Origin of the sequence: Oleomonas cavernae (assembly GCF_003590945.1) — a bacterium.
GTDB lineage: Bacteria > Pseudomonadota > Alphaproteobacteria > Zavarziniales > Zavarziniaceae > Zavarzinia > Zavarzinia cavernae.
This window is the reverse complement of sequence record NZ_QYUK01000011.1, coordinates 1,161,992-1,216,139: the sequence shown is the minus strand read 5'-3', so window position 1 is coordinate 1,216,139 and position 54,148 is coordinate 1,161,992. Positions and strand designations below refer to the sequence as shown.

Annotated in this window: 61 protein-coding genes, 1 tRNA gene and 1 pseudogene (2 of these 63 cut by a window edge); 31 read left to right on the top strand and 32 right to left on the bottom strand. The window is 66.8% G+C overall.

The window, feature by feature from the left end; translation table 11 throughout:
• A protein-coding gene (locus tag D3874_RS09555; RefSeq protein WP_119777888.1) for a DEAD/DEAH box helicase crosses the window boundary here: on the bottom strand, positions 1–1,088 show its 5' portion. Its footprint begins 217 nt before the window's first position; 1,088 of the gene's 1,305 nt are visible here — the first part of the coding sequence; the start codon lies at positions 1,086–1,088; its stop codon lies beyond the left edge, outside the window.
• 337 nt (positions 1,089–1,425) lie between these two features.
• Here D3874_RS09555 and D3874_RS09550 point away from each other — a divergent pair, with 337 nt between their 5' ends.
• Positions 1,426–1,614, top strand: a complete 189-nt coding sequence (locus tag D3874_RS09550) for a type II toxin-antitoxin system HicA family toxin (protein WP_119777887.1) — start codon at positions 1,426–1,428, stop codon at positions 1,612–1,614.
• 232 nt (positions 1,615–1,846) lie between these two features.
• Positions 1,847–2,227, top strand: a complete 381-nt coding sequence (locus D3874_RS29190; protein ID WP_199699003.1) for a hypothetical protein — start codon at positions 1,847–1,849, stop codon at positions 2,225–2,227.
• A gap of 1 nt (position 2,228) precedes the next feature.
• Here the strand turns inward: D3874_RS29190 and D3874_RS09540 are convergent, their stop codons facing one another.
• On the bottom strand, positions 2,229–3,146 hold the full coding sequence (locus tag D3874_RS09540) for a DUF429 domain-containing protein (RefSeq protein WP_119777886.1): 918 nt from the start codon (positions 3,144–3,146) through the stop codon (positions 2,229–2,231).
• A 90-nt stretch (positions 3,147–3,236) separates the two neighbouring features.
• Positions 3,237–4,367, bottom strand: a complete 1,131-nt coding sequence (locus D3874_RS09535) for a calcium-binding protein (RefSeq protein ID WP_147385598.1) — start codon at positions 4,365–4,367, stop codon at positions 3,237–3,239.
• Positions 4,368–4,754: 387 nt separating this feature from the next.
• Here D3874_RS09535 and D3874_RS09530 point away from each other — a divergent pair, with 387 nt between their 5' ends.
• Both D3874_RS09530 and D3874_RS09525 read left to right on the top strand, forming a co-directional pair.
• Positions 4,755–5,867 carry a 2Fe-2S iron-sulfur cluster-binding protein gene (locus D3874_RS09530; protein ID WP_119777884.1) on the top strand — a complete coding sequence of 371 codons (1,113 nt, stop codon included), beginning with the start codon at positions 4,755–4,757 and terminating at the stop codon, positions 5,865–5,867.
• Between the two features lie 14 nt (positions 5,868–5,881).
• Positions 5,882–7,846, top strand: a complete 1,965-nt coding sequence (locus D3874_RS09525) for a mechanosensitive ion channel family protein (protein WP_119777883.1) — start codon at positions 5,882–5,884, stop codon at positions 7,844–7,846.
• Positions 7,847–7,877: 31 nt separating this feature from the next.
• Here the strand turns inward: D3874_RS09525 and D3874_RS09520 are convergent, their stop codons facing one another.
• The 11 genes from D3874_RS09520 to D3874_RS09470 form a co-directional block, all read right to left on the bottom strand.
• The gene (locus D3874_RS09520) at positions 7,878–8,174 is read right to left on the bottom strand and encodes a HigA family addiction module antitoxin (RefSeq protein ID WP_119777882.1); all 297 of its coding nucleotides are present in this window, start codon (positions 8,172–8,174) and stop codon (positions 7,878–7,880) included.
• Positions 8,174–8,446 (bottom strand): type II toxin-antitoxin system RelE/ParE family toxin, encoded by a 273-nt coding sequence (locus tag D3874_RS09515; RefSeq protein ID WP_119777881.1) that lies wholly within the window; start codon positions 8,444–8,446, stop codon positions 8,174–8,176. The genes D3874_RS09520 and D3874_RS09515 overlap by 1 nt, the downstream gene beginning before the upstream one ends.
• 572 nt (positions 8,447–9,018) lie before the next feature.
• Positions 9,019–9,111: transfer RNA gene (locus tag D3874_RS09510), tRNA-Ser, on the bottom strand.
• 52 nt (positions 9,112–9,163) lie between these two features.
• Positions 9,164–9,595, bottom strand: coding sequence for a GNAT family N-acetyltransferase (locus D3874_RS09505; protein ID WP_119777880.1), 432 nt, complete (start codon positions 9,593–9,595; stop codon positions 9,164–9,166).
• A gap of 141 nt (positions 9,596–9,736) precedes the next feature.
• Positions 9,737–9,943: a cold-shock protein gene (locus D3874_RS09500; RefSeq protein WP_119777879.1), complete on the bottom strand. Its 207-nt coding sequence runs from the start codon at positions 9,941–9,943 to the stop codon at positions 9,737–9,739.
• A 362-nt stretch (positions 9,944–10,305) separates the two neighbouring features.
• Positions 10,306–11,760 (bottom strand): Asp-tRNA(Asn)/Glu-tRNA(Gln) amidotransferase subunit GatB, encoded by a 1,455-nt coding sequence (gene gatB / locus D3874_RS09495; protein WP_119777878.1) that lies wholly within the window; start codon positions 11,758–11,760, stop codon positions 10,306–10,308.
• Positions 11,761–11,763: 3 nt separating this feature from the next.
• Complete coding sequence (gene gatA / locus D3874_RS09490; protein WP_119777877.1) at positions 11,764–13,245, bottom strand: Asp-tRNA(Asn)/Glu-tRNA(Gln) amidotransferase subunit GatA; 1,482 nt, start codon at positions 13,243–13,245, stop codon at positions 11,764–11,766.
• The gene (gene gatC, locus D3874_RS09485) at positions 13,245–13,532 is read right to left on the bottom strand and encodes an Asp-tRNA(Asn)/Glu-tRNA(Gln) amidotransferase subunit GatC (protein ID WP_119777876.1); all 288 of its coding nucleotides are present in this window, start codon (positions 13,530–13,532) and stop codon (positions 13,245–13,247) included. The genes gatA and gatC overlap by 1 nt, the downstream gene beginning before the upstream one ends.
• A gap of 88 nt (positions 13,533–13,620) precedes the next feature.
• The gene (locus D3874_RS09480) at positions 13,621–14,238 is read right to left on the bottom strand and encodes a hypothetical protein (RefSeq protein WP_119777875.1); all 618 of its coding nucleotides are present in this window, start codon (positions 14,236–14,238) and stop codon (positions 13,621–13,623) included.
• A 211-nt stretch (positions 14,239–14,449) separates the two neighbouring features.
• The gene (locus tag D3874_RS09475; RefSeq protein WP_147385597.1) at positions 14,450–14,764 is read right to left on the bottom strand and encodes a peptidoglycan-binding domain-containing protein; all 315 of its coding nucleotides are present in this window, start codon (positions 14,762–14,764) and stop codon (positions 14,450–14,452) included.
• A gap of 358 nt (positions 14,765–15,122) precedes the next feature.
• Complete coding sequence (locus tag D3874_RS09470) at positions 15,123–15,377, bottom strand: antitoxin (protein WP_119777873.1); 255 nt, start codon at positions 15,375–15,377, stop codon at positions 15,123–15,125.
• Positions 15,378–15,607: 230 nt separating this feature from the next.
• Between D3874_RS09470 and D3874_RS09465 the strand changes: the two genes are divergently transcribed.
• Both D3874_RS09465 and D3874_RS09460 read left to right on the top strand, forming a co-directional pair.
• Positions 15,608–16,981: a Fic family protein gene (locus D3874_RS09465; protein WP_119777872.1), complete on the top strand. Its 1,374-nt coding sequence runs from the start codon at positions 15,608–15,610 to the stop codon at positions 16,979–16,981.
• Positions 16,982–17,064: 83 nt separating this feature from the next.
• On the top strand, positions 17,065–17,409 hold the full coding sequence (locus D3874_RS09460; RefSeq protein WP_119777871.1) for an MmcQ/YjbR family DNA-binding protein: 345 nt from the start codon (positions 17,065–17,067) through the stop codon (positions 17,407–17,409).
• On the opposite strand, the gene D3874_RS09455 is transcribed toward D3874_RS09460, so the two are convergent.
• Entirely contained in the window at positions 17,410–17,673 is a 264-nt protein-coding gene (locus tag D3874_RS09455) for a hypothetical protein (RefSeq protein ID WP_119777870.1), read from the bottom strand. It abuts the gene before it with no gap.
• Positions 17,674–17,870: 197 nt separating this feature from the next.
• Between D3874_RS09455 and ruvX the strand changes: the two genes are divergently transcribed.
• From ruvX to plsY, 4 genes are read left to right on the top strand one after another with little or no spacing between them, the layout of a single operon-like run.
• The gene (gene ruvX / locus D3874_RS09450; protein ID WP_119777869.1) at positions 17,871–18,353 is read left to right on the top strand and encodes a Holliday junction resolvase RuvX; all 483 of its coding nucleotides are present in this window, start codon (positions 17,871–17,873) and stop codon (positions 18,351–18,353) included.
• 38 nt (positions 18,354–18,391) lie between these two features.
• Positions 18,392–19,345, top strand: coding sequence for an aspartate carbamoyltransferase catalytic subunit (locus D3874_RS09445; protein WP_408899963.1), 954 nt, complete (start codon positions 18,392–18,394; stop codon positions 19,343–19,345).
• Positions 19,342–20,676: a dihydroorotase gene (pyrC, locus tag D3874_RS09440; protein ID WP_119777867.1), complete on the top strand. Its 1,335-nt coding sequence runs from the start codon at positions 19,342–19,344 to the stop codon at positions 20,674–20,676. The genes D3874_RS09445 and pyrC overlap by 4 nt, the downstream gene beginning before the upstream one ends.
• Before the next feature lie 20 nt (positions 20,677–20,696).
• Complete coding sequence (gene plsY, locus D3874_RS09435; RefSeq protein WP_119777866.1) at positions 20,697–21,314, top strand: glycerol-3-phosphate 1-O-acyltransferase PlsY; 618 nt, start codon at positions 20,697–20,699, stop codon at positions 21,312–21,314.
• 147 nt (positions 21,315–21,461) lie between these two features.
• Here plsY and D3874_RS09430 read toward each other — a convergent pair whose 3' ends face one another.
• Together D3874_RS09430 and D3874_RS09425 are read right to left on the bottom strand one after the other, a co-directional pair.
• Positions 21,462–22,040: a 2-hydroxychromene-2-carboxylate isomerase gene (locus D3874_RS09430; protein ID WP_119777865.1), complete on the bottom strand. Its 579-nt coding sequence runs from the start codon at positions 22,038–22,040 to the stop codon at positions 21,462–21,464.
• Positions 22,041–22,042: 2 nt separating this feature from the next.
• The gene (locus D3874_RS09425) at positions 22,043–22,993 is read right to left on the bottom strand and encodes an NAD(P)H-dependent flavin oxidoreductase (RefSeq protein WP_119777864.1); all 951 of its coding nucleotides are present in this window, start codon (positions 22,991–22,993) and stop codon (positions 22,043–22,045) included.
• 115 nt (positions 22,994–23,108) lie between these two features.
• On the opposite strand from D3874_RS09425, the gene D3874_RS09420 reads away from it, so the two are divergent.
• Genes D3874_RS09420 through rnr form a run of 5 tightly spaced genes read left to right on the top strand, consistent with a single transcriptional unit; the run spans position 23,109 to position 29,961 of the window.
• Complete coding sequence (locus D3874_RS09420) at positions 23,109–23,351, top strand: type II toxin-antitoxin system Phd/YefM family antitoxin (protein WP_119777863.1); 243 nt, start codon at positions 23,109–23,111, stop codon at positions 23,349–23,351.
• Entirely contained in the window at positions 23,348–23,803 is a 456-nt protein-coding gene (locus D3874_RS09415) for a type II toxin-antitoxin system VapC family toxin (protein ID WP_119777862.1), read from the top strand. The genes D3874_RS09420 and D3874_RS09415 overlap by 4 nt, the downstream gene beginning before the upstream one ends.
• A 55-nt stretch (positions 23,804–23,858) precedes the next feature.
• A complete protein-coding gene (dprA, locus tag D3874_RS09410; protein ID WP_233559890.1) occupies positions 23,859–24,971 on the top strand; it encodes a DNA-processing protein DprA in 1,113 nt (370 codons plus the stop codon).
• A gap of 35 nt (positions 24,972–25,006) precedes the next feature.
• Positions 25,007–27,667 (top strand): type I DNA topoisomerase, encoded by a 2,661-nt coding sequence (gene topA, locus D3874_RS09405; RefSeq protein ID WP_119777860.1) that lies wholly within the window; start codon positions 25,007–25,009, stop codon positions 27,665–27,667.
• Between the two features lie 5 nt (positions 27,668–27,672).
• Positions 27,673–29,961: a ribonuclease R gene (rnr, locus tag D3874_RS09400; protein WP_119777859.1), complete on the top strand. Its 2,289-nt coding sequence runs from the start codon at positions 27,673–27,675 to the stop codon at positions 29,959–29,961.
• Between the two features lie 113 nt (positions 29,962–30,074).
• Here the strand turns inward: rnr and D3874_RS09395 are convergent, their stop codons facing one another.
• Complete coding sequence (locus tag D3874_RS09395) at positions 30,075–30,296, bottom strand: hypothetical protein (RefSeq protein ID WP_147385596.1); 222 nt, start codon at positions 30,294–30,296, stop codon at positions 30,075–30,077.
• A 96-nt stretch (positions 30,297–30,392) separates the two neighbouring features.
• Between D3874_RS09395 and D3874_RS09390 the strand changes: the two genes are divergently transcribed.
• The gene (locus tag D3874_RS09390) at positions 30,393–31,733 is read left to right on the top strand and encodes an aminotransferase-like domain-containing protein (RefSeq protein WP_233559889.1); all 1,341 of its coding nucleotides are present in this window, start codon (positions 30,393–30,395) and stop codon (positions 31,731–31,733) included.
• A gap of 83 nt (positions 31,734–31,816) precedes the next feature.
• On the top strand, positions 31,817–32,269 hold the full coding sequence (locus D3874_RS09385; protein WP_119777857.1) for a DUF983 domain-containing protein: 453 nt from the start codon (positions 31,817–31,819) through the stop codon (positions 32,267–32,269).
• A 106-nt stretch (positions 32,270–32,375) separates the two neighbouring features.
• Here the strand turns inward: D3874_RS09385 and D3874_RS09380 are convergent, their stop codons facing one another.
• Positions 32,376–32,663 (bottom strand): GIY-YIG nuclease family protein, encoded by a 288-nt coding sequence (locus D3874_RS09380; RefSeq protein WP_119777856.1) that lies wholly within the window; start codon positions 32,661–32,663, stop codon positions 32,376–32,378.
• A gap of 131 nt (positions 32,664–32,794) precedes the next feature.
• On the opposite strand from D3874_RS09380, the gene D3874_RS09375 reads away from it, so the two are divergent.
• The 7 genes from D3874_RS09375 to D3874_RS09345 all read left to right on the top strand — a co-directional run bounded on the left by D3874_RS09375 (position 32,795) and on the right by D3874_RS09345 (position 38,301).
• Entirely contained in the window at positions 32,795–33,592 is a 798-nt protein-coding gene (locus tag D3874_RS09375) for a DUF4846 domain-containing protein (RefSeq protein ID WP_119777855.1), read from the top strand.
• Positions 33,593–33,618: 26 nt separating this feature from the next.
• Complete coding sequence (locus tag D3874_RS09370) at positions 33,619–34,332, top strand: NUDIX hydrolase (RefSeq protein ID WP_119777854.1); 714 nt, start codon at positions 33,619–33,621, stop codon at positions 34,330–34,332.
• A complete protein-coding gene (locus D3874_RS09365; RefSeq protein ID WP_119777853.1) occupies positions 34,322–34,834 on the top strand; it encodes an NUDIX hydrolase in 513 nt (170 codons plus the stop codon). The genes D3874_RS09370 and D3874_RS09365 overlap by 11 nt, the downstream gene beginning before the upstream one ends.
• On the top strand, positions 34,831–36,009 hold the full coding sequence (locus D3874_RS09360; protein ID WP_119777852.1) for an MFS transporter: 1,179 nt from the start codon (positions 34,831–34,833) through the stop codon (positions 36,007–36,009). The genes D3874_RS09365 and D3874_RS09360 overlap by 4 nt, the downstream gene beginning before the upstream one ends.
• Before the next feature lie 54 nt (positions 36,010–36,063).
• A complete protein-coding gene (locus D3874_RS09355; RefSeq protein WP_119777851.1) occupies positions 36,064–36,387 on the top strand; it encodes a helix-turn-helix domain-containing protein in 324 nt (107 codons plus the stop codon).
• Positions 36,388–36,496: 109 nt separating this feature from the next.
• A complete protein-coding gene (gene rpmG / locus D3874_RS09350; protein ID WP_119777850.1) occupies positions 36,497–36,664 on the top strand; it encodes a 50S ribosomal protein L33 in 168 nt (55 codons plus the stop codon).
• Positions 36,665–36,801: 137 nt separating this feature from the next.
• Positions 36,802–38,301, top strand: a complete 1,500-nt coding sequence (locus tag D3874_RS09345; RefSeq protein ID WP_119777849.1) for an aldehyde dehydrogenase — start codon at positions 36,802–36,804, stop codon at positions 38,299–38,301.
• A gap of 179 nt (positions 38,302–38,480) precedes the next feature.
• On the opposite strand, the gene D3874_RS09340 is transcribed toward D3874_RS09345, so the two are convergent.
• The 4 genes from D3874_RS09340 to D3874_RS09325 all read right to left on the bottom strand — a co-directional run bounded on the left by D3874_RS09340 (position 38,481) and on the right by D3874_RS09325 (position 43,135).
• Positions 38,481–40,427: an alkyl/aryl-sulfatase gene (locus tag D3874_RS09340; RefSeq protein WP_119777848.1), complete on the bottom strand. Its 1,947-nt coding sequence runs from the start codon at positions 40,425–40,427 to the stop codon at positions 38,481–38,483.
• A gap of 133 nt (positions 40,428–40,560) precedes the next feature.
• Positions 40,561–41,283, bottom strand: a complete 723-nt coding sequence (locus tag D3874_RS09335) for a hypothetical protein (protein WP_147385595.1) — start codon at positions 41,281–41,283, stop codon at positions 40,561–40,563.
• A gap of 99 nt (positions 41,284–41,382) precedes the next feature.
• Complete coding sequence (locus D3874_RS09330; protein WP_119777846.1) at positions 41,383–41,757, bottom strand: IclR family transcriptional regulator; 375 nt, start codon at positions 41,755–41,757, stop codon at positions 41,383–41,385.
• 13 nt (positions 41,758–41,770) lie between these two features.
• Positions 41,771–43,135, bottom strand: a complete 1,365-nt coding sequence (locus tag D3874_RS09325) for a PleD family two-component system response regulator (RefSeq protein ID WP_119777845.1) — start codon at positions 43,133–43,135, stop codon at positions 41,771–41,773.
• 150 nt (positions 43,136–43,285) lie between these two features.
• Here D3874_RS09325 and D3874_RS09320 point away from each other — a divergent pair, with 150 nt between their 5' ends.
• The 3 genes from D3874_RS09320 to D3874_RS09310 are packed head-to-tail and all read left to right on the top strand — an operon-like array spanning position 43,286 to position 45,141.
• Entirely contained in the window at positions 43,286–43,570 is a 285-nt protein-coding gene (locus tag D3874_RS09320) for a DUF3572 domain-containing protein (RefSeq protein ID WP_119782228.1), read from the top strand.
• On the top strand, positions 43,570–44,238 hold the full coding sequence (locus tag D3874_RS09315) for an HAD family hydrolase (RefSeq protein ID WP_119777844.1): 669 nt from the start codon (positions 43,570–43,572) through the stop codon (positions 44,236–44,238). Before D3874_RS09320 ends, D3874_RS09315 begins: the two co-directional genes overlap by 1 nt.
• Before the next feature lie 3 nt (positions 44,239–44,241).
• Entirely contained in the window at positions 44,242–45,141 is a 900-nt protein-coding gene (locus D3874_RS09310) for an ROK family protein (protein ID WP_456306402.1), read from the top strand.
• A gap of 1 nt (position 45,142) precedes the next feature.
• On the opposite strand, the gene D3874_RS09305 is transcribed toward D3874_RS09310, so the two are convergent.
• The 3 genes from D3874_RS09305 to D3874_RS30150 all read right to left on the bottom strand — a co-directional run bounded on the left by D3874_RS09305 (position 45,143) and on the right by D3874_RS30150 (position 47,708).
• Entirely contained in the window at positions 45,143–45,997 is an 855-nt protein-coding gene (locus D3874_RS09305) for a cell envelope integrity EipB family protein (protein WP_158595916.1), read from the bottom strand.
• Positions 45,998–46,233: 236 nt separating this feature from the next.
• Positions 46,234–47,544 carry a MocR-like pyridoxine biosynthesis transcription factor PdxR gene (pdxR, locus tag D3874_RS09300; RefSeq protein WP_233560183.1) on the bottom strand — a complete coding sequence of 437 codons (1,311 nt, stop codon included), beginning with the start codon at positions 47,542–47,544 and terminating at the stop codon, positions 46,234–46,236.
• Positions 47,526–47,708 (bottom strand): hypothetical protein, encoded by a 183-nt coding sequence (locus D3874_RS30150; protein WP_233560315.1) that lies wholly within the window; start codon positions 47,706–47,708, stop codon positions 47,526–47,528. The genes pdxR and D3874_RS30150 overlap by 19 nt, the downstream gene beginning before the upstream one ends.
• Before the next feature lie 81 nt (positions 47,709–47,789).
• Here D3874_RS30150 and D3874_RS09295 point away from each other — a divergent pair, with 81 nt between their 5' ends.
• Positions 47,790–48,422, top strand: a complete 633-nt coding sequence (locus D3874_RS09295; RefSeq protein WP_119777841.1) for a pyridoxamine 5'-phosphate oxidase family protein — start codon at positions 47,790–47,792, stop codon at positions 48,420–48,422.
• Positions 48,423–48,479: 57 nt separating this feature from the next.
• On the opposite strand, the gene D3874_RS09290 is transcribed toward D3874_RS09295, so the two are convergent.
• Both D3874_RS09290 and D3874_RS09285 read right to left on the bottom strand, forming a co-directional pair.
• Complete coding sequence (locus D3874_RS09290; protein ID WP_119777840.1) at positions 48,480–49,073, bottom strand: HD domain-containing protein; 594 nt, start codon at positions 49,071–49,073, stop codon at positions 48,480–48,482.
• Positions 49,074–49,085: 12 nt separating this feature from the next.
• The gene (locus D3874_RS09285) at positions 49,086–49,859 is read right to left on the bottom strand and encodes a class II aldolase/adducin family protein (RefSeq protein ID WP_119777839.1); all 774 of its coding nucleotides are present in this window, start codon (positions 49,857–49,859) and stop codon (positions 49,086–49,088) included.
• A 111-nt stretch (positions 49,860–49,970) separates the two neighbouring features.
• Between D3874_RS09285 and D3874_RS09280 the strand changes: the two genes are divergently transcribed.
• Positions 49,971–50,663, top strand: coding sequence for a Crp/Fnr family transcriptional regulator (locus D3874_RS09280; protein WP_119777838.1), 693 nt, complete (start codon positions 49,971–49,973; stop codon positions 50,661–50,663).
• A gap of 106 nt (positions 50,664–50,769) precedes the next feature.
• Entirely contained in the window at positions 50,770–51,048 is a 279-nt protein-coding gene (locus D3874_RS09275) for a hypothetical protein (protein ID WP_147385594.1), read from the top strand.
• A gap of 31 nt (positions 51,049–51,079) precedes the next feature.
• Here the strand turns inward: D3874_RS09275 and maiA are convergent, their stop codons facing one another.
• From maiA to D3874_RS09260, 4 genes and pseudogenes are all read right to left on the bottom strand, one after another.
• The gene (gene maiA / locus D3874_RS09270) at positions 51,080–51,745 is read right to left on the bottom strand and encodes a maleylacetoacetate isomerase (protein ID WP_119777836.1); all 666 of its coding nucleotides are present in this window, start codon (positions 51,743–51,745) and stop codon (positions 51,080–51,082) included.
• A gap of 64 nt (positions 51,746–51,809) precedes the next feature.
• Positions 51,810–52,712, bottom strand: coding sequence for an SDR family oxidoreductase (locus tag D3874_RS09265; protein ID WP_119777835.1), 903 nt, complete (start codon positions 52,710–52,712; stop codon positions 51,810–51,812).
• Between the two features lie 50 nt (positions 52,713–52,762).
• A complete protein-coding gene (locus D3874_RS32390; RefSeq protein WP_456306442.1) occupies positions 52,763–52,849 on the bottom strand; it encodes a hypothetical protein in 87 nt (28 codons plus the stop codon).
• Between the two features lie 68 nt (positions 52,850–52,917).
• A pseudogene (locus D3874_RS09260) lies at positions 52,918–53,502 on the bottom strand (SDR family NAD(P)-dependent oxidoreductase); the annotation flags it as partial.
• Between the two features lie 123 nt (positions 53,503–53,625).
• Here D3874_RS09260 and D3874_RS09255 point away from each other — a divergent pair.
• On the top strand, positions 53,626–54,148 hold the 5' portion of the coding sequence (locus D3874_RS09255; protein WP_119777834.1) for a LysR family transcriptional regulator. The gene runs 380 nt beyond the window's last position; only the first 523 of its 903 coding nucleotides appear in the window; its start codon is at positions 53,626–53,628; its stop codon lies beyond the right edge, outside the window.

The window sequence follows — 54,148 nt, the reverse complement described above, 5'->3', positions numbered from 1 at the left end:
ACCTTCTCGATATCGCGCAGATAGGCCTGCTCCTCACGGTCGCAGAACGAGATGGCGATGCCGGTCGCCCCGGCGCGCGCGGTGCGGCCGATGCGGTGGACATAGCTTTCCGGCACGTTGGGCAGCTCGAAATTGACGACATGGGTGATGCCGTCGACGTCGATGCCGCGCGCCGCGATATCGGTCGCGACCAGGACGCGGCAGCGCCCGCTCTTGAAACCATCGAGGGCACGCTCGCGCTGCCCCTGGCTCTTGTTGCCGTGGATCGCCGCGGCCGGGATGCCGGCCGCCTCGAGATATTCGCACACCCGGTCGGCGCCGCGCTTGGTGCGGGTGAAGACCAGGGCGCGCTTGGCCTCGGGCTTGCCGAGCAGTTCGATCAGCAGGCTGCGCTTGCCGCCGGCCTCGATCAGATAGACCTGCTGGGCGACGCGCTCGGCCGTGGTGGCGACCGGGGTCACTTCGACCTGCACCGGATCGCGCAGCATCTCGCCCGCCAGAGTCGCGATCTCGCGCGGCATGGTGGCCGAGAAGAACAGGCTCTGCCGGCGGCTGGGCACCTTGCTCAGGATCTTGCGGATCGGCAGCACGAAGCCCAGGTCCAGCATGTGATCGGCCTCGTCCAGCACGACCACTTCGCAGTGATCGAGACGGGCGGTGCCGCCTTCGACATGGTCGAGCAGGCGGCCGGGGGTGGCGACCAGGACGTCGACGCCGCGCGACAGGGCGCGGATCTGGCCGCTGTGGCTGACGCCGCCGACGACCACCGCGACGGTGATCTTGGCGTGGCGGCCATAGGTGCGGAAGCTGTCGCCGATCTGGGCGGCCAGTTCACGGGTGGGTGCCATGATCAGGACCCGGGCGGCCTTGGGCGGCGCCTTGGTCCCGCCCGAGATCAGGCGATTGAGGATGGGGAGCGCGAAAGCCGCGGTCTTGCCGGTGCCGGTCTGGGCAATACCCAGAATATCGCGGCCTTCGAGCAGGGAGGGAATGGCGCGCGCCTGGATCGGGGTGGGCGTGTCGTAACCCTCGTCCTTGAGGGCGCGGAGGATAGGCTCGGCCAGGCCGAGATCGGTAAACTGAGTCACTGAGGAAAAACTTCCCAAAAACAAGCCATCGGCACGCCCCTGGCCCACACAAGGCTCGAGCGTTGCCGCAAAGGCAGCTGCGGAGACATGCCCCGCGTGCCTGGGCTGTCGGATGGTTGGAATACTCGATGCGCTCAACAGGATGGACGTGGACACGTCCCTTACGCGGCTGGAGCGCCTGATGTCGGCGATACCGACGCAGGTCTTATTGCAGATGCGAAGGGATAAGTCAAATTATCCGCCAATGTACCAGCGCCACGGCTGATAGGTCATCGATCGGCCGAGGAGACTCTACATTTCTGTTGACTTCCACAGATCTGTTGACCACGCTATACTCATGAATGCCAGCGAACTCAGACGTCTTCTCTCAAAGAACGGCTGCACCTTCGAGGCCCACAAGGGCGGCAGCGGCCACGTGACGGTTCGTCGTGGCGATCGCACGTCGCAATTGCCGATGCATGGCTCCAACAAAGAACTCGGCACCGGCCTTGTGAACAAGATCCTCAAGGATCTGGGATTGAAATGATGCTCCTGTACCCTGTGATCCTGGTACCCGACGACAACGGCACGATGCTCGTGACCTCTCCCGCCTTTCCCGAACTCACCACCTTTGGTGATGACCGGGAGGATGCCCTGGCGCACGCTCGCGATGCCATGGAGGAAGCCATTGCGGCCAGGATGTCGAGGGGGAAGAGATCCCCGATGCTCTTGGGTCTGTCGACGACCTCAAGGCGTCGGCGGGCGACAGCAGTACCGCCGTGGTCAAATTGCCCACACAAACATCGATTAAGGTTGCTCTGTGGTCGGCCCTGCGCGTGGCCGGCATGACAAGGGCGGGGCTGGCGCGCCAACTGAATTGGCATAGGGAACAGGTCGATCGCCTTTTCCGGCTCGATCACGCCACCCAACTCGACCAGTTTGACGCCGCATTCGACGCCCTTGGCAAAGCACTCGTCGTTTCACCAGTTGTCAGTGCGAGGCCCGGGGCCACTCCACTGACCAGTGACATATCCTACGCACCCCTGCACGCGGTGGCGAAGACGTCGGCGGTTAGGGATGGGCCTGCCGCGAAGGCTCGTATGGCAAAGGGCGGCAAAATCAGCGGTGAAACGACCAGGAAGCCAGCGCTGAAGAAGTAATTCAGAGTTGCTGCCCCAGGATCCAGCCCTCCCAGCGCCTGATCTCATCGTCCTGCTCCGGCCCCGGCGTGCGCCGGCCCTCGACCACCTCGATCATGCCGAGCAGGCCGATCAGGGCGTCGAACGGATCCTCGCCCGAGTTGGAGGGGCCGAAGCCGTCGAGGATCGCGGCCCGTGCCGCAGCCTCGAAGATCACACCGTGGCGGCCTGTCCAGGCAATGATCGCTTCCGCCTTGGCCCGGCGATCGGCCTGCCGGCGCTTGCTCTCGCCCGAGCGAAAGCGGGCGCCGACGTGTCCGTAAGCCTCGCCCGGATAGGTCTCGCACAGGACGCAGCCGCCGGTCGCAGCCAGGGCCGCCAGGGTGCCGTCGAACGGCCACAGCCGGGCCCCCCGGGCCAGTGCGGGGCGGATCACGCCGCGCCAGCCGGTCAGCGCCGCCTTGCCGACCTGGTTGCCGCCCAACGTCCAGAACAGGGTGCTGGCGGCGCGGCGCTCGGCCGTCGCGCGTTCGCAGCGCCGATGCAGGGCGTCGAGTGCTGCGACACCGTGTGCCGCCAGCAGGTGGGGCTGTTTGGCACCGGTGGTGGAACGCCGGGGGTAGAAGGGCCGGTGCAGGCTGATCTGGGCAGGATCATCCGCTACCTCAAAGAACTGATGCCAAGGCCCTGAACCAAAAGCATTCAATGCTTCGCGAAAACTCTCGAATCCGGTGCGGGCGCCGTAGGCGGCCGGCAGGCCGATCGGGAAATCGAAGCCCGCCAGCACGCGGCCATCGAACAGTTCATCGACGAATTGTTCGAGCGGCGGCACCCGCCGCGGGCATGAAACGCGCCAGTGCCCCGCGGCCCGGCGCGCCGACGCGCACCAGCGCTTGCGCGCATCGACGCTCCAATCCGAATGGACCAGGCGCTCGAACATCTCTCCGGCCTCCGTCGCATCGGCGACCAGGGATCATAGCAAGAGAAAAGCCGGCCAGGCTCGCGCCGGGCCGGCTTGCACGTCGGGATCTCAGGCGATGAAGACGAAGTCGGCCGAGGTGACCTGGGATTGATCGATCCCGCTCAAGGTGATGGTCGAGATCGGCGTGGTGAACTTGATGATGGCGTTGCCGCCCGCATCCTCGGAAATCGTCATGCCGTCGGCAACCGCCGCGGCGAACGAGGCATAACCCTCGATCTGGATCCGGTCGGTTACATCCTCCCAGTCGACGATGGTGTCGCGGCCGAAGCTGACATCCGACACCGTGAAGATGAAGGTATCGCGATCGTTGTCGTCGCCGCCGCCATAGAGCAGGTCGTTGCCGGTACCGCCTTCGATACGATCGGTGCCGTCGTCGCCGAAGATGCTGTCGTTGCCGCCGTCGCCGAACAGGCGGTCGTATTCGTCGCCGCCGTTGATCGTGTCGATGCCGCTGCCGCCGGCGATGGTATCGCGGTCGCCCGCACCGGACAGGACGTTGTCGCTGGCATCGCCCTTGATATTGTTACGCGCTTGGTTGCCGGTGATGTCGCCATCGACATTGCCCACCGCGTTCATGTTCTCGATCGAATTGCCTTCGTCGAGCAGGAAGTCGCCCTTGATGTTGGCGGTGTCCGTGCCCTCGCCGTCGGCCTCGGTGATGCTGTCGACGCCATCGATGTAGTAGGTGTCGTTGCCCAGGCCGCCGGACGCGGTATCGTGAATACCCCCGTCCTGCAGATAGAACTTGTCGTTGCCGTCACCGCCGAAGAGCGCGTCGTTGCCCAGGCCGCCGGTCATGGAATCCGAACCGCCAAAGCCGTAGAGGACATCGTCGAGGTCATCGCCGGTGATGCGGTCGTTGCCGCCGAAGAACAGGCCGAGGAAGGCATTCGCGTCGAAGGCTTCGATCGTGGCGATGATGTCGACCACCGGCACGCTGAACTGGTTCAGGACGAACTGGACGAGGCCGTCGACCACCGAGGTCATCGATTTGACCGTGCCGCCGGTCGGCGTGCCATCGATGTCATAGGTGAAGCCGGTGCCGATCAGGTCGACATAATCGTCGGCATCGATGCGGATGCGCAGCTTGGTCGCCGTGCCCGGCTCGGCCTCGCCGAAGATCAGCGAGAGCGCCCAGGCATTCATATCGAGTTGGGTACGAACGCTCAGATTGGACATGTTTTGTGTCTCCCCCAGAGAACCGGCCGAGCGTAGCCCGGCACTTGATGATTATACGATGACTTTGGCCAGTGGCTCACCGGGTCGACGACCTTTTATGCCAAAAATGGCGATACCGCCCGCTTTTTGGCAACTATCTCAAAAGACAGAATTCCGGCGTTTTTTCAAGCCACTCAAAATCCCGGCATAAGTGGCTGAATCAATACTGCAAATTCGACCATCGACGTTCATGCTGCTGACGCAAATATTTTACGCAACTGCAGCATACTCTTTCAACCACTGGCCGGCCCGGTGTAACATGCGCCGGTCACGCGGGCTTGACGGGCGGGAGGCTCCGGCCTGATCGTCATCGGAAGCCGGGGGAACCGGCTGGGGGAGCGTTCGTCGATGCCTTTCGCCATCATCGTCCGGAATCTGCGGCTCGCCACCGGACTGATCCTGATCGTCTTCGTGGCCACCCATCTGATCACCCTCGCCCTGGGTCTCGACTCGCTGGCCGCCATGGAGGCCTGGCGTGCCACCCTGATGGGCCCCTGGTCCAGCCTGCCGGGCACCGCCCTGCTGCTGTTTGCCGCCGTCACCCATGCCGGCCTGGGCCTCTATTCGATCGCCCGCCGGCGCAGCCTGGCGCTCAGCCGCAGCGACCTGGTGCAGATGATCCTGGGCCTGCTGACCCCGCCCCTGCTGCTGGCCCACGTCCTGTTGACGCGGCTCAGCCTGGGCCTGGCGCCCGACATCGAGATCAGCTACGGCCTGATGCTGGTGATCTATTGGCGCCTCGCCCCCGACTATGCCATCCAGCAATTGCTGGTGGTGGTGCTGGTCTGGGTCCACGGCGCGATCGGCCTCTATGGCTGGATGGTGCTGAAACCCGCCTGGACGCGGCTGGGCCGGGTGGTGCTGCCGCTGCTCTTCGCGGTGCCGATCCTGGCCCTGCTGGGCTTCGTCGAGGCGGGCAAGGCCGCCCTGGCCCGCTTTGCCGGGGATGAGGCATTCCACGGCGCGGTCACCGCCAACGTGGTCCGGCTGGCGGCGGTGAAGCCGCAGCTCGATACCGTCCAGGCCCAGGTCCTGACCGTCTACTGGGCGATCGCCCTGGCGGTCTTCGCCCTGGTCGGCTGGCGCGTCTTCCGCAGCCGCTTCCGCACCCTGCACGTCACCTATGACGACGGCCGCGTGGCCAGGGGCCGGCGCGGCCTGACCGTGCTGGAGGTCAGCCGCCTGGCCGCCGTGCCCCATGCCCATGTCTGCGCCGGACGCGGCCGCTGCGGCACCTGTCGCATTACGCTCGACCAGGGCACGCTGTCGCCGCCGGGCGCGATCGAGGCGCACGCGCTGGCCCTGCTGCACGCCGGCGCCGGCGTGCGCCTGGCCTGCCAGGCGCGGCTGCGGGACGGCGATGTCGCGGTGACCCGCCTGCTCCCGGCCTATGTCGGGGCCGAGGCCGCCCGCGCGCCCGAAGACTGGGCGCCGCGCGGCGCGGCGGAACCCGTCCAATGAGAGGGCACGCCCGCTTGCTTGCGGCTGCCGGCGCCGTGCTGCTGCCCGGCCTGGCCCGAGCGCAGGCCGGCGGTGCCGCCATGCCCGACATGACCATGGACCTGCTGGCACAGGCGCGCGCCAGGCTGTGGACCATCATCGAGCACCTGGTCGCCGCGCCGGCCGAATGGCAGCGCCTGGGCGGCCAGGTCAGCGCCGGGATGATGAGCGGCGAAGGGGTGCGCGCGGTCGCCTATCTGCTGATCCTGCTGGTGGTGGGCGGCGGCCTGGAATGGCTCTACTGGACCTATGCGATCCCCGCCCGCCGCGCCCTGGAGGCGACCCCGGCGGGATCGCCGCGCCGGGTGCTGCTGCTGGGCCTGCGCCGGCTGTGGCTGAAGTTCTTCGGCCTCGTCGTGTTCACCGTGGCGATCCTGGGCACCACCGCCGCCCTCACCTGGCCGCCCGGGGTCGAGGATACGGTGGTGACCGTGACCTTGATGCTGGTCGCCATCCGTCTCGTGTGGCTGGCCATCGACCTGCTGCTGGCGCCGGGCGCCCCGGCCCTGCGCCTGGTGCCGGTCGAGTCCCAGGCCGTCCTGCCGGCCGCCGTTGCGACGCTGGCGGTGGCAGGCCTGCTGGTCACCGGGCATTTCCTGCCCGGCCTGATCGAGCGCACCCTGCAGGCGCCGCATTTTGCCGCGACGCTGAGCCTGTTCTGCGCCACGGCGACCATGCTCCTGCTGCTGGGCCTGTGCCTGGGCATCCTGGCGCCGGCCGACCGGGTGCGCAGCCGCCTGCGCGCCGGCCGCCTGCCGCGCTTCCCGCGCGCCTTCTTCGCCGCCTGCCTGGTGCTGCTGGTCTATCTCCTGTGGCTGGTGGGCAGCGGCGACGCGGCCGTGATCGTGGCGGACATCGCCGTGATCCTGGCCCTGCAGACGATGCTTCACGACGCCGTGTTCTCGTTCTGGCGCGAGGAGATCGCGGCCGAGGCATTGATGGACGCGGACGACCGGGTGGGGCGGCCCGATCCGGCCCTGGTGCCATCCCTGGTGTTACCGGTGGCCCGCCTCGTGGTGGTGCTGCTGGGCCTGGGCGTCGCGGCGCTGGCCCTGGCCTCGCCGCTGGCCGACATGGCGATGCGCGGCGAACGCAGCCCCCTGCTCGACTTCGGGCTCAACGTCCTGGGCGTGGTGGCCCTCGGCCTGCTGGCCGACCTCGCCTGGATCGCGACCAAGTCGACCATCGACCATCGCCTGGCCCAGATCGGCCCGATCGACCCCCATGCCGGCGAGGTCGGCCCCAATGCCCGGCTGGTCACCCTGCTGCCGCTGCTGCGCACCACGGCGGCGGTAGTGCTGATCATCGTCTTCGCCTTTAGCGCCATGTGGGCGCTGGGGATCGAGGTAACCCCCCTGCTCGCCAGTGCCGGCGTCGTCGGCATCGCGCTGGGCTTCGGCACCCAGACCCTGGTGCGCGACATCATCACCGGCATCTTCTACCTGGCCGAGGACGTCTTCCGCATCGGCGAATATATCGAGAGCGGCGCCGCCACCAAGGGCACGGTCGAGCGCATCACCCTGCGCACCGTCGCCCTGCGCCACCACAACGGTCCCTTGCATTTCGTGCCCTTCGGCGACCTGGGCACGGTGCGCAACACCTCGCGCGACTGGGTGATCATCAAGTTCAACATCCCCCTGCCGCTCGACGTCGACAGCGAGAAGGTGCGCAAGCTGATCAAGAAGGTGGGCGAGACCATGCTGCTCGATCCCGAGATCGGCCCGATGATCCGCGAGCCCTTGAAGGGCAAGCTCTATCGCATCGACCCCGGCGTCAAAATCTTCCGCTGCAAATTCGAGACGGCGCCGGGCAAGCAGTTCGACGTCCGCGCCCTCGCCTACAAGCAGTTGGAGTCCGCCCTGCGCGCCGCCGGGATCCCGTTCGCGGATTTCCAGGGCGCGGGGCCGACCCCGGTACTGGGCGGCGAGGATCAACGGTGATGGCAGCAGTGCGGAAAAACCGCCACCGCCATCAGGCCGCCCGCAACGGCTCGATCTTGGCCAGTTCGTCCTTGAGCTGCTGCCCCAGCACGGCCACGTCGTAGTTGGCCTGAAGGTTCAGCCAGAAGGCCGGAGAATTGTCGAACAGGCGCCCCAGGCGCAGCGCGATGTTCGACGTAACGGGCTGCTTCTCTCGCAGAATGTCGTAGAGCGACTGCCGGGAGATGTGAAGCCGCGCCGCCACCGCGGTCTTGGACAGGCCGGTGGCGGGCAGGATTTCCTCACGGAGCAGCTCGCCAGGGTGCATCGGGGCAAGGTTCGTGGTCATCAGTGATAGTCCTCTATGTCGACATCGATGGCGCCGCCGTCCCAAGCCCAGGTGAGCCGGTAATTGCCGGTCACCCATACCGACCAGCGGCTCGGGATGGGCTGAAGGGCGTGAAAGTTCATGCCAGGCAGGTTCATATCCTCAGGCCTCGTCGCGGCGTCCAAGGCGAACAACAGGCGCCGTAGCCGGGCGTGGTTTTGGACCGGCAGCTTCCTGCCGACTCCCTTGGCCCAAAAGGCTTCGAGGGGTTTTGATCGAAACGACTTGATCATGAATGTAAGGTATTACCTTACGAGATTGGTGTAAAGCATCACCTTACGGCCCGAACCCGCGCTACGCCGGCGGGTAGCAATTATGCGAGGAGGCTGCATTGGGTTTACCGTGGCAACATGTGTGGACGCCACACACCACCATGCGTGGCGCCAATCATGCAGCTTTTCAGGCTGACAGACCCAGGTTACGGCATGAACAATCGAACCCAGGACGACCGCATCCTGACTGTCATCGTGAGCCCGGATGGGGAGCAAAGCGTCCTTATCGTACAGCGACCGGACGGCGCCTTTTCATACCGAAGGCAGTGGCTGGCATCGGCGAAGACCAACGACCCTGACAGCCCAATTGTCGCGGCTGGCGAGGGGTCGGGAGAAGCATGGGGACCACCTGGACCCTATTGCGGGATCTATGACTCAGTCGAAACGGCAACCAATGAGGCCTTTTGCTGCGTTCCTTGGCTGCACCACACGGAAACGGCGGCTCACGGCTAAGACCGGTATGCGGGCAACAGCGCAGTCGGACCACGCTGGTGCCGAACACAGGCCAGGAACACTGTAAAAGGCGGGAAATCTGGCGGAGTCGGAGGGATTCGAACCCTCGATAGGGGTTTACCCCCTATAACGGTTTAGCAAACCGCCGCCTTCAGCCGCTCGGCCACGACTCCGCAAGGCGCCTTGTTTAGCTGCCCCGTTCGGTGAAGTCAACGAGGTGGGGCGCTAGACTTTCAGCCGGAAGTGGAAGCTCGACACGTGCATGCCGCGGGCGAAGTAGAAGGCATGGGCCCCTGCCCGCTGCACCCCGGAATCGAGGTCCAGTTCGCTGCACCCCAGGCGCCTGGCCTCTGCCACCAGCCAGGCCATCAAGACCGTGCCGTCGCCCTTGCCACGCCGGGCCTCGGTGGTCACCAGATCGTCGACATAGAGCTTCAGCCCGGCATAGAGCGTCTCGTAAACCCGGAACCCGGCGACCGCCACCGGCACCCCGGCCTCGTCCGCCGTCCAGACCAGGCGGAAACCGCCGGCGCGCATGCCCGAGACCCGCGTGGCGAGGTCTTCCGGGCCGGTCAGGTGCTGGCGCAACTGCACCACGACGGGAAACAGGGCACGGACCTCGTCATCGGTCCGCGCTTCGAAAACAGGACGGGTCATCAGCGGGCTTTCTGTCCAATCGGTCGCCGGCCACACGATAGCCGTGGAGGCCGGTCGAGGCGACAGCGCCTGTCGCAGAGCAGCCAAACAAAACCCCGCGACGTCGCCGTCGCGGGGTTTTGAAGCGCGAGCCCTGAGGGCTCAGGCGGCCTGGAGGTTTACCGCCGAGACCTTGCCCTGCTTGCCCTTCTCGAGCTCGAAGCTGATCTTCTGGCCTTCCTGAAGGTTGCCGAGCGTCGAACGCTCAACCGCCGAGATATGCACGAAGACATCCTTCGAGCCGTCGTCGGGAACGATAAAGCCGAAGCCCTTCACGGAATTGAACCACTTAACGGTGCCGGTCGTCATGTCGATTAGTCTTTCAGTGTCGTCAGTCATCCCGCGGGGATCCGCAGGACGGAACATATTTCAATGTCGGGAAGGGATCGGGGCCGAGGACAGAGCGTCGGCACAAGTCGCCCCACGTCGAAACGTGAACGGAGGGAGAATGCGGGGAAAGACAATTATCCACAAGAGGTAATAGAGGGCGCCGGTCAGCCATGCGCTGCCGAGAGCACGGGCGCGCTTGGAGCCCGATTTGAAACGTCCATTTCTCGTCATCCCGGACGGAGCGCAGCGCAGATCCGGGATCTTTGGACCAGCGTTTCCGGTACTTACGCGTCATGAGATCCCGGCTCTTCGGCCGGGATGACGAATTCTCAAACAGGCATCTACCCCTGCAGCTTCTTCAGCAGGATCTCGTTCACCGCGGCGGGGTTGGCCTTGCCCTGGGTCGCCTTCATCACCTGGCCGACGAAGAAGCCGAACAGCTTGTCCTTGCCGGAACGGTATTCGGCGACCTTGTCGGCGTGTCTGTCCAGCACCTCGTCGATCGATTTCTCGATCGAGCCGGTGTCGGTGACCTGGCGCAGGCCTTGTCTCTCGACGATGGCGGCCGGTTCCTCGCCGGTCTCGACCATGGCCTCGAACACTTCCTTGGCGATGCGGCCGGAAATGGTGTTGTCGGCGATCAGGTCGATCAACCCGCCCAGCGCCTGGGCCGAAACCGGGCTGTCGACCACGCTCTTACCCAAGCGGTTCAGCATGGCGAAGTAGTCGCCCATGATCCAGGCGGCGGCGAGCTTGGAATCGCGGCCCTTGGCCACCGCCTCGAAGAAGTCGGCCGGCTCGCGCTCGGCCACCAGCACGGCGGCGTCATAGGGCTTGATGCCATAGTCGGCGACCAGGCGCGCCTTCTTCTCGTCGGGCAGTTCCGGCAGGCCGGCCGCGATGGCCTCGACCCAGGCGGGATCGAGTTCCAGGGGCAGCAGGTCGGGATCGGGGAAGTAGCGATAGTCGTGCGCCTCTTCCTTCGAGCGCATGGAACGGGTGACGCCCTTGGTCGAATCGAACAAGCGGGTTTCCTGCTTGATGGTGCCGCCATCCTCGATCACGTCGATCTGGCGCCGCGCCTCGTATTCGATCGCCGCGCGGACGAAACGGATCGAGTTCACGTTCTTGATCTCGCAGCGCGTGCCCAGGTCGCCGCCCGGCCGGCGCACCGAGACGTTCACGTCGGCACGCATGGAGCCTTCCTCCATATTGCCGTCGCAGGTGCCTAAGTACCGCAGCACGGTGCGCAGCTTGGTCAGGTACAGCGCCGCCTCCTCCGACGAGCGCATGTCAGGCTCGGAGACGATTTCCATCAGCGCCACGCCGGCCCGGTTCAGGTCGACGAAGGTGAGGTTGGGATGCTGGTCGTGCAGGCTCTTGCCCGCATCCTGTTCCAGGTGCAGGCGGGTGATGCCGATCTCGCGCGTCGAGCCGTCGGGCATGTCGAGCAGCAGGCGCCCCTCGCCCACGATGGGGTCCTTGAACTGCGAGATCTGATAGCCGTTGGGCAGGTCGGCGTAGAAGTAATTCTTGCGGTCGAAGCGCGACCAATAGTTGATCTTGGCCTTCAGCCCCAGGCCGGTGCGCACGGCCTGTTCCACGCAATGGTCGTTGATCACCGGCAGCATGCCGGGGAAACCGGCATCGACCAGGCTGACCTGGGAATTGGGTGCCGAACCGAAATCGGTCGCGGCGCCCGAGAACAGCTTGGCATTGGACAGGACCTGGGCGTGGACCTCGAGCCCCAGCACCACTTCCCAATCGCCGGTTGCACCCTTGATGTAATTGCTCATGGCTCAGGCCCTCCACCAGGCGGCGGGTTTGGCGGTGAAATTCGCCGCCCGTTCCAGCGCGTAACCGACATTGAGCACGCCGGGCTCGTCGAAGGCCTTGCCGATCACCTGCAGGCCCAGCGGCAGGCCGTCGCCCGACAGGCCGGCCGGCACCGACATGGCCGGCAGGCCGGCCAAGTTGGCGGTGACGGTGAAGACGTCGTTCAGGTACATGGCGACCGGATCGTCGGCATTCTCGCCCGTGGCGAAGGCGGCCGAGGGGGTGGTCGGGCCGACGATGGCGTCGACCGTCTCGAAGGCCCGCTCGAAATCCCGCGCGATCAGGCTGCGCAGGCGCTGCGCCCGCGTGTAATAGGCATCGTAGTAGCCGGCCGAGAGGACATAGGTGCCGATCAGGATGCGCCGGCGCACTTCCTTGCCGAAACCCTCGGCCCGCGTGTTCTCGTACATCTGGGTCAGGTCCTTGCCCGGCACGCGCAGGCCGAAACGCACGCCGTCGTAGCGGGCGAGGTTGGACGAGGCCTCGGCCGGGGCCACGATGTAATAGGCCGGCAGGGCGTATTTCGTGTGGGGCAGCGAGACCTCGACGATTTCGGCACCGGCATCGCGCAGCCAGTCCAGGCCCTTGGCCCACAGCGCCTCGATCTCCTGGGGCATGCCGTCGACCCGGTATTCCTTAGGCACACCGATGCGTTTGCCGCGCAGGTCGCCGGTCAGCGCCGCCTCGTAATCGGGCACGTCCACCGGCACGCTGGTCGAATCCTTGGGGTCGTGACCGGCCATGGATTTCAGCATGATGGCGGCATCGCGCACCGTCTTGGTCATCGGCCCGGCCTGGTCCAGCGACGAGGCGAAGGCGACGATGCCGAAGCGCGAGCAGCGGCCATAGGTCGGCTTGATCCCGACAATGCCCGTGAAAGCCGCCGGCTGGCGGATCGAACCGCCGGTGTCGGTACCGGTCGCGGCCAGGCACAGGTCCGCCGCGACCGCGGCGGCCGAACCGCCCGACGAGCCGCCGGGCACCAGCGGGGCATTGTCGCCCGCCCGGCGCCAGGGGTTGATCACGCCGCCGTGATAGGAGGTCTCGTTGGACGAGCCCATGGCGAATTCATCCATGTTCAGCTTGCCCAGCAAAGTCGCCCCGTCGCGCCACAGATTGGCGGTGACGGAGGATTCATAGGTCGGCTTAAAACCGTCCAGAATGTGGGAGCCGGCGGTGGTCAGCACGCCCTTGGTACAGAACAGGTCCTTGATGCCCAGCGCCAGGCCTTCCAGCGGCCGCGCCTCGCCGCGGCCCAGGCGCACGTCGGCGGCCTCGGCCTGGGCCAGGGCCAGGTCGGCGGTCTCGGTAATATAGGCATTGAGGACGCGCGCGCCCTCGATCGCCGCGACCTGGGCCTTGGCCAGTTCGACGGCGGAGAAGTCGCGGGCACGCAGCCCATCGCGGGCCGCGGCCAGGGTAAGCTTGGTCAGATCCGACGCCATCACTCGACCACCTTCGGCACGGTAAAGAAGCTTTCCAGCCGGTTGGGGGCATTGGCCAGCACCACTTCCGGGTCACCGCCATCGGTGATCACGTCGGCGCGGCGCGGCAGCTTCACATGGACGACACTGGTCATGGGCTCGACGCCCGAAACGTCGACGGCCTGGAGTTGCTCGACAAAGCCCAGGATACCGTTCACCTCGGCCGCCAGGGCCGGCAGGTCGGCCTCGTCGACACGCAGGCGCGCCAGATGCGCAATCTTCTTTACGGTGGCGGGATCGACCGACATTTCTTGAATTCCCGAAAAATGCAGGGGCGGAACCTAGCAATGTGGGGTGCCCGATGGCAAGGCGCACGGGAAACAGGCGCCGGCGAAGCTATGGGTTCGCCCTGATGTAGTCCAGCATCGCCGCCGTCGCATCGGTTCGAAATTGCCCCGGGCAGTATCCTTTGCAGAATTGAATATGGCACTGGTCGGCTAAAGCCAAACGTGCCAACGGACCGAAGTGGCTCAGCTTGTCAATACCCGCCAACACCTCTGCCCTGACATTGTCCCACTCAAGAATCATCCCGTGGACCTCGCCGTACAGCATTCCCGAGGCCCACCACCAGCCCCTTGTGCCATTCGGCTTTCTTGCAAATGGCTTGATCGGACCGTTTCCAGCCGTCTGGTAGTAGTTTTTGAGGATGACGGCATCGACGGGAAACTTCATAACCTCTGGTTTGCCGCCTCCTGGCAAGACGAAACTCGGGTCGTTACGGGGGATGACCTGGCCGACTCCATTCGCGACCGCCGGCTGGCGGCCAAGGGGAAATATGGGCAGGTCGCCGAGGCCGATGTAGGCAAGACGGCCGAAGCCGGAGGCCTTGAGCTTGGCCGCGACGGCGAGCGCCACAAAACATCCCGAACTATAGCCCATCAGACAAATGGCGCCTGCCTTGGCGCTGTGCTTGGCCTGAGCCGCTTTGATGAATTTGATGATGTCGTCGGCCATCCAGGCACAGTCGCCGCTATCGCTCGCGTTGCTGGAACCGGTGCAATATCGAACCAACACCCTGCTCCCGCCCGGATGTCCGCTGCCATCTACGGCCAATTGCGCTGTGGGATCATCTATCGGCGCTCTTACCGAACTGAGGTATGGGTCGTGCGCCCCGGTAAATCCGATACTGAAGTCCACAAATGATGTCATGATCTTGACGCCCTGCTTAACGCCGCGCCATGCGCTCGTAGGTCGCCATTTCACGATCCAAGGCGGCGATTGTCATCTTGCCCACGATGTCATCTGCCGATTGCTGATAACTGTGGTTCACGATATTTCGTCTGGTCTTGTAGGTGAGAACGGCGCGTGCCGTCGTTGGGCCATAGGTCATGGCCTGCATCTCGCGCCCATCGATCCTGGCGCCGTCGAGAAGCACCAAGGCGTATTGAACCAGGGCGACGAAGAACCCCTCGCACCCCGGCGTTACATGGGCCGCATGATCGACCAGACAGGCTTGCAGACGTCGATCGGACGCAAACAAGTTCGACCTCATCCCCGACATCAACGCCCCCGATGACCTGCGATGCTACCCTGTCTCGCACCATGTCGGCCTCCACACGGAATGGCAACCGGCGATCCATCCTGTGCAGCAGCGACGTGCCAAATAACGGCATGCCAGTGCCGACGATCACGCGACAGGCGAAAAATCCAGGCTCGCCACAGGCTCGAAACCCGCCGTCATCCCGGCGCAGACCGGGCGGCGACCCGGAATCTTCCGGCCAGCGTTCCCAGCGTCTGGACCGGAGAAAGGTCCCGACTCAAGGCCGGGACGACTTGTGAGGGGTGCGGTCAGCCCGGCTGGATGGTGCAGCCGCAGATGGGACAGGCCTGCGCGGCGCTCAAGCGTCGCCGTCCTGCCCCAACTCCTCATCGACGATGGCGTCGATGCTTCTGCTGGACGTGCCGCCCGACAGGCCTTCGGCAATCCGTTGGCCGAGTAGCGTTTGCAGTTCCCGCCACGCCGCCTCCTCGCCTGCGTAGGCGGGAAACAGCCGCTCGATCGCATATTGCCTGATCGTCTTGCCCTGCAACGCGGCCAAGGCCTTCAGGCTCTGGTGCTGCTGTTCGGTAATGTCGATGGTCAAGCGGCTCATGGCAGTGGCCTCACGATTTACGGAAACCCACATTACCGCAAATGTGGGTTTACCGTAAACCGAGGCGCCAGGACGGCATTCGCCGGATGGGGTACTTGCCAGGACACCTAAAAAAACGCCCATTTGGCGCATAGCCCGAATATGCGCCATATCATGGCGCTTAGAGTTGATAACGGCGCATAAACCCGCTTTAATGGCGCATGCAGCCTATGCGCCGTGAAGGAGCAAGAATGGCCAAACCATTGCCGGCAGAGGAACTGTCCGCGATCGAAGCCGTGATCCGCAGCCACCCGGGCGGCGCCTCGCTCGGCCAGATCGCGGCGACGCTCGCGGCGGAGATCCCCTCCCGCACGCTTCAACGCCACCTTCGCTCCCTGACCGAAAACGGGCGGCTTGTCCGCAAGGGAGAGCGCCGCTGGGCGAAATATTACCTGCCCGGCGGGGCGCAGGCTGTCCCACCGGCGGCGGACGCGGCAATTCCGCTGTCCGGCGGCGGCAAGGAGGTGTTGGCCTATGTCCGCCAGCCGGTCGAACGCCGCAAGCCGGTCGGCTACGATCGGAGATTCCTCGATGCCTACCACCCGAACGCAAGCACCTATCTCGATGACGGGGAGCGGGCGCATCTGTCGAAGATCGGCGCCGTGGAAACCGGCGACCAGCCCGCCGGTACATATGCGAAGCAAATCCTCAATCGCCTGCTGATCGACCTGTCCTGGAACTCGAGCCGCCTCGAGGGCAACACCTATTCACTGCTCGACACCAGACGGCTGATCGACTTCGGCGAGGAAGCCGAGGGCAAGGAACGGCTCGAAGCGCAGATGATCCTGAACCACAAGGGCGCTATCGAATTCCTGGTGAACGCCGCCGAGGACATCGGGTTCAATCGCTATACGATCCTCAACCTCCACGCGATCCTCGCCAACAACCTGCTAGCCGACGAAGCAGCGGCCGGGCGCCTGCGGCGTATCGCCGTCGGCATCGAAAAGTCGGTTTTCCATCCGCTCGAAGCCCCCTCGGTCATCGAGGAATGCTTCGATCAGGCTTTGGCCACCCTGGCTGCCATCGGCGATCCGTTCGAACAGGCTTTCTTCGTCATGGTGCAGCTTCCCTACCTGCAACCCTTCGATGATGTGAACAAGCGCGTGTCGCGCCTTGCGGCGAACATCCCGCTCGTCAAGCGCAATCTGGCGCCACTCTCCTTCACCGACGTGCCGAGGCAAGCCTATACCGACGCCATTCTCGGCGTGTACGAACTGCGCCGTGTCGATCTGCTCAAGGACCTGTTCATCTGGGCTTATGAACGCTCGGCGGCACGCTACGCCGCCGTGCGCCAATCGCTGGGCGAACCCGATCCGTTCCGGCTGCGCTACCGGGCGGCGCTGCAAGAAATCGTCGGTGAGGTCGTGCGCGCCCACATGGGTCGCAAGGCCGCCGCCGCCCACATTACATCATGGATCGGGCAGCATATCGGTGAAGCCGATCGGGAACGGTTTCGCGACCTTGCGGAGCGCGAGATTGTCGGGCTGCACGAGGGAAACTTCGCCCGTTACCGTATACGCCCATCCGACTTTGCGGCATGGCAAGCCGCTTGGGGATTGACCTGACCCGTCCTCTGGCCCGCCCCGGAAACACAGGCAGTCGCGGCAGCCAGGATGACATACGGCGGGCTTTGCCCTAGCCTCCGCTCATGACGGCACCTGACCTCTCGCCCGCTTTCGCCAAAGCCCGCAAGGCGGCCGCCGGCCTGCGGCAAGTCGAGGAGAGCACCTGGTACGGCACGCCCGCCCTGAAGGTAGGCGGCAAGGGCTTCATGCGGGTGAAAGACGCCGAGACGCTGGTGCTGATGTGCCCGCTCGAGGAGAAGGAACTGCTGATCGAGGCAGCGCCCGAGATCTACTTCGAGACCGACCACTATAAGGGCTGGGCCGCCATCCTGGTCCGCGCCGCCAGGATCACCGACGCCGAACTGGCCCGCCGCCTCGAAGTCGCCTGGCGCCTGAAGGCGCCCAGGCGGCTGCTCAAAGATAGATGATCAACCCGGCTGGATCGTGCAGCCGCAGAGCGGGCAGGCCTGGGCCGTGGTCAGCGGAATCGGCACGCCGGCCTGGCCCAGCAGGTCCAGGGCCTTTTGCAGATGAGCGTTGTCGTGGGGCGCCGGCGTGCAGCGCGCCGCCATCAAGGACTGCTCGGTCGGCCCGACATCCTGGGTCGACCAAGCCCGCGCCGAACCGGCGGTCAGGGCCAGGGCGGGGACCGAGGCGGAGCCGAACAGGAAAACGCGCCGACTGAGTGTCATGGGGAAACTACCTTGAAAGCGCTGTGCCCTCAGCGACGCGACGATACGCCTGCCGCTTCCCAAGTCAAATTCCCTCTCCTCCGCCTTAAGGAGAGGGTTAGGGTGAGGAGGGGAACACCGCCGGTCGGTGCGGCCCACCTCCCCCAACCCCCTCCCCCCAAGGGCGGAGGGGGCTTTCAGACAGACAACGAGTCCGAATGCCCCTGCTCGATTTCGATAATTTTGAAGCCGCCCTGCCCCGTGCCGCCCGTGTGATCGGCATCGATCTGGGGACCAAGACCATTGGCCTCGCCCTGTCCGACACCTCGCGCACGGTGGCGAGCCCGCTGGAGACCATCCGGCGGGTGAAGTTCACCGTGGATATCGAACGGCTGTTCGCCCTGATCGACAGCCACGCCGTGGCGGGCCTGGTGCTGGGCCTGCCCATGAACATGGACGGCACCACCGGCCCGCGGGTGCAGGCGACCCGCGCCTTCGCGACCGAATTCCTCAAGCGCCGCGACATGGCCCTGGCCTATTGGGACGAGCGGCTGTCGACGGCCGCGGTCACCCGCATGATGATCGATGCCGACATGACCCGGGCCAGGCGCGCCGAACTGGTCGACAAGCTGGCCGCCAGCTACATCCTCCAGGGCTTCCTCGATGCGGCGAGTTCGCGGCGGCAGTCCTTGCGGCCGTGACCGGCGACCCTTATAGAACGAGCCCGATGAGCGACTCCATGAGCACGGGCTACCCGCACCGCCACCTGCTTGGCATCGAGGGGCTTTCGCCCCCGGCCATCACCTATCTGCTGGATCTGGCCGACTCCTACGTCGAGCAGAACCGCCAGATCGACAAGAAGAAGTCGACCCTGCGCGGGCGCACCCAGATCAACCTGTTCTTCGAATCCTCGACCCGCACCTCGACCTCGTTCGAGCTGGCGGGCAAGCGCCTGGGCGCCGACGTCATCAACATGGCGGTTCAACGCTCGTCGGTCTCCAAGGGCGAGACCCTGATCGACACGGCCATGACCCTGAACGCCATGCACCCGGACGTGCTGGTGGTGCGCCACCAGGATTCGGGCGCCGTGCACCTGCTCTCGCAAAAGGTCGGCTGCGCCGTGATCAATGCCGGCGACGGCGCCCACGAGCACCCGACCCAGGCCCTGCTCGATGCCCTCACCATCCGCCGCCGCCGCGGCCGGCTGGAGGGCCAGGTGGTGGCGATCTGCGGCGATATCCTGCATTCGCGCGTCGCCCGCTCGAACATCCATTTGCTGAATACGATGGGCGCGCGGGTGCGCGTGATCGGCCCGCCCACCCTGATGCCCCGCGCGGTCGAGGAACTGGGCGTCGAGGTCCATCACGACATGGCCCGCGGCCTGAAGGACGTCGACATCGTCATGATGCTACGCCTGCAGATGGAGCGGATGCAGGGCGCCTATGTGCCCTCGCTGAAGGAATATTTCCACCTCTACGGCCTCGATCAGGCCAAGCTGGCCCTGGCCAAGCCCGATGCCCTGATCATGCATCCAGGACCCATGAACCGCGGCGTGGAGATCGACAGCCTGGTGGCCGACGACATCAACCGCTCGGTCATCCGCGAGCAGGTCGAGATGGGTGTCGCCGTGCGCATGGCCTGCCTGGAAGCCCTCACCCGCCACCTGCCGAACGTACAGGGAGAGGCGTCGTGAAGCGTCCCGCCAACCCGGGCGCCGAAAAGGGCAAGCTCGTCGCCTATCTCAACGCCCGCCTGCTCGATCCTGCTTCCGGCCTCGACACCCTGGGCGCCCTGCTGACCGTGGGCGATCAGATTGCCGATCTGGGGCCGCGCCTGTTCGCCGATGGCGTCCCGTCCGGCGTCGAGATCGTGGATTGCGGCGGCCTGTGCCTCAGTCCCGGACTGATCGACATGCATGCCTTCGTGGGCGAGCCGGGTGCCGAGCACAAGGAAAGCTTCGCCAGCGCCAGCGCGGCCGCGGCGGCCGGCGGCATCACCACCCTGATCTGCCTGCCCAATACCGATCCCGCGATCGACGAACCCGCGATCGTCGAATATGTCGAGCGCCGGGCGCGCGAGAACAGCCTCGTCCGGGTTCAGCCCATGGCCGCCATCACCAAGGGCCTGAAAGGCGAGGAAATGGCCGAGATGGGCCTGCTGGTCGAGGCCGGCGCCGTCGCCTTCACCGATGGCGACCGTACCGTCGCCTCGGCCCGGGTGATGCGCCGCGCCCTGTCCTACTCCACCCTGTTCGGCAAGCTGGTGATCCAGCACGCCCAGGATCCCTCGCTGTCGCGCGACGGCGTGATGAACGAGGGGGATGTCGCCACGAGGCTGGGCCTGGCCGGCATTCCGGTGGCGGCCGAGGCGATGGTGGTGGAACGCGATGTGCGCCTGGTGGCCTTGACTGGTGCGCGCTATCACGTCTCGCAGGTCACGGCGCAGGAGACCCTGGAGGTCATCCGCGCGGCCAAGGCCCGGGGCTTGAAGGTTACCTGCGGCACCGCCTCGCACTATTTCGCCTTGAACGAAAACGCGGTGAACGACTACCGCACCTTCGCCAAGGTCTCGCCGCCCCTGCGCACCGAGGATGACCGCCGCGCCGTCATCGAGGGGATCAAGGACGGCACCATCGATGTGATCGTCTCCGCCCACCTGCCCCAGGATGTGGAATCCAAGCGCCTGCCCTTCGCGCAAGCCGCCTTCGGCGCCGCGGGGCTGGAGACCATGCTGGCCGTGGCGCTGACCCTGCATCACGATCACGGGCTGAGCCTCAACCAGGTGCTGGCCAAGATGACCGCGGCCCCGGCCCGCCTGCTGGGCCTGAGCTCCCGCGGGCAGCTCAAGGCGGGCGCCAAGGCCGACCTGATGCTGTTCGACCCCGACAAGCCCTGGCGCGTCGATGTCGACAAGCTCAAGGGCAAATCCAAGAATACGCCCTATGAAGGCTTGCCCTTGACAGGCAAGGTCGCAATGACCGTGGTGGATGGCCTCAAGGTCTTCGACGAAAGGCCGGGCTCCTGACCGAGGGAACGACGTAAAGAATGGAAGACCTTGCCGGCGCGGCCGTCCTCACCCTGATCCTGGTGGCCGTCGGCGGCTATCTGCTGGGGTCCATCCCCTTCGGCCTGGTGCTGACACGGCTTGCCGGCCTGGGCGATATCCGCCAGATCGGCTCGGGCAATATCGGCGCCACCAATGTCCTGCGCACCGGCAACCGGCCGCTGGCCCTGGCCACCCTGCTGCTCGACGGCGGCAAGGGCGCCGTCGCCGTGCTCCTGGCCTATTGGCTGTTCGATGCGCCGATCCTGGCGGTGATCGCCGGCGGCGCGGCCTTCCTGGGCCATTGCTTCCCCGTGTGGCTGGGCTTCAAGGGCGGCAAGGGCGTTGCCACCTTCCTCGGCACCATGATCGCCATTGCCTGGCCGGTCGGTCTGGCCTGCTGTGCCACCTGGGCCCTGGTCGCCGCGGTGATGCGCATATCCTCGCTCTCGGCCCTGGTCGCCGCCGGCCTGGCCCCGGCCTATGCCCTGTTCCTGGCGGATACCGACCGCGCCCTGCTGGCCCTGTTCTGCGCCGTGCTGATCTTCATCCGCCACCGCCCCAACATCGAACGCCTGCTCGCCGGGACGGAACCGCGGATCGGGGGCAAGAAGGAATAGTCAGCCCTGGATCTGCCCTGTGCGTCCTTCGAGACGCCACCTTTGGTGGCTTCTCAGGATGAGGCAAGTTTTTGTGCCACAATAATTTTCCTCATCCTGAGGAGGCCCGAAGGGCCGTCTCGAAGGACGCACGGCGCTGATGCCGGCCTATGGCGCAGTCGCCAGCCGCCACTCGATCTGTGGCAATCTGTCGGCGCCGAAGAAGGGTTCGCCGTCGACGAAGATGAAGGGCGAGCCGTAGACGCCGCGGCTTTCCGCTTCCAGGCCTGCGGCACGCAGCGCCTGGGTGGCAGCCTCGTCCTTCAACGCCGTTTCATCAACGCCAATCCCCGCAACAGCGGCAGCATCCTTGAAATCGATGTCATCCACGAAGAAGGCCGTGAACGCCTTGCGGGCGAATGCCTTCGCCGCTTCGGGATCCTGCGCTTCCAGCCAATAGAAGGCGCGCGCCGGGAGATGAGCCGAGGTCGGAAAATTCGTGGGGAAGCGAAAGCGCCGCCCGTGGAAGCGCGCCGAGCGGTCCATATCCAGGCGCATGTAGTCGCCCTTGGCCTTGCTCTCCATCGGTGGCGGCAGGCCTAAACTGCGCAGCACCGTCCACAACAGGATGGGCCGCCAGCGTACCGTACGTCCGTGGCGGGCCGCGATCTCCTCCAACCCCTGCGCCGCGAAGTAGGCGTAGGGCGAAGCGAAGTCGAAGAAAAATTCGATCGGGGCCTTGCTCATCATCAACCTCGACGGGCGGCACTAACGGGCAAGCGGCAGGCCTGGTCGTACTCCACCGCCATCCGCGCCACGATTTCAGCCACGGTCGGTACGTCGTGAATGGTCGCCACGCCATGACCGGCGGTCCACAGGTCGCGCCAGACCTTGGCCTCAGTATCCACCAGGCTGGACAGGTCGGGCCGCTTGGGCGGCAGGGTCGCCGGGTCGATCCCATGGCGGTCCAGCGAGGGACGCAGGAAGTTGCAGCCCACGCCCGACAGCCGATCGGTATAGACCAGGTCGTCGACGCCCGAGGCGACGATCATCTGCTTGTAATCCTCGACGGCATCCGACTCGGCCGAGGCCAGGAAGCGGGTGCCGACATAGGAGAGGTCGGCGCCCAGCGCCTCGGCTGCGCGGACCTGATGGCCGTCATTGATCGCGCCACCCAGGACCAGGCAGCCATCCCAGAATTCGCGGATCTCCCGCACCAGGGAAAACTGGCTCTGCACCGAGGCGTGGCCGCCCGCCCCCGCCCCGACACAGATCAGGCCGTCGACGCCCGAGGCGATGGCCTTGCGGGCATGGCCGGCACTGACGACGTCGCAGAAGACGATGCCGCCATAACCGTGCACCGCCTCCACCACCTTGCCCGGATGGCCCAGCGAGGTGAGCACGAAGGGCACCTTGTGCCGGCACACGACCTCGAGATCGGTGGCAAAGCGCGGGTTGGTGGCGTGGACCACCAGATTGATGCCGAAGGGCGCTGCGCCCGGGTGGCCTTCGAGTTCGGCCGCGATTTCCCCCAGCCAGCGGTCGAGTATTTCGGGCTGGCGCGCATTCACATGCGGAAACGTCCCCACCACTCCCGCCTTGCACAGGGCGGTGACCAGGGGCGGAAACGACACCAGAAACATCGGCGCCCCGATCACCGGCAGCGCCAGCCGGCCGCGGAACAGATCGGGTATCGGCATTCTGGGTTTCCTTATTGAATTTAATTCATTTTATATCGGGTCAATGAAATCGCAAAGTTGATTTCAGCCGGCACAAGCCTCATAGTGACTACATGTAGTCACCTAGGAGGCTGCGATGAAATCACTGCAACTGCGTGAGGCTAAGGCCACCTTATCGGCGGTGATCGAGGCGGCGGAAAACGGTCACCCCACCACCATCACCAAGCACGGCCGTCCGGCGGCGGTTGTCGTGCCGGTCGCCGATGCCAGGCGCATTTATCCCGTTGATCGGCCGAGTCTTGCCGAATTTCTGTTGGGCATGCCCGAAGCCATCGATATCGAGCGAGACCCCTCGCCGATGCGGGATATCGATCTTTGACGGTCGGCTATCTGCTGGATACCAGCGTGATCTCGGCGCTGGTGCCCGGACGCCCGCCCGTTCCCTCAGGACTGGCAGGCTGGCTGCTTCAGCAATCGGACCTGCTCTTCATCCCCGCCACGGCGATCGCCGAAATCGAGCAAGGCATCGCCAAGCTGCACCGCGCCGGGGCTGTCGCGCGGGCCTCGTCGCTCGAGGCATGGCTCGACAGCCTGTTGGTCAGTTACGCCGATCGCATCCTGCCGTTCGATGCGCAGAGCGCCCGTATTGCCGGGCGAAAATCCGAAGCAGCGCTTGCAGCCGGCAATCATCCCGGCTTTGCCGACATCACCATCGCCGCGATTGCGCTCCGGCATGATTTGACCGTGCTGACCAGCAACCGCCGGCACTTTTCGGTGTTGGGCGTATCGGTCGCGGATCCTTTTGAGGCATTGCCTCACTTGTCCCCTTGAGCGCTTCCCGCGGGTGTGGGCACTATCGCCCACAACCCTGAGAATGGACGGCGGCGTGATCCACCCCCAGCTTTCGCGTGGCGAGATACTCGATCGTGTCCGGCTGATCCGCACCGAGACGGTCGGACCGGTCGCCTTCGACCACCTGATCGACCTCTATGGCGGCGCCGGCGCGGCGCTCGATGCCCTGCCCGACCTGGCCCGCAAGGGCGGGCGGCGCGACCTGCGTATTCCCAGCCGGGCGGAGGCGGAGCGGGAATTGGCGGCGGCGGAGAAGGCCGGCGCCCGCCTGCTGGTCAAGGGCACACCGACCTATCCCCGGCTGCTGGCCGCGATCGAGGCGGCCCCGCCGGTCATCTTCGCCAAGGGTACTCTCGGCCTCACCACCCGGCCGGCCGTCGCCATGGTCGGCGCCCGCAACGCCTCCGCCGCCGGCCAGCGCCTGGCCCGCGAAATCGCCGCCGAACTGGGGCGCGAAGGTGTGGTCGTGGTCTCGGGCCTCGCCCGCGGCATCGACGGCACCGCCCACACGGCGACCCTGGAGACCGGCACCATCGCGGTGGTCGCCGGCGGGGTGGATGTGGTCTACCCGCCCGAACATGCAGCCTTGCAGGCGAAAATCGGCAAATCCGGCCTGATCATTGCGGAAATGCCGCCGGGGACCGTGCCCCAGGCGCGGCATTTTCCCCGCCGCAACCGGCTGATATCCGGCCTGGGGCTGGGCACCGTGGTGGTCGAGGCGGCGATGAAGTCGGGCAGCCTGATCACCGCCCGCTTCGCTCTGGAGCAGGGCCGCGAGGTCATGGCGGTGCCGGGCAGCCCGCTCGATCCCCGCGCCCGGGGTACCAACGACCTGATCCGCCAGGGGGCCCGGCTGGTCGAATCCGCGGCCGATGTCATCGACGCGATCGGCCCCATGATCGAAAGACCACTTTGCGAACCGCCCGAAGCCCCCTATATGGGCGGTCCGCCGGCCTCAACGGGCGAGGCGGAAATCGATCGCCACCGGGCGCGGGTGCTGGAGCTTCTGTCTCCCGTGCCGGTTGGCGTGGATGAGATGCTCAGGCAAGCCGAATTGACACCCCCTATCCTTTTCACCATTTTGCTGGAACTCGAATTGGCTGGAAGACTGATCCGCCACGCTGGTGGCCGGGTTTCGTTGGCCTGAGCTTTAGTCGCTTTGCTCCTTCGCATTGGGGATTCATGAACGTCGTCATCGTCGAGTCGCCGGCGAAGGCCAAGACCATCAACAAGTATCTCGGGCCCGGCTACACCGTGCTTGCGAGCTTTGGTCATGTCCGCGATCTGCCACCCAAGGATGGTTCGGTCCGTCCGACCGAAGATTTCGCCATGGACTGGGAAATCGACGGCGACGCCAAGAAACGCATCACCGACATCGCCAAGGCCTGCAAGGGCGCCGACCGCCTCTACCTCGCCACCGACCCGGATCGCGAAGGCGAGGCTATCAGTTGGCACGTTCTTGAGATTCTGAATGAGAAAAAGGCGCTAAAGGGCGTTGAAGTCGGGCGGGTTACCTTCAACGAGATCACCAAGTCGGCGGTGACGAGCGCCATGAAGGCGCCGCGCAAGCTGGACCAGGAACTGATCGATGCCTACCTCGCCCGCCGCGCGCTCGACTATCTGGTGGGCTTCACCCTGAGCCCGGTGCTGTGGCGCAAGCTGCCCGGTGCCCGCTCCGCCGGGCGGGTCCAGTCGGTCGCCTTGCGCCTGATCTGCGACCGCGAGTTGGAGATCGAGCGTTTCAAGACCCGGGAATACTGGTCGGTCCTGGGCCAGTTCGCCGCCGGCGACGGCAGCCATTTCTCGGCCCGCCTGACCCATCTCGACGGCAAGAAACTCGACAAGTTCGACATCGGCAATACCGAGCAGGCGGAAGCGGCCAAGGCCGCGATCGAGCGCCGCGATTTCCATGTCGAATCAGTCGAATCGAAGCCCGGCCTGCGCAACCCGGCCCCACCCTTCACCACCTCGACCCTGCAGCAGGAGGCGGCGCGCAAGCTCGGCTTTTCGGCCCAGCGGACGATGCAACTGGCCCAGCGCCTCTATGAAGGCATCGATGTCGACGGCGAAACCGTCGGCCTGATCACCTATATGCGGACCGACGGCGTCTCCATGGCCAACGAGGCCATCGAAGGCGCCCGCCGCCTGATCCAGCACCAGTTCGGCGGCGGCTACGTGCCCGACACCCCGCGCCTCTACAAGGCCAAGGCGCGCAACGCCCAGGAAGCCCACGAGGCGATCCGCCCGACCGACTTCGCCCGCGTGCCCGATGCCATGCGCCGGCTCGACCCCGACCAGCGCCGGCTCTACGAGCTGATCTGGAAGCGGGCGCTCGCCAGCCAGATGAACAGTGCCCGGATCGAACGCACCACGGTCGACGTCGCCTCGCGCGATCGCAACGTGATCCTGCGGGCCACCGGCTCGGTCATCCTGTTCGATGGCTTCCTGGCGCTGTACCAGGAAGGCGAGGACGACCGCTCGAAGGATGACGACGAGGACGGCCGCCTGCCCAAGCTGATGAAGGACGAAGGCCTGCGCCGCGGCCCGGTCACCATCGCCCAGCACTTCACTGAGCCGCCGCCGCGCTATTCCGAGGCCAGCCTGGTCAAGAAGCTGGAAGAACTGGGCATCGGTCGGCCTTCCACCTATGCCTCGATCCTGACGACGCTGCGCGACCGCGCCTATGTCGTCATGGACAAGAACCGCTTCATCCCCGAGGACAAGGGCCGCCTGGTCACCGCCTTCCTCGAGAGCTTCTTTGCCAAATACGTCGAATACGACTTCACCGCCAATCTCGAGGAACAGCTCGACGAGGTCTCGGAAGGCAAGCTGCCCTGGAAGCAGGTGCTGCGCGATTTCTGGAACGATTTCATCACCGCGATCGACGGCACCAAGGAACTGAAGTTCGCGGAAGTGATCGAGGCGCTGGACACGCTGCTGGGCCCGCACCTGTATCCGGAGAATGCGGAGGGCCGCGACCCGCGCGCCTGCCCGTCCTGCGGCAACGGCCGCCTGTCGCTGAAGCTGGGCAAGTTCGGCGCCTTCATCGGCTGCTCCAACTATCCCGAATGCCGCTTCACCCGTCAGTTCGGCGTCGCCAACGACAATGGCCAGAAGGCCGCGATCGGCGAAGACGGCATCAAGATGCTGGGCGACGATCCCCAGAGCGGCGAGAAGGTCTCGCTGCGCTCGGGCCGCTTCGGGCCTTACGTGCAATTGGGCGACGGCGAGAAGCCCAAGCGCGCCAGCCTGCCCAAGGACATGGGGCCGGAGGCCGTCGACCTGGAAAAGGCGATCGCCTTGCTGGCCCTGCCGCGCGACGTCGGACCGCACCCGGAATCGGGCAAGGTCATCCAGGCCGGCATCGGCCGCTATGGCCCCTATATCCTGCACGACGGGCGCTATGTGAACCTGCCAACCTCGGAAGAGGTGTTCAGCATCGGCCTCAACCGCGCGGTCTCGATCCTGGTGGAGCCGCCCAAGCGCGGCAACCGCAAGTCGTCGGAACCGCTGAAGGCCCTGGGCGCCCACCCGGAGGATGGCAAGCCGGTGAATATCCTGGACGGCCGCTTCGGGCCCTACGTCTCGTGGAACGGCATCTATGCCACCCTGCCCAAGGGCCACGACCCGCAGGGTGTCAGCGTCGACGAGGCCCTGGCCCTGCTGGCGGCCAAGGCGGCCAAGGGCGGGGGCAAGAAGCCCGCGCGCAAGACGGCGGCCAAGGCGGCACCGGCGAGCAAGGCCGCGGCGGCCGAAACCAAAAAGGCACCGGCCAAGAAGGCCGCGCCGAAGAAGGCGGCACCCAAGAAAGCCGCGGCACCGAAAAAGGCAAAGGCGGGCTGAGGGGCGTGGCCAAGCGCCCCAAGCCACCCGGCGGGTTCCTGCCCTCGAAAGAGGAAATCGCGAAGTTCCTTGCCGATCACCCCGGCAAGGCCGGCAAGCGGGAGATCGCACGGGCCTTCGGCATCACCGGCGATGCCCGGATCGAACTCAAACGCCTGCTGGCCGAAATGGCCGACCAGGGCCTGGTCGCCCGCGAGCGGCGCAAGGGCCTGGTGTCCGCCGGTGCCCTGCCTTCGATCACCGTGATCGAGGTGATCGCCGCGCCCGTCGACGGCGAGTTGCTGGCCCGCCCCGTGCAATGGCCGGAAGGCTTGGCGGTCCCTGAGATCGATGTGATACCGGGCAAGCATCCGGGTCCGGCGCCGGGCGTCGGCGACCGGGTGCTGGCCAGGATCGAAAAGGGCGAGAATCACCTGGGCCATCCGCGCTACTTCGCCCAGATCATCCGGGCGCTGAGCCGCGAGGCCGAGCGGGTGCTGGGCGTGGTGCGCATCGAACAGTCGGGCGAGGCCCGCCTGGTGCCCACCGATCGCCGCGCCAAGAGCGATTTCCGCATCGATCCCGCTGATCTGAACGGCGCCAAGGCGGACGAGCTGGTCTCGGCCGAAACCCTGCCCGGCCGGCTCCTGGGCCTGCCCAAGGTGCGGGTGCGTGAGCGCTTGGGCGACATGAACGCGCCCAAGGCGATCAGCCTGATCGCCATCCATGGCCACGGCATTCCCGTCGCCTTCGCGCCCGAAGCGATCAAGGAAGCCAAGAAGGCCAAGCCGGTGGCCCTGGGCAAGCGGGAGGACCTGCGCCCCCTGCCCCTGATCACCATCGACCCGGCCGATGCCCGCGACCATGACGACGCGGTCTATGCCGAGCCCGACGAGGACCCGAAGAACCCCGGCGGTCACCATGTGATCGTGGCGATCGCCGACGTCGCCCACTACGTCCGCCCCGGCTCGGCCCTCGACAGCGCGGCCAAGGATCGCGGCAACTCGGCCTATTTCCCCGACCGGGTCGTGCCGATGCTGCCCGAGGAACTGTCGACCGACCTGTGCTCGCTGATCGAAGGCCATGACCGGGCGGCCCTGGCGCTGCACCTGTGGCTCGACTCCGAAGGCAACAAGATCCGCCACCGCTTCACCCGCGCCCTGATCCGCATCATTGCCGGCGTCCACTATGCCCAGGCCCAGGATGCCATCGACGGCCGCACCGACGAGATCACCGGCGGCCTGCTGGAACCGGTGCTGAAACCGCTGTGGGCGGCCTGGAAAGCGGTCATGATCGCGAGGGAGAAGCGCGAACCCCTGGACATCGACGCGCCCGAACGGGTGATCAAGCTCAGCCCCGAGGGCAAGGTGCTGGCGATCGAGCCCCGTCAGCGCCTGGATGCCCACCGCGTGATCGAGGAATTCATGATCCTCGCCAATGTCGCCGCGGCCGAGGAGCTGGAGGCCAAGCGCCAGCCCTGCATGTACCGCATCCACGACCAGCCCTCGGCGGCCAAGCTGGAAGCGCTGCGCGAGTTCCTGGGGACGATCGGCATCAAGCTGACCAAGGGCCAGGTGCTGAAACCCAAGCAGTTCAACGGCATCCTGGCCCGCACCAAGGACGGCCCCCATGCGCGGGCGGTCTCCGAGATTGTCCTGCGCAGCCAGGCCCAGGCGATCTATTCGCCGGAGAATATCGGCCACTTCGGCCTGACCCTGCGGCGCTATGCTCATTTCACCTCGCCCATCCGCCGCTATGCCGACATCCTGGTCCACCGCGCCCTGATCAAGGGCGGCAAGCTGGGCGACGGCGGCCTGTCGGACGACGAGGGGCCGCAGTTCGAGGACATCGGCCAGCACATCTCGACGACGGAACGCCGGGCCATGGCGGCGGAACGCGAATCGACCGACCGCTACCTCGCCGCCTACATGGCCGACCGGGTGGGCGCCCGCTTCACCGCGCGGATTTCCGGCGTCACCCGCTTCGGCTTATTTATCTCGCTCGAAGACAGCGGCGCCAGCGGCCTGATCCCGATCTCGTCCCTGGGCACCGACTTCTTCCGCCACGACGAGGCCGCCCATGCCCTGGTCGGCAGCCGCACCCACCAGCGCTACACCCTGGGTGACACGGTGAAGGTCACCCTGCGCGAGGCGACGCCGATCACCGGCGGCCTGGTCTTCACCATCGCCCGCGCCGGCGATGATGACGACGACGAGGGCACCCCAGCGCCGCGCGAGCGGCGCGGCTCCCGCCGCCCGGTCCCCGGCCGCCGGCCATCGGGACGCCCGGAATCACGGAAACCATCGAAGCGCTGACTACGCTTGGTTTCGTCATCCCGGCCTTGAGCCGGGACCTCAGGACCAATGTTCTCGGCATCCAAGCGTCACAAGATCCCGGCTCAAGGCCGGGATGACGCCGATTTTTGTAATCAGTGCCCCACCACTTCGTCGTGGTCGGACCTGTCGCTGTGGAAGACCAGGGCCATCAGGCCGATGCCCAGGCCGGTGGTGACCACCACGCCGAGGATCAGGGCGACGAGGCCGTGGCCGCCGACACCCAGCGCCTCGAAATCGTTGAAGGCCCACAGGATGAACAGCACGGCCAGCATCATGCCGGTGCAGGCGGCCGAAAACATGCCAATCCACTTCATCATTGTCCTCCATACAGATATTATCGATATCCATACATTGCACAGACAATATAGGTCATGTATGGTGCCGAGTGTATGGGTTGAAGAGTCGCAGCCATGGCATCGAATGAAACAGGCCCCTGGCACCCCGCGGGCGTGAAGCAAACCGCCGGTCCGATCTACCTCGGCATTGCCGACGCGATGGCGGACGACATTGCGGCGGGCCGCCTGGCGCCCGGCCAGCGGCTGCCGCCGCACCGGGTCCTGGCCGAGGCCCTGGCTGTCGACCTGACCACGGTGACGCGGGCCTATAACGAGGCGCGCCGGCGCGGCCTGATCGATGCCGCCCCCGGGCGCGGCACCTTCGTCCGTGCGGCCAGCCGCGGCACGCCCACGCGAAGCGCCGCCGTCGACATCAGCATGAACCTGCCGCCGGCGCCCGATGACGCGCACCTGCGCGAACGCCTGTCGGATACCCTGGCCGAACTCGGGCGGCGTCCCGATTTTCACGCCCTGCTTTCGTACCGGCCCAGCGCCGGCGACGAGGAGGATCGCGCCGCCGGTGCCGCCTGGCTGCGCCTGCGGGAACTCGACGCGACGCCGCAGCGGATCGTGGTCTGCCCGGGCGCCCAGGTGGCGCTGATGGTCCTGCTGACCACCTTGCTGAAGCCGGGCGACACCCTGCTGACCGAATGCCTGACCTATCCCGGGATACGGGCATTGGCGGCCCATGTCGGGGTGCGCCTGCAAGGGCTGGCGATGGACGGCGAAGGGCTGACGCCCGACGCCTTCGAGGCCGCCTGCAAAGACGGCAAGCCCAAGGCGCTCTACTGCGTGCCGACGATCCACAACCCGACCACGGCGACCCTGTCGGCCGCGCGGCGCGCGCAGGTCGCGGCAATCGCCCGGCGCCATGGCATCCTGATCTTCGAGGACGATGCCTACGGCTTCCTGCCGAGCCAGGCGCCCAAGCCGCTGGCGGCCTATGCCCCGGAATTGACCTATCACGTCGCCACCTTGTCGAAATGCCTGACCCCGGCCTTGCGCGTTGCCTATGTGCTGACGCCCGAGGCCGGCGACGCGGTGCGGCTGGCGGCGGGGCAGCGGGCGACGGCGCTGATGACGGCGCCGATCCTGGCCGCCACCGCGTCGAGCTGGATCGGCAGCGGCGCCGCCCAGGCGATCGTCGCCGCGGTGCGACGGGAAAGCATGGCGCGCCAGCAGATCGCCTGCGATATCCTGCCCGCCGATCTGGTCGCGGCCCACGCCCAAGGCCATCACCTGTGGCTGTCGCTGCCCCCGGCCTGGACGGGCGGGGAATTCGCCGGCCATGCCCGGCGGCACGGGCTGGCCGCGGTGGCCGGCGAGGCCTTCGCCGTCGAAATGGGCGGTGCCGGCGCGGCCGTGCGCCTGTCGTTGGGGCGGCGCCGGCGCGCGACCACCTGCGCCAGGCCCTGAGGATCGTGGTCGGCGCGCTGTCGCAGTCGCCGGCGGTGCTGCTGGATGCGGTCTAGGGCCGGCCCGGTTTTGGAGATGCTGTGATGCCGATCGAGATCAAGACGGAGAGCGCCGCCCCGCCGGCGCCCGAACCCCGCGCGCCCAAGCGTGCGGCCTGGCTGGGTTTCAAGGAGCGCTGCCCCCATTGCGGCGAAGGCCGGCTTTACGGCAAGTACCTGAAGGTGAACGCCCATTGCCCCGTCTGCAACGAGGCCCTGGATCTGCATCGGGCCGACGATGCCCCACCCTATTTCACCATCACCATCGTCGCCCATATCGTGGTGCCGGCGCTGCTGCTGGTGGAGCAGACCTATGCCCCGGCGCTCTGGATCCACGCCGCCCTGTGGCTGCCGCTGTGCCTGATCCTCTCCTTGCTGCTCCTGCCGCGGATCAAGGGTGCCCTGATCGGGGTGCAGTGGGCCTACCGCATGCACGGCTTCGGCGCCGAGGATGACGAGCCGGTGCCCGAGCCGAAGATCCGCACTGCCGGTCTGTAAGCATCGCCCCTGTCCCCACCATGGATTCCGGCCTTCGCCGGAATGACGGTACTACTATAGGCTGTCATCCCGGCGAAGGCCGGGATCCATTCAGGGGCAGCGCGAGCTATCGACAGATCGTGTCGTAAAGGTCCAGCCAGCCGGGGTTGCTCTCTTCGATGAGCCGGACCTTCCAGTCGCGGCGCCATTCCTTGATCTGCTTCTCGCGCACGATCGCGGTCTCGATCGTGTCATGGCCTTCGAACCAGACCAGCAGGCCGATCTGATAGCGCGTGGTGAAGCCTTTCACGATCTTGGCCCGATGGGTGTAGGCCCGCCCGACGAGGTCACTCGTCACGCCGGTATAAAGCGTGCCGTAGTGTTTCGACGCCAGGATGTAGACCCAGCCAGCCATTGAGGTATCCCGCTGCCATTCCCATGGATCCCGGCCTTCGCCGGGATGACAGCCTATAGTAGTATCGTCATTCCGGCGAAGGCCGGAATCCATGGTCGGGGCAGCGGGGTGTCAGCCGCCCTGCTTCGGCCATGATCCCGCGCGACGCTCACGGCATGCGCTGGGTCTTCATCCTCCTCTTCCTGCTCGCTTCACCGGCATCTGCCCGAACCGTCGGGGACAGTTTCACGCCGCCCCCCGGTTTCACCCGCGTCGCGGTGGCGCCGGACAGTTTCGGGGCGTTCCTGCGCAGCCTGCCCCTGGCACCCGACGGCACGCCGGTGGTCACCGACCGTGGCATCACGGTCCGGCCGGCGCAGAGCATCGCCGCGGTGGCGCAGATGGACCTGATCGGCGCCAACCTGCAGCAATGCGCCGATGCCATCATCCGCCTGCGCGCCACCTGGGCGCGCGACCACGGCAACATGGCGGCGCTGGATTTCCCCTTCACCAGCGGCGACCGCTTGCCCTATTCGGCCTATCTCGCCGGCAAGCGACCGGTGCCCAAGGGCGCCGGCGTGACCTGGAAGAGTGTCGCGCCGCGCGGCGGCGACGAGGCCGCGTTCCGCGCCTGGCTCGCCATCGTCATGACCTATGCCGGGACCATTTCGCTGGAGCGCCTGTCGCGGCCGGTCGAAGGCGGCCTGCAAGGCGGCGACGTGGTGATCGAGGCCGGCAGCCCCGGCCACGCCATGCTGGTGGTGGACCTGGCACAGGATGGGCAGGGACGCTATGCCGCCCTGCTCGGCCAAAGTTACATGCCGGCGCAATCCTTCCACATCGTGCGCAATCCAGGCGGCGATTCAGCCTGGTACCGGCTCGAACCCGGGGCGCCGCTCGAGACCCCCGATTGGCGCTTTACCGCCCTGCGCCCGCGACGCTTCCCCTGAGCAGCGCCGGCAGGCACCATGTCGGTATGACCACGAAGACCCAGCATTTTGCCCCGCCCCTCCCTAAGGAACGCCATGGCCTGAAGCGCGCCGTCCGGCCGCGCGATGCCGCCACCTTGATCCTGCACCGCCGCGCCGCCGGCGGCATCGAGGTGCTGATGGGGCGGCGCCACGAAGGCCATCGCTTCATGCCGGGCAACTGGGTGTTCCCCGGCGGCAGGCTCGACCGCGGCGACCTCTATGTGCCAGCCCAAGGCCTGCGGGCCGAGGTTGCCGCCCTGCTGGGCCTAGCGGCACCGCCGCGCCGGGTCCATGGCCTCGCCGTCGCCGCCGTCCGCGAAACTTTCGAGGAGACCGGCCTGATGATCGGCGTGGCCGATCCCCGCGCCGCCCGCCTGTCCGCCACCGGCCCCTTCGCCGCCTTCCGGCGGGCCGGCCTGATCCCGGCGCTCGATGCGCTCGACTATGCCGCCAGGGCCATCACCCCGCCCTATCGGTCCATGCGCTTCCATGCCCGCTTCTTCATCGCCCCGGCGCAGGCGGCCCAGGGCGAGGCGAGGCCTTCGCCCGAGTTGACCGAAGTCGCCTGGGTGCCGCTTAAGGATGCCCGCAAGCTGGACCTGCCGCGCATCACCGGTGTGATCCTCGACGTGATCGAGAAGCAGTTGAACGGCGAGGACGACCGCATCCCGGCCTTTGCCCAGCGCCACGGCAAGCACGTCATCGACTATGACCGCTAGGCCCCTTCGCCCCCGGCCGGCCGCCAGCCTGGTGGTGACCGATGCCCGCGGCCATGTCCTGATGGGCCGGCGCCCCGCGCAAAGCCGCTTCGCTCCCGATGCCTGGGTGTTTCCCGGCGGCCGGGTGGATCCCGTCGACGGCAGGAGCGCGCACGACCGCTTCGCCCAGGCGGCGGTGCGCGAGACACGCGAGGAAACCGGCCTGCGCATCGCCGCCGAGGCGCTGGTCCCCCTGGGCCGGGCGATCACGCCCAACGGCAGCCCGATCCGCTTCGATGCCCGCTTCTTTCTGGCCCCTGCCCCGGCCCATGATACCGCCCTGGTCACCAACGGCGAGTTCATCGAACTGGCTTGGCTGCCCCTGGTGCAGGCCCGGCGCCTGCCCCTGATGGATGTGACGGAACTGATGCTGGACGAGGCCGTGGCCCGCCTGGCCGGCGAGCAACGCCGCCCCCTGCTGCTGACCTATCGGCGCGGCGTGGCCCGGGTGACGCGGCCATGACCGGCACCCTGGACAAACCCGCCCTGGAAGGCCGCGACCGGGGCGCCGCCCCGGTGGCCAGCCTGTTCGGCATCATCGCCTGCATCTCGACCGTCGGGCTGACCTACAGCCTGTCGATGCCCTTGCTGGGCCTGCTGCTGGAGGCCCAGGGCACCCCGGGCTGGCTGATCGGGGCCAATGCCGCGGTCACCGGCGTGGCAACGATCAGCCTGGCCCCCCTCGTGCCGCGCCTGATGCGCCGCCTGGGCGTGCTGCCCTTCCTGATCGGCTGCACCACCCTGACCGCGGTCAGCATCGTCCTGTTCCCGCTGCTGCCCTCGCTCTGGGTCTGGTTTGCCCTGCGCTTCATCCTGGGGGCCGCGGTCACCGGCCTGTTCATCGGCTCGGAGGCCTGGATCAGCTATCTGGCCGGCGAGTCCCGCCGCGGCCGGGTGATGGGATTCTATGCCTCGGCCCTTGCCATCGGCTATACCGCCGGGCCGGCGCTGCTGATGCTGACCGGCGTCCAGGGGATCGCCCCCTTCGCCGCGGCGGCCGCGATCACCCTGGCCGCGGCCTTGCCCCTGGCGCTCGCCCGCGGCGACCTGCCGCCGTTCCACGACGAAGGCGAGGCCCGCCTGATCGACATCGCCCGCTCGGCGCCCACCGCCGTGGTCGGCGTGCTGCTGTTCGGCGCCATCGAGGCGGGGATCTTGACCCTGCTGCCGGTCTGGGGCGTGCAGAACGGCCTCGACGCCCTCAGCGCCGCGCAACTGATGATGTGGATCGGCGCCGGCAACGTCGCCCTGCAGATCCCCATCGGCTGGCTGGCCGACAAGATGGACCGCCGCATCGTCCTGGTCGGCTGCGCCGCCGCCGGCGTGGTCGGCGCCGGGGCCATGCCGCTACTGGTCGGCACGGCCTGGCTGGGGCCGGCCCTGTTCGTGCTGGGCGGCGCCCTGATGGGCCTCTATACCGTGGGCCTCGCCCTGCTGGGCCAGCGCTTCGGCGGCTCCGACCTCGCCACCGCCAACGCGGTCTACATCATCTTCTACGGCATCGGCTCGATGACCGGGCCGCCGCTGGGCGGCTCCGCCCTCGATTTGGCACCCGGCCAGGGCCTGCCCATCGTCATGGGCCTGGGCTGCGCCGCCTTCATCGCCTACGCCCTGCGGCGCCGCGCCCGGGAAGGCTGACCGATCAGCAAATCGATCAATTGGTGAAGAACGGACACTTCACGGAGATATGCCATGACAACGAAGCGCAAGTTTAAGAGCGATGCCTTCGAGGCGGTTCACATCTCGGCTTCGGCGCTGCTAAAGGTGGGGGCCATCGAAAAGGCCACCATGCGGGACTTCGATGCCTCTTGCCTCACTGCGCCCGCGCCCTTCGCGCCCCAGCAGATCAAGCAACTCCGCGAGAGCAACCACGTCAGCCAGCCGGTGTTTGCGCGCTACCTCAACACCAGTGAAAGCACGGTGGAGAAGTGGGAAACAGGCGCCAAACGCCCCAGCGGCATGGCGCTCAAGCTGCTGAGCATCGTGCGCAAGCACGGCTTGCAGGTCCTGGCCTGAGGTCATCTGCTGCCGGCAAGCCTACGAATCTTGACAAGGCCGCGGCCTTGAGTATGTTCGCGGTTCATTTTTTCGAGGCGGGCCACCGGCGCGCCTGTTGGAGTCTGTCATGGCGAAGCCCACCACGCTGAAGATCAAGCTCATCAGCACTGCCGATACCGGGTACTTCTACGTCACCAAGAAGAACCCCCGCACCAAGACCGAGAAGCTGTCGTTCAAGAAGTACGACCCGGTCGTGCGCAAGCATGTCGAGTTCAAGGAAACCAAGATCAAGTAAGGGCTTAAGCCCTAGAGACTGCCCGGCAGGGGACCGCAAAGACCGCGTCCCTGCCCTGCATCCCTCCCGCTTGTGAGCGTCAATGGCGGCCCGTAAGGTGCCGCCATTGACGTTTTCGCGCCCCCGGGAGGTTGAAAATGGCTGCTGCCCTGTCGCTCGACCAATGGGAAGCCCGCGCCAAGGCGCTCGACTATCGCCACCTGGCCTTCATCGACGGCCGCTTCGTGCCCGCCCTTTCGGGCAAGACCTTTCCCCGCATCTCGCCCATTGACGGCGGCCTGCTGACCCAGGTCGCCGAATGCGACGCTAGCGACGTCGATGTCGCCGTCGCAGCGGCCCGCAAGGCCTTCGAGGCCGGCGCCTGGTCGCGCGCGGCGCCCAAGCTGCGCAAGAAGGTCCTGCTGAAGCTCGCCGAGCTGATGCGCCGCCACGGCGACGAACTGGCCCTGCTCGAGACCCTGGACATGGGCAAGCCGATCGGGGATTCGACCGCGGTCGACGTGCCCTCCTCGGCCAATACCATCCAGTGGTATGCCGAGGCGATCGACAAGGTCTATGACGAGATCGCCCCCACCGCCCCCAATGCCCTGGGCCTGGTGACGCGCGAGCCGATCGGCGTGGTCGCCGCCGTGGTGCCGTGGAACTTCCCCCTGCTGATGACCTGCTGGAAACTGGGCCCGGCGCTCGCCACCGGCAATTGCGTGGTGCTGAAACCGGCCGAGCAAAGCCCGCTGACCGCCCTGCGCCTGGCCGAGCTGGCGTCGGAGGCCGGGCTGCCCGACGGCGTGCTCAATGTCGTGCCGGGCTTCGGCGAGACGGCCGGCGCCGCCCTGGGCCTGCACATGGATGTCGACGCGGTGACCTTCACCGGGTCGACCCAGGTGGGGAAATTCTTCCTGGAATATGCCGGCCGCTCGAACATGAAGACGGTGAGCCTGGAATGCGGCGGCAAATCCCCGCACATCGTCATGGCCGATTGCGGCGACCTCGACCTGGCCGCGACCAAGGCCGCCTGGGGCATCTTCTATAACCAGGGCGAGGTCTGCACCGCCGGCTCCCGCCTGCTGGTGGAAGAGCCGATCAAGGACGCCTTCCTCGACAAGCTGGCCAAGGTTGCCGCCACGATCCAGCCGGGCAACCCGCTGGACCCGGCAACGAAGATGGGCGCCATGGTCGATCAGAAACAGATGGAGCGCGTGCTCGACTATATCGAAAAGGGCAAGGACGACGGCGCCGTGGTACGCCTGGGCGGCAAGCGCACCCGCCAGGCGAGCGGCGGCTTCTATGTCGAGCCCACGGTGTTCGACAAGGTCAGCCCCAAGGCCCGCATCGCCCAGGAGGAGATCTTCGGCCCCGTCCTGTCCACGATCACCTTCAACGGCCTGGAAGAAGCCATCAGGATCGGCAACGACACGATCTACGGCCTGGCCGCGGCGATCTGGACCAAGGATATCGACCAGGCCCTGAAGGCGGCCCGGCGCTTACGCTCAGGCCTGGTGTGGATCAACGGCTGGGACGAGGACGATATCACGGTGCCCTTCGGCGGCTTCAAGCAGTCCGGCTTCGGCCGCGACCGCTCGCTCCACGCCATGGAGAAATACACCCAACTCAAAAGCACCTGGATCACGATCCGCTGAGGACTGATCCATCGCCCCATCCCCAGGCTGTCATCCCGGACTTGATCCGGGATGACAGCGGAGGTGAACGCGCCGTTTGCTCCACCGTCATTCCGGCGAAGGCCGGAATCCATCCTGGGGTAACACGAGACGGCCCAATGGATTCCGGCCTTCGCCGGAATGACGGTGGTTTGTACGACTCAAGGCGTTACGATCGCGAAGTCGGGTGCCGGGGCCGTGGTCAGGCTGACCAGGGTCTCGAAGGCCTTGGCATCGCCCTCCACCTTGATCGCGCCGGTAGCGACGATGTCGGGCAGCCTGGCCATACCGGCGATGACCATCAGGAAGGCGGCGCGCTTGCCGGTCAGCGTGGCGCCGGGCGTCGCCGCGGCCCCCGCCTCGTGATTGAGGACATTGTTCTCGACCGTGATCGTGTGCTTCTCGTCGCGGTCGGTGAAGACCAGATTCACGGTCAGGCTCTTGCCATCGGCCTTGGCCGGGTCCAGGCGCACGGCCATCAGGTCGAAGATCAGGCCGCTGTCCATCGCCTTGATCGTGTCGAGACTGCCGGCGGCCGCGGCGCCGTGGCGCTGGCCGGTGCGCAGTTCCAGGGCACCTGACAGGTAGATATTGCGCCAGGGCGCGCTCTCCGCCTGGTAGGCCATCTGCTCATAGGTGTCGGCCAGCAGGTTGCGGGCCTTGGCATTGTCCGGGCCGGCAAAGACCAGGTGCTTGAGCAATTCCGCCGCCCAGCGATAATCGCCCGAATCGAAGGCCGCCTGGCCTTTGGCCAGCACGGCATCCGCCCCGCCCATCGCCTCGACATAGCGCTTGGCCACCTCGGCGGGCGGCAGCGGGTTCAGCGACGAGGGATTGCCGTCGTACCAGCCCATGTAGCGCTGATAGACCGCCTTGGCATTGTGGCGCATGGTGCCGTAGTAACCATGATTGTACCATTCGTTGGCCAGCACCGGCGGCAGGGCGATCTGTTCGGCGATCTCCTCGCCGGTGAAGCCCTCGTTCATCAGGCGTACCGCCTGGTCGTGGAGATAGCGATAGGCGTCACGGTGCTTTTCGAGGTAGTCGACAATTTCCGCCTGGCCCCAGCGCGGCCAGAAATGGCTGGTGAACACCACGTCGGTCTTGTCGCCGTACAGGCGCAAGGCCTCGCCCAGGTAATCGGCCCAGGCCTTGGCATCACGCACCAGGGCGCCACGCAGGGTCAGGACGTTGTGCATCGAGGCGTTGGCGTTCTCGGCCAGGCACAGGGCTTTCCAGTCGGGCAGGAAGATATTCATCTCGGCCGGGGCCTCGGTCCCCGGGGTCATCTGGAATTCGACCGTGACGCCGTCGATTACCATGCGCTGGCCGGTCCGGGTGATCGTGTCGGTGGGCGCGATCATGGTCACCGTGCCGGCCGACAGCGCCGGGCCGATGCCCGCGCTGACCTGCCCCTGGGCGTTGCGCGGCAGGAAGTTGCCGAACATGTAGCTGGCGCGCCGGCCCATGGCATTGCCGGCGATGACATTTTCGCTGACCGCATGCTCGAGGAAGCCCTCGGGCGCGATCACCTTCACCTTGCCGGCGTCGACATCGGCCTGCGCGACGATGCCGCGAATGCCGCCGTAATGATCGGCGTGGCTGTGGGTGATGATCACCGCATGAATGGGCCTGGCCCCCAAGTGCTTGCTCACCAGGTCGTAGGCGGCCTTGGCCACCTCGGTCGAGATCAGCGGATCGATGACGATCCAGCCGGTCTTGCCTTCCAGGAAGGTGATGTTGGAAATATCGAAGCCGCGCACCTGATAGATGTGATCGGCGACCTTGAACAGGCCGTAGTGGGCCATGTTCTGGGAATGGCGCCACAGGCTGGGATTGACCGTGTCGGGGGCGTCGCCTTTGAGGAAATCATAGGCGGTGAAATCCCACACCACCTTGCCTTCGGCGGTCTTCACCACCTTCTCCTCGGGCGCCGCGATGAAACCGCGCTGCGCGAATTCGATCTCCTGTCGGTCGTCCAGGGGCAGTGTCGCGAGGAACTGCCTGTTGGCATCGAGGGTATAGGCCGATGCCGGCTTGGCACCCTGCGGATCCTCCGCCAGGGCCGGCCCGATCGCCGCCGCCAGGAGGCCGAATGCCCCGATCATCCGCAATGCTTGTCTTGGCCAGCCCATGGCAGTCTCCTCTCGTCCCCGTTGCTGGGGATCGTTGAGGCAGACCATCCAGGATTGCCGGACGACCGGCAATGCCCGATCTGGGCACAGGGGCCGCCCGGCCCGATCACAAGGTCACGGTCACGTATTCGAAGGGCGGCGACGGCGCCGTGCTGTTTTTCGCGCTCTTGGCCGCGACGCTGACATTCGCCACGTCGCCCCGTGCGCCATAGGTGTGCCGGCCCAGCTTGGCGAAATTGTTGTCGACATAGGGCGGCTTCATGTCGAGCGAGTACTGGTACCACATCATGGGCAGCGTCTTCTTGACGTCGCCCCCCTTGGCCATCGAGGCCAGCACCGGGATGGTGGGGGTCCCGGGCATCAGCCATTTCTCCATGTTCTGCTTCTGCAGAAACTTGGCGAGGTCGCTGGCCGAGATCCCCTTGGGGATGGTCACGGTCACCTCGTTGGTCCAGCAGGCCCAGGTGAAGCCCGAGATGGTCTTGGCCCCGAAAAGCTGCCCGAAGACCACCATGTCGGCCGGGTTTTCCCCCATCCAGCAACCTTCGAAGCGGATGTTCTTGACCACCGTCTTCTGCTTGGTCAGCGCCTTGGCCACCGCCGCCTCGGTCAGGCCGTAGCTGGCATCGTCGAGCATCATGCCGCCGCCCGTGCCGTGTACGAAGATGACCAACTCGTCGAGCGCCTTGTGCTTGCCGATTTCCGCGGCCATGTCGTCTAGGGTGCTGATCTCTTTCTGGTCCTGCGTGCTGATCCCCCACATTCCGGCGATCGTCTGGGCGGCGATCCCCCTGAATTCGGGAAGCAGCAAAAACAACTTTCCCGCCATTGTCCCCTCCCCCAACGACGAGGCGTTGCGCAAGACGCCTCGTTCAGGCGCGATACTGCGCCCAATCCCGACGGGAAAAAACCGGCTTTGGGCAGGGAGTTAGAGCGTTGCCAAGGCCGCCAGCACGGCCTGGCGGGAGGCGAAACTGGCGACGACATAGGCCTTGCCGATCCGGTAGCGCCCTGCCTCGTCCTGCACCAGGAAACGCTTGTTCAGCAGCGGCCCCAGCTTGCGGCGCAGGGTTTCGCGCGGGATCCCCGTCTCCTTGGCCAGGCGCAGCAGCGGCAGGCCGGCGGCATCGCCGTCGATCAGGCGGCGCATCAGCAGGCGCATCACCGCCCCCTGCTCGTCGCCGCCGTGCAAACGCAATCGCTCAGTGGCGATCAGATCCAGGACATCGAGCAGGCGGCGAATGTCCTCGTTCTGCCGGCCATCGATGGCCAGATCGGCAAGGGTCGCCGCGCCGTCGCTCATCGCCAAGCGCGCCCTAGCCGGCCGCGACCACCCGGTTGCGGCCCTCCGCCTTGGCGCGGTAGAGGGCGGCGTCAGCCCGGCGCAGGAGGCCGGCGGCATCCTCGGCATATTGAAGCTGGGCGATGCCGGCGCTGGTGGTCACGGTCAATTCGACCGCGTCCGTCACGCTGAAGGGCTCGCGCGCCGTGATCCGCAACAGGCGCTGCGCGATCAAGGTGGCCTCCTCCAGGTCGACCTCGGGCATGATGACCACGAATTCCTCGCCGCCGATGCGCGCGACGATGTCGACGCCCCGGACATTCAGGCGAATCCGCTGGGCGATCTGCTTGAGGACGACGTCGCCGCCGGCATGGCCGTAGGTATCGTTGACCGCCTTGAAATGATCGATGTCCAGCAGCACGGCGGTCAGCGGGCGATGCTGGAGCTGGGCCTGGCTCACCCGCTGGGCCAGGTGACCGTCGAGATAGCGGCGATTGTGCAGGCCGGTCAGCGGATCGATCACCGCCATCTCGACCGACAGGATCATGGTTTCGCGCAGCCGGTCCTGGAACCGCTTGCGGCGAAGCTGCGAATTCACCCGCGCCAGGATCTCGGCCCGGTCGACCGGCTTGGTGACATAGTCGTTCACGCCCAGTTCGAAGGCCTTGAGCAGCGAGCGGTTGTCGCCGCTACGCGACAGCACCAGCACCGGCGTCTGGCGCAACCGCTCGGACGAGCGCATCAGGGCACACAGGCGCAGGCCGTCGGTCGCCTCCAAGGTCAGGCTGACGATCACCAGGTCCCATTCCCGCCCGTTGATGGTGGCGGGGGCGGCATCGATATCGCTCAGCACCACCAGGCCGCGCTGCTGGCGCAGGGCCTTGGCGATCTGGTCGACGCTTTGCGGGTCGTCCTCGATGACCAGGATCGCGGCGTCGAGCTGCCGGGCGGCATCGAGGGCCGGATCGCTGGGGGCAAGGCCCAGGGCCAGGCTGGTCGATTCACGCACGCGCAATTCGTCGAACATGGTCTTGAGGCGAACCAGGTTGCGCACCCGGGCGAACAGGGCGACATCATTGGCCGGCTTGGTCAGGAAATCGTCGGCCCCCGCCTCCAGCCCGGTGATCCGATCCGACGGGTGATCGAGGCCGGTTACCATCACCACGGGGATATGAGCGGTACGCGGATCGGCCTTCAGCCGCCGGCAAACCTCGAAGCCGTCCAGGTCCGGCATCATCACGTCGAGCAGGACGATGTCCGGGTTCTCGTTTATCGCCTTGTCCAGGGCCTCTTGGCCGCTGCCCGCCAGGATGACCTCGAAATATTCCGAGATCAGCTTGGCTTCCAGGACCTTGCGGATGACGTAGACGTCGTCGACCACGAGCACTTTCGCTGTCATCGCCGCCTCGTGTAGCCTTCCGTCGATCCCGCGCCCGGGGGATTTTGCAGTTGTCGGGATAATACCAGGACCGGTCGCCCCCCTGGCCCCTTGGCTTACAGTAACTCGGCGACGAATCGAATAGGCAAGACTGGTTAATAGTAGGAAATGATGAAACGGGAACGCGCGGAAACGATCGGCCTGATGGCCCTTGCCCATTTGGCAACCCATGAGGATCTGCTGCACCGCTTTTTGGGCGAATCGGGCATGAATGGCGATGATCTGCGTCGTGCCGCCGGCGACCCCGCAACTCTCGGCGGTGTCCTGGATTTCCTGCTCGGGGACGAGGCGCGCGTCCTGGCCTTTGCCGCCGCCGCCGGCCTTGCGCCGGACGAGGCGCTGCGCGCCCGTTATGCCTTGCCGGGCGGCAGCCCCGGCGACCGTGGAGCCCTGTGATGCCCGAAATTCATGTCAATGTCCGCCCCCAGCTCGACCAGCTCACCCTGGTGGCGGGCCGCCCGCTGGTGGTCACCGATGCCGACGAGGTGCTGTTCCTGTTCCTCGAGGGCTTCGAGGCCTATCTCGAGGATAACGGCCACTACCTGGATCTCTCCTCCTTCGCCCTGGTCGGCAACATCAAGGTCAGCGAGACCGAGGAGATGGCCCCGGTCGAGGTGGCCAAGGCCCTGCTCGACGGCTTCTTCCGGGAACGCACCGAAACCATGACCCCGGTACCGGGCGCCGCCGCCGCCCTGGCGGCCCTGGCCGAACGGGCGCAGATCGTGGTGCTGTCCAACCTGCCCGATTCATCGAAGGTGGCGCGGGAAAAGGCCCTGGCCCTGGCGGGCATGCCCTATCCGGTGATCGCCAATGTCGGACCCAAGGGTGCCGCCGTCCGCCACATGGCCGAGCGGGTGCAGGCGCCGGTGTTCTTCCTCGACGACATTCCGCACAACCACACCTCGGTCGCCCATGTCGCCCCCGATGTGCAGCGCCTGCACTTCGTCGCCGATCCCAGGCTTGCCCGCCTGATCGGCCCGGCCGAACACTGCCACCACCGCGTCGACGATTGGGACGAGGCGCGTCGCCTGATCGAACGCGAGCTGACCAGCATGGGCTGGTGAACCATGGTGGGCCTGCGCTATGGCATCGACCTCGGCGGCACCAAGACCGAGATCCTGGCGCTCGATGCCGACGGCGCCGAGCGCCTGCGCCAGCGGGCGCCGACCCCGCGCGGCGACTACCAGGCGATCGTGCAGCATCTGGCCCGCATGGTGCACGCGGCCGATGCCGCCCTGGGCCGGGCCGGCACGGTCGGCATCGGCATCCCCGGCGCCCTGTCACCGCTAAGCGGCACGGTCAAACATGCCAATACCACGGAATTGAACGGCCACGATTTCAACGGCGATCTGGCGGCAGCCATCGGCCGGCCGGTGCGCCTGGCCAACGACGCCGACTGCTTCGCCCTGTCGGAAGCGACAGACGGGGCGGGGGCTGGCGCCCGATCAGTCTTCGGGGCAATTCTGGGTACCGGCACCGGCGGCGGCATCGTGGTCAACGGGCAATTGCTGGCCGGGCCCAATGCCCTGGCCGGGGAATGGGGGCACATTCCCCTGCCCTGGCCCCGCGACGACGAACGCCCGGGCCTGCCCTGCTATTGCGGCAAGTCCGGCTGCCTGGAGACCTTCATCTCCGGCACCGGCTTCGCCAGCGACCACAACCGCACGAACGGCACGGCCTTGAAGGGGCCGGAGATCGTCGCCGCGGCGCTGGCCGGCGAAGCGGCAGCCGTGGCGAGCCTCGAGCGCTATGTCGACCGCCTGGCGCGCGCGCTGGCCGTGATCATCAATGTCATCGACCCGCATGTCATCGTGCTGGGCGGCGGCATGTCGAATGTCACCCGCCTCTACGAGGCGCTGCCGGCGCTGCTGGACACATACGTATTCTCGGATAAATGCGTGACACCGATCCGCCGCGCCACCCACGGAGATTCCTCGGGCGTGCGCGGCGCGGCGCGGCTGTGGTAGCTCAGCAGTCGGGCTTGGGCAGGGCGTCGAGCTCGGACAGTACCGCTTCGATGGAAAAATCGCCGTAGTCGAGCTGCATGTCGCTGGACACGCCGTTGGCATAGAGGCGGAAGCCGACTTCGTATTCCGGCAGTTCCTCGATCGAGCCGGTCGGGTAGAAGGCAATGCGCACCGGCCAGGACTGCAGGTCGCGCAACAGGTCGAGGCCCTTGCCCTTCAGCGACACCGGCGTGACCGAGCCCGAACGCCCGATGGCACCGACCACGTCATAGGTCAGTTCCTCGCCCGAGCCGTCGAACAACTGACCCGACAGAATGGGCTTGGACGCCTGGGCCGCGTGGATCAACTGGATCGTGTGCATCGAGGGGAACAAGGTCCCGGCGGGCAGCTTCTTCACCGTGTCTTCCGGCTTGGTATAATGGGCCTCGCCGCTGCCGTCGGGGCCGAGTTGGGCGCTGCCCTCGAAGGCCTCGTTCTCTTCGCCGTTGACGATGTGCCGGGTGGCGAAGCGGAAGCGCTTGCCGTCGGTCGCCTCCCAGTTGGCGACGCGGAAATCGGTGACGGTCGCCCCGCCCTCGCCGTCGCCCAGGCGCATCTGCAGGCGCTGGTTCAGCGAGTAGCCGTCGCAGGTGTCGGTGAATTCGATGACCATCCGGCCATCCGCCATGGCCACGCCCGAGCCGTTCTCGGAGCGGCCCAGATGCAAGTCATAGATCGCGCGATGGCCCAGCAGCCGCTGACCCTCGGCCAGCGGCATCGGCGCCGAGGCTACCGGCTCGACGGCGCCGGGCACCGTCGCCCCCGCCGTCACGGTCGTGCCGGTTACCGGCCCGGTCTGCGCGCTACTGGCGGCCACGGACTCTTCGCCGCCGACGAAAGCCCAGCGAATCAGAAAAAACACGGCGACCAATGCGGTCGTCAGCACTAGCGCCCGGCGCAGCATTCGGCCGTTACCTCCCACCCGAATCGGGTGCCAAGCAAATATGACATGGATGATCCGGCGACAAGAATGCGGCCATAGTTAGACTTGCCGTGATTACGCGACTGTGGCGGGTCTGCCACCCCCTATGCTGGAACATTGCCGCCCGCTTGTCACCCCGGCCGCGTCGCCCGGGCGTCGAGATCACGCAGAACCCCGGCCAGGCGGGCGACGCCGGCCTCGATTGCCGCGACGTCGACAGCGGCAAAGCCGAGCTGCAGGCCCGAGGGGGCGGACGGGCCGATGGCTGCCCGGGACAGGGCCGGGGCGACGATTCCAGCGCCGGCCGCCGCCGCCGCGGCGGCGCGATCGTCCAGGCGGTGCAGGCGCAGGGCGACCTGGATCCCGGCCTCGGCCCGCATGATGCTGCCCAGGCCGCCCAGGCTGCGGCCGCAGGCCTCGATCAGCGCGGCACGCCGTTCGGCATAGATCGGCTTGAGCTTGCGCAGGTGGGCGGCGAAATGCCCGTCGGCGATGAAATCGGCCAGCGTCGCCTGGATCAGCGGCGGCGGGGCCTGGCCGGTATGGCGCAGGGCGATCGCCGCCTGGGCGGCCAGCGGCTGCGGCAGCAGGGCAAAGCCGACGCGCAGGGCCGGCGCCAACGCCTTGCCCAATGTACCGATGTAAATTACACGCCCGCCGGAATCGAGGTTGTGCAGGGGCGCCAGCGGCGGCCCGTCGAAGCGGAACTCGCTGTCGTAGTCATCCTCGATCACCCAGGCGCCAGCCGCTTCCGCCGCGGCCAGCAGGGCGAGGCGGCGCGGCAGGCTCATGGCGACACCGGTCGGGTACTGGTGCGACGGCGTGACATAGACCAGCCGGGGCCGGGCCTCGCGCGCCGTCGCGTCGTCGACGCGCAAGCCCTCCTCGTCCACCGGCACCGGCACCAGGCGCAGGCCGGCGGCGGTGAAAGCCCCCCGCGCGCCGAGATAGCCCGGATCCTCGATCCACACGGGATCGCCGACATCACAAAGCAGCCGGGCGACGAAATCCAGGGCGCCCTGCGCGCCGGTGGTAATCACCACGGTTGCGGGATCGGCGACGATGCCGCGGCTGTCGGCCAGATGCCGGGCGATCGCCTCGCGCAGGGGCGGCCAGCCCTGGGCATGGCCGAAGCCCAGCAAGGCGGCGCTGGACTGGCGCAGGCGGCGCGCCACCAGACGCGCCCACAGGTCGCCTGGAAAGAGATCGAGCGCCGGCAGCCCCGGCACGAAAGGCCCGGACTTGTCGCCGGTCCCGCGGTCGATCGCGGCCAGGGCCGCCCCGCGGGCGGACAGGGCGCCGGTCGCCGGCTTCTGCGCCCGATGGCGCAAGAGCAGGGCTGAATCGATGCGCGCCACGACGGTGCCCGCGGCCCCGCGCGCCTCGACGAAGCCATCGGCCGCCAGCCGCTCGAACACCGCGATCACGGTGTTGCGGCCCAGGTCCAGTTGCCCGGCCAGGCGCCGGCTGGCCGGCAGCCTGGCCCCGGGGCAAGGCGGCCGGCCAGAATCGCGGCCCGCAGCGCTTCGTAAAGCTGCCGGGTCAGGGGCACAGGCCCGTCCCGGTCGAGCGAACCGGCAATCGCGTCGATGAGGGCTGTCGCCATCTTGGTTCCCCGTTTCGACCGATCTTGGACCTTTTCGCAGAACCACGGCAAGGCCAAGCTGGCGGTCGCCAGGAGGCAACCATGACCCTGATCGATGAAACCGACACCAGCACCTTCCCCCGCACGCCGCGCAACACGGTGCGCCGCCTGCCCGCCCGCGCCGCCTACGACCGCAACTCGGTCGCGGCCATCCTGGACGAGGGGCTGGTGGCCCATATCGGCTTCGCCGGCGACAGGGGCCAGCCCTTCGTGTTGCCCACGGCCTATGCCCGCCTGGGAGACAAGGTGATCGTCCACGGCTCGGTCATCAGCCGGATGATGAAGGTGTTGTCGACGGGGGTGCCGATGTGCCTGACCGTCACCCTGATCGACGGCCTGGTGCTGGCGCGCTCCGCCTTCCATCACTCGATGAACTACCGCTCGGTCACCGTGTTCGGTGAGGCGGTGCTGGTCACCGATCCGGGCGAGAAGGCAGCGGCGTTGAAGGGCCTGACGGACAAGCTGACCAACGGCGGCCGCTGGGACGACCTGCGCCCCGTTACGTCCAAGGAAGTGGCCGCGACCACGGTGCTGGCCCTGCCCCTGGCCGAGGCGGTGGCCAAGAGCCGGTCCGGCCCGCCCAAGGATGATGCCGAGGACATGAACTGGCCGGTCTGGGCCGGCGTGGTGCCGCTGTCGCTGGTCAAGGGCGAGCCGATCACGGACCAGGCCTGATAACGGAAACCCCGGACACGGCGGAACCGTGCCCGGGGCCCATGGGAGCGGCGGTACTCAGTCGCCCTTCATGTAGATGCTGCGGCGCGGACGCGAAATCACCCGTTCCACCATGGGGCGGAAGGCTTCGAGCGGCATCGCCTCGAAGCTGGGATCGAAACAGTTCTGGTCGAACTTGGCGCAGAACTCGGCCGTGTGTTCGAAGTGCGGGTGGCCCCGGAACTTCTCGCGCATGTCGCGGTCGAGGCCCAGGTAGTGGAAGAAATAGTAACCCTGGAAGATGCCGTGTTTCTCGACCATCCAGTGGTTGGCCTCGGACACGAAGGGCTTCAGCACGGCGGCCGCGATATCGGCGTGGTTGAAGCTGCCCAGCATGTCGCCCATGTCGTGGAACAGGGCGCAGACGACGTATTCCTCGTCCTTGCCGGCCTGGTGGGCCATGGTCGCCGATTGCAGGCTGTGCTCCAGCCGGTCGATGGCGAAGCCGCCGGCCTCGTCCTTCAGCAGCTTCAGGTGGTCGAGCAGGCGCCCGGCCTGGGCCGCCTGGAACGGCAGTTCGTGGGTGATGATGGCAGCCCAGTCATCCTGGGTGCCATGCTCCATCGCGTGGAACTTGGCGCGTGGCGCTTCGATGCCGCCGTCATGGGCCATGGCGATGCTCCTTCAGTTGCGGAAGCCGGGATCGATGCGGTCGAGCTTGCGCAGCAGCCCGCCCCAACCCAGGTGAGCGATGCCGGCGATGCCGCGGCCCTGTTCGGCCGTGGTCTTCTTCACCGAGGCCGGCGGGTCGACATAGGCGCTGCCGCCGGCAAGTGCCGCCACCTGCTGGGCGCAGGCGCGCTCGAGGAAGAAGATGCGGGTGAAGGCCTCGGCGCAATCCTGGCCGACCGCCAGGGTGCCGTGGTTGCGCAGCAGCATCATGTTCTTGGTGCCGATGTCGGCGACCAGACGCTCGCGCTCGTCGAGGTTCAGGGCGATGCCCTCGTAGTCGTGATAGGCGAGGTCTTCGACCAGCGACATGGCGTTCTGGGTGATCGGCAGCAGGCCGTGCTGCTGGGCCGAGACGCCGACCCCGGCATCGGTGTGCAGGTGCAGGACGCAGCCCGCATCCTCGCGCGCGCCGTGGATGGCCGAATGGATGGTGTAGCCGGCCGGATTGATGAAGTGCTCGGTCTCCATAAGGATGTGGCCGGCGAGGTCGACCTTCACCAGGCTCGAGGCGGTGATTTCCTCGAACATGTAGCCGTAAGGGTTGATCAGGAAGTGATGGTCCGAATTGGGCACCCGGGCCGAGATGTGGGTGAAGATCAGGTCGTCCCAGCCATAGTGGGCGACGAGGCGATAGGTGGCGGCAAGATCGACCCGGACCTGCCATTCCTCGGGGCTGACCAGGTCCCGCACGCTGGAACCGGTCTTCTTGAGCGCAACCGTCGACATATGACTCCTCCCGCCAGGGACGCCGTGCGTCCGTGATCACATTTACCTTGTACGCCTGACCATCCCATTAGAATGTCAACAAGTTGACATTCTGCGCCGGGAGCATCGCCCTTGCCCTTCGACATCGGCCGGGCCGAACGCCTGCTGAGCCAGCGCGGCTGGCTCGCTGAACAGCCCGCCGACCTGCGCCGGCGCCTGCTGGCCGCCGCCCGCGTGATCGAACGGCGGCCGGGCGAAAGCGTCTACACCATAGGCGATCCGGCCGACGGCCTCTATGCCCTGCTCTCGGGCCGGATGAAATTCGTCAACTACCTGGCCAACGGCCGCGAGGTGGGCACCTGGGTGACCGAACCGGTGGATTGGTTCGGCGAGGTTTCCATGTTCGACGGCCTGCCCCGGCGGCAAAGCACCCTGGCTCTCGACCCGTCCGTCATCTTGCATCTGCCGGTCGCCGGCTTCAACGCCATCGTCGAGGCCGAGCCGCGCTATTGGCGTAACTTCGGCATCATCCTGTCCCAGCACCTGCGCACCGCCCTGCACTATCTCGAGGACGTGGCGACCGAGCCCAGCCACATCCGCATCGGCCGGCTGTTGCTGATTATGGCGACCGGCGAAAGCGAGAAGGAGCCGGCCCCCGGGGCGGTCGTCGAAATCAACCAGGAGGACCTGGCGACGACCACCGGCATGTCGCGGCAAAGCGCCAACAAGGCGCTGAAGCGGCTGGAAGATGCCGGCCTGATCGAGCGACGATATGGCGCGGTCATCCTGGCCGATCCCATCGGATTGGCCAATGTCGGGCGATAATATTTCCGGCGATTTCCCCCGCGGCTGAAAATATTGGCAATTTGTGTGATAGTATTCCCGCCTTGGCGCATCGCCGCCTCAATTGGACCGGGTTAGGACATTGACGTTGAAAATTATCGAAATGCTGCCGGGGATGGACGACAAGTCGCTGCAGAACCTGTTCGACAACACCACGCGTATCATCGCCGAGAACAAGGGCAAGATGCTGGCCCAGGCTGCCGAAGTGTTGCCGGCCGTCGTCGCCGAACGCGCGCGCCGCAAGGAAGCCGCCAGCACCATCCTGGCCGAACGCGCCAAGGTCCGCGCCGCCGAACGCGCCCGGACCAAGCCCGCCGCCGCACCGAAGAAAAAGGCCAAAGCGGCGGAGGAGCAGGAGGCGGTCTGACCGCTTGGCAGGCCGCCGTCACGGCTGGGCTTCAGGGCTTGGGCGCCCCTTCCTGCCTGAACGGATCGGCCTTCGCGAACGCCGCCTGGGCCTCGCAGAGCGCGACGATGCCGTCGATCAGGGGAATGTCGGGCACCACGATCTTGAAGACGCGGGTCACCACGACGATGCTCAACAGGCAGATGTCGGCCATCGTCACCGTGTCGCCGTGGCAGTAGGTGCCGGTCGCGGCATCGGCCGCCAGCCGCCGCTCCACCGCCTGCAGGCCGGTGCTGAACCATTGGATCTGCCAGGCGCGCCAGGCGGCATCGTCGAAGCCGCCGGTGGTGGTCAGGTATTTGCGCACCCTGGGCGTGATCAGCGGGTGGGTATCGGCCGCCAGCATCGCCGCGATCGAGCGCACCCGCGCCCGGCCATGGGGATCGGCGGGCAGCAAGGCCGGCTCGGGCGCTGTCTCTTCCAGGAATTCGAGGATCGCCAGTGACTGGGTCAGCGGCGGCTGGCCCGGCGCGATCAGGGCCGGGATCGCCCCCAGGGGATTGATCTTGAGGAAGGCCTCGCTGCGCTGTTCGCCCGCGTCCAGGTTGACGATGCGCTCGTGCGCCTCAAGGCCCTTGAGATTGAGGGCGACCCGCACCCGGTAGGTCGCCGAGGTGCGCCAATAGGCATAGAGCTCGAAGGGCGGTGTCCCGGTCATGGCAGTTCTCCTGTGCCCATGGGCCGCGACCCTGGATCACATCGCGGCCCAAGACAACGGGGATCTAGGCCACCACCATGCGGGGCTTCAGCAGGTCCTCGAGGCCGATGCGGCGGAACATTTCCGCGCGCACCCGGTCGGCCACGCCGTTGACGATCTCGGCGCCGTCCTGCGACGGGTCGATGTGGACCCGGAACGGCCGCTGGCCGAACGGCGTATCGACCACCGTGACGATCGCCTTCGCCACCTCGGCCACGTCCGCATCGGCGGGCTCGAGTGCCGCAAGGCCCTGCAGCGCCTTGTCCGGCACGCCGGCATAGGGGCCCTCGTTGTATTCGTCGGCCCGCGCCGTGTCGGCCGGGGCGCCCGAATGGGCGAAGTGGTTGGTGCCCTTGGTGAAGGCGCCGGGCACCACGATCGAGGTCTCGATGCCCCAGCGGGTCAGTTCGCTGGCATAGGAGACGGCGAGCGAGTCCATCGCCGCCTTGGCCGCGAAATAGGGCGAGAGGTAGGGCGGCGTGCCACCCCGGGTGCTGCTGGACGAGACCCAGACCACCAATCCCCGGCCCTGTTTGCGCAACTGCGGCAGGGCCGCGCGGTTGACCCGCTGGGTGCTCAGCACGTTGATGTCGTAGAGTTGAGCAAACTGCTCCGGCGTGAAGGCTTCCGCCGGGCCGAAGGACATGTGACCCGCGTTGTGCACCACCACGTCGAGGCGGCCGTTGTCCGCGATGATCCGGGCGATGCCCGCATTAACCGAGGCATCGGCGGCGACGTCCAGTTCCACGGTGCGCAGGTCGACGCCATGCTGGGCCGCATAGCGTGCCACCTCGGCGACCTGTGGGGCGTTGCGCCCCTCGGTCTCGCGCATGGTGGCATAGACGGTGTGGCCGGCATGGGCCAGGGCGCGGGCGGTAAGCGCGCCAAAGCCGCTGGAGGCGCCGGTGACGACGATAACCTGTTTCATGATCTCTCTCCTGTATCGCGATGGGTTGCAAGGAATTTCAGGTTACGGGATCAGATGATCCCACCGTTCACGCGCAGGGTCTGGCCGTTGACCCAGGCGCCATCCGGGCCGGCCAGGAAGGCGACGGCATTGGCGATGTCCGCGGGCTCGCCCAGGCGCTCCAGGGGGCCAGCCTGGCCAGACGGTCGACCACCTCCGGCGGCTTGCCGTTGAGGAACAGGTCGGTGGCGGTCGGGCCCGGCGCCACCGCATTGACGGTGATCGAGCGGCCGCGCAGTTCCTTGGTCAGCACGCCGGTGATCGCCTCGATCGCCGCCTTGGTCCCGGCATAGACGCCGTAGGTGGGCTGCAGCAGGCCGACGACGCTGGACGAGAAATTGATGATCCGGCCGCCGTTGCGCAGCCGGCGGGCCGCCTCGCGCAGGGTGTTGAAACTGCCCTTCAGGTTGATCGCGATCAGCCGGTCGAAAGCGGCGTCGTCGGTCTCGGCGATGCTGGCCAGGGTCATGATGCCGGCATTGTTGACCAGCACGTCGACCCCGCCGAAGGCCGTCTGCGCCGCTTCGAACATGCGGGCGACCGCCTGGGCGTCCGAGACGTCGGCCTTGACGCTCAGGGCGCGGCCGCCGGCCGCCTCGATCTTGCGCACCAGCGCATCGGCCGGAGCGGCATCGCCCGAGTAGTTGATGACGGTAGTGAAGCCGTCCGCCGACAGTCGTGCCGCCACCGCGGCGCCGATGCCGCGCGAGGCGCCGGTGACGATCGCGACCTTGTTGCTGTCCTGGTTCATCGCTCTTCTCCTGAAGGCCGTTCGGGCGAGATGTCCGCTGCCGATGGGGAGAAGATGGCCCTTTCGGTGCCCCGCATAATCAGCGATGATCCGGCAATACTGTCCGGATAAGGCGAATAATAGATGGACCGCTTCGACTCCATGCGCGTCTTCACCCGCGTGGTCGAACGGCGCAGCTTCACCGTCGCGGCGCAGGACCTGGGCCTGCCCCGCTCCACGGTCACCGACGCGGTGAAGCAGTTGGAGGCGCGCCTGGGCGTGCGCCTGCTGCAGCGAACCACCCGCCATGTCAGCCCGACGCTGGACGGCGAGGCCTACTACCGGCGCTGCCTGTCCCTGATCGCGGACCTGGAGGATGCGGAAGGTGCCTTTGCCGGCGCGCGGCCCCGGGGCCTGCTGCGGGTGGAGGTGCAGGGCACGCTGGCACGGCATTTCCTGCTGCCGGGCCTGCCCGCCTTCCTGGCCGAATACCCGGAGATCGAGCTCAGCATCAGCGAGGGTGAACGCTGGGTCGACGTGATCCGCGAGGGCGTCGACTGCGCCCTGCGCTGGGGCACGCTGCCCGACAGCGACCTGGTGGCACGGCGCGTGGGGGTCCTGGACCGGTTGACCTGCGCCGCCCCCGCCTATATCGAACGCTTCGGGC

What these genes read in the sequence shown, in the direction of transcription:
- D3874_RS09550 (WP_119777887.1), top strand. Translation starts at nt 1,426, where the DNA reads ATGAATGCCAGCGAACTCAGACGTCTTCTCTCAAAGAACGGCTGCACC.
- D3874_RS09540 (WP_119777886.1), bottom strand. Translation starts at nt 3,146, where the DNA reads ATGTTCGAGCGCCTGGTCCATTCGGATTGGAGCGTCGATGCGCGCAAG.
- D3874_RS09535 (WP_147385598.1), bottom strand. Translation starts at nt 4,367, where the DNA reads ATGTCCAATCTGAGCGTTCGTACCCAACTCGATATGAATGCCTGGGCG.
- D3874_RS09530 (WP_119777884.1), top strand. Translation starts at nt 4,755, where the DNA reads ATGCCTTTCGCCATCATCGTCCGGAATCTGCGGCTCGCCACCGGACTG.
- D3874_RS09520 (WP_119777882.1), bottom strand. Translation starts at nt 8,174, where the DNA reads ATGACCACGAACCTTGCCCCGATGCACCCTGGCGAGCTGCTCCGTGAG.
- D3874_RS09515 (WP_119777881.1), bottom strand. Translation starts at nt 8,446, where the DNA reads ATGATCAAGTCGTTTCGATCAAAACCCCTCGAAGCCTTTTGGGCCAAG.
- D3874_RS09505 (WP_119777880.1), bottom strand. Translation starts at nt 9,595, where the DNA reads ATGACCCGTCCTGTTTTCGAAGCGCGGACCGATGACGAGGTCCGTGCC.
- D3874_RS09500 (WP_119777879.1), bottom strand. Translation starts at nt 9,943, where the DNA reads ATGACGACCGGCACCGTTAAGTGGTTCAATTCCGTGAAGGGCTTCGGC.
- gatB (WP_119777878.1), bottom strand. Translation starts at nt 11,760, where the DNA reads ATGAGCAATTACATCAAGGGTGCAACCGGCGATTGGGAAGTGGTGCTG.
- gatA (WP_119777877.1), bottom strand. Translation starts at nt 13,245, where the DNA reads ATGGCGTCGGATCTGACCAAGCTTACCCTGGCCGCGGCCCGCGATGGG.
- gatC (WP_119777876.1), bottom strand. Translation starts at nt 13,532, where the DNA reads ATGTCGGTCGATCCCGCCACCGTAAAGAAGATTGCGCATCTGGCGCGC.
- D3874_RS09480 (WP_119777875.1), bottom strand. Translation starts at nt 14,238, where the DNA reads ATGGCCGACGACATCATCAAATTCATCAAAGCGGCTCAGGCCAAGCAC.
- D3874_RS09470 (WP_119777873.1), bottom strand. Translation starts at nt 15,377, where the DNA reads ATGAGCCGCTTGACCATCGACATTACCGAACAGCAGCACCAGAGCCTG.
- D3874_RS09465 (WP_119777872.1), top strand. Translation starts at nt 15,608, where the DNA reads ATGGCCAAACCATTGCCGGCAGAGGAACTGTCCGCGATCGAAGCCGTG.
- D3874_RS09460 (WP_119777871.1), top strand. Translation starts at nt 17,065, where the DNA reads ATGACGGCACCTGACCTCTCGCCCGCTTTCGCCAAAGCCCGCAAGGCG.
- D3874_RS09455 (WP_119777870.1), bottom strand. Translation starts at nt 17,673, where the DNA reads ATGACACTCAGTCGGCGCGTTTTCCTGTTCGGCTCCGCCTCGGTCCCC.
- ruvX (WP_119777869.1), top strand. Translation starts at nt 17,871, where the DNA reads ATGCCCCTGCTCGATTTCGATAATTTTGAAGCCGCCCTGCCCCGTGCC.
- D3874_RS09445 (WP_408899963.1), top strand. Translation starts at nt 18,392, where the DNA reads ATGAGCACGGGCTACCCGCACCGCCACCTGCTTGGCATCGAGGGGCTT.
- plsY (WP_119777866.1), top strand. Translation starts at nt 20,697, where the DNA reads ATGGAAGACCTTGCCGGCGCGGCCGTCCTCACCCTGATCCTGGTGGCC.
- D3874_RS09430 (WP_119777865.1), bottom strand. Translation starts at nt 22,040, where the DNA reads ATGAGCAAGGCCCCGATCGAATTTTTCTTCGACTTCGCTTCGCCCTAC.
- D3874_RS09425 (WP_119777864.1), bottom strand. Translation starts at nt 22,993, where the DNA reads ATGCCGATACCCGATCTGTTCCGCGGCCGGCTGGCGCTGCCGGTGATC.
- D3874_RS09420 (WP_119777863.1), top strand. Translation starts at nt 23,109, where the DNA reads ATGAAATCACTGCAACTGCGTGAGGCTAAGGCCACCTTATCGGCGGTG.
- topA (WP_119777860.1), top strand. Translation starts at nt 25,007, where the DNA reads ATGAACGTCGTCATCGTCGAGTCGCCGGCGAAGGCCAAGACCATCAAC.
- D3874_RS09395 (WP_147385596.1), bottom strand. Translation starts at nt 30,296, where the DNA reads ATGAAGTGGATTGGCATGTTTTCGGCCGCCTGCACCGGCATGATGCTG.
- D3874_RS09390 (WP_233559889.1), top strand. Translation starts at nt 30,393, where the DNA reads ATGGCATCGAATGAAACAGGCCCCTGGCACCCCGCGGGCGTGAAGCAA.
- D3874_RS09385 (WP_119777857.1), top strand. Translation starts at nt 31,817, where the DNA reads ATGCCGATCGAGATCAAGACGGAGAGCGCCGCCCCGCCGGCGCCCGAA.
- D3874_RS09380 (WP_119777856.1), bottom strand. Translation starts at nt 32,663, where the DNA reads ATGGCTGGCTGGGTCTACATCCTGGCGTCGAAACACTACGGCACGCTT.
- D3874_RS09375 (WP_119777855.1), top strand. Translation starts at nt 32,795, where the DNA reads ATGATCCCGCGCGACGCTCACGGCATGCGCTGGGTCTTCATCCTCCTC.
- D3874_RS09370 (WP_119777854.1), top strand. Translation starts at nt 33,619, where the DNA reads ATGACCACGAAGACCCAGCATTTTGCCCCGCCCCTCCCTAAGGAACGC.
- D3874_RS09365 (WP_119777853.1), top strand. Translation starts at nt 34,322, where the DNA reads ATGACCGCTAGGCCCCTTCGCCCCCGGCCGGCCGCCAGCCTGGTGGTG.
- D3874_RS09360 (WP_119777852.1), top strand. Translation starts at nt 34,831, where the DNA reads ATGACCGGCACCCTGGACAAACCCGCCCTGGAAGGCCGCGACCGGGGC.
- D3874_RS09355 (WP_119777851.1), top strand. Translation starts at nt 36,064, where the DNA reads ATGACAACGAAGCGCAAGTTTAAGAGCGATGCCTTCGAGGCGGTTCAC.
- rpmG (WP_119777850.1), top strand. Translation starts at nt 36,497, where the DNA reads ATGGCGAAGCCCACCACGCTGAAGATCAAGCTCATCAGCACTGCCGAT.
- D3874_RS09345 (WP_119777849.1), top strand. Translation starts at nt 36,802, where the DNA reads ATGGCTGCTGCCCTGTCGCTCGACCAATGGGAAGCCCGCGCCAAGGCG.
- D3874_RS09340 (WP_119777848.1), bottom strand. Translation starts at nt 40,427, where the DNA reads ATGATCGGGGCATTCGGCCTCCTGGCGGCGGCGATCGGGCCGGCCCTG.
- D3874_RS09335 (WP_147385595.1), bottom strand. Translation starts at nt 41,283, where the DNA reads ATGGCGGGAAAGTTGTTTTTGCTGCTTCCCGAATTCAGGGGGATCGCC.
- D3874_RS09330 (WP_119777846.1), bottom strand. Translation starts at nt 41,757, where the DNA reads ATGAGCGACGGCGCGGCGACCCTTGCCGATCTGGCCATCGATGGCCGG.
- D3874_RS09325 (WP_119777845.1), bottom strand. Translation starts at nt 43,135, where the DNA reads ATGACAGCGAAAGTGCTCGTGGTCGACGACGTCTACGTCATCCGCAAG.
- D3874_RS09320 (WP_119782228.1), top strand. Translation starts at nt 43,286, where the DNA reads ATGAAACGGGAACGCGCGGAAACGATCGGCCTGATGGCCCTTGCCCAT.
- D3874_RS09315 (WP_119777844.1), top strand. Translation starts at nt 43,570, where the DNA reads ATGCCCGAAATTCATGTCAATGTCCGCCCCCAGCTCGACCAGCTCACC.
- D3874_RS09310 (WP_456306402.1), top strand. Translation starts at nt 44,242, where the DNA reads ATGGTGGGCCTGCGCTATGGCATCGACCTCGGCGGCACCAAGACCGAG.
- D3874_RS30150 (WP_233560315.1), bottom strand. Translation starts at nt 47,708, where the DNA reads ATGGCGACAGCCCTCATCGACGCGATTGCCGGTTCGCTCGACCGGGAC.
- D3874_RS09295 (WP_119777841.1), top strand. Translation starts at nt 47,790, where the DNA reads ATGACCCTGATCGATGAAACCGACACCAGCACCTTCCCCCGCACGCCG.
- D3874_RS09290 (WP_119777840.1), bottom strand. Translation starts at nt 49,073, where the DNA reads ATGGCCCATGACGGCGGCATCGAAGCGCCACGCGCCAAGTTCCACGCG.
- D3874_RS09285 (WP_119777839.1), bottom strand. Translation starts at nt 49,859, where the DNA reads ATGTCGACGGTTGCGCTCAAGAAGACCGGTTCCAGCGTGCGGGACCTG.
- maiA (WP_119777836.1), bottom strand. Translation starts at nt 51,745, where the DNA reads ATGACCGGGACACCGCCCTTCGAGCTCTATGCCTATTGGCGCACCTCG.
- D3874_RS09265 (WP_119777835.1), bottom strand. Translation starts at nt 52,712, where the DNA reads ATGAAACAGGTTATCGTCGTCACCGGCGCCTCCAGCGGCTTTGGCGCG.